The organism is Rhizobium sp. 01N424 (assembly GCF_056399485.1).
In genome coordinates this window covers 56840-114510 of record NZ_JBFTRK010000003.1, presented here as the reverse complement: position 1 = coordinate 114510, position 57671 = coordinate 56840, and the positions used below count along the sequence as shown (strand labels likewise).

At 59.8% G+C, this 57671-nt stretch carries 50 protein-coding genes and 1 pseudogene (2 of these 51 running past the window's edge); 22 read left to right on the top strand and 29 right to left on the bottom strand.

Going from position 1 to position 57671, the window contains the following annotated elements; genetic code table 11:
- Positions 1-1011 carry the 5' portion of a Y-family DNA polymerase gene (locus AC1DNK_RS11045; RefSeq protein ID WP_477941402.1) on the bottom strand. The gene continues 429 nt to the left of window position 1, outside the view, so 1011 of the gene's 1440 nt are visible here — the first part of the coding sequence; it begins with the start codon at positions 1009-1011; the stop codon falls past the left edge of the window.
- 10 nt (positions 1012-1021) lie between these two features.
- Positions 1022-1957 (bottom strand): ImuA family protein, encoded by a 936-nt coding sequence (locus AC1DNK_RS11040; protein ID WP_477941057.1) that lies wholly within the window; start codon positions 1955-1957, stop codon positions 1022-1024.
- A gap of 164 nt (positions 1958-2121) precedes the next feature.
- Between AC1DNK_RS11040 and AC1DNK_RS11035 the strand changes: the two genes are divergently transcribed.
- On the top strand, positions 2122-2559 hold the full coding sequence (locus tag AC1DNK_RS11035; protein ID WP_112385959.1) for a metallopeptidase family protein: 438 nt from the start codon (positions 2122-2124) through the stop codon (positions 2557-2559).
- A 3-nt stretch (positions 2560-2562) separates the two neighbouring features.
- On the opposite strand, the gene AC1DNK_RS11030 is transcribed toward AC1DNK_RS11035, so the two are convergent.
- Both AC1DNK_RS11030 and AC1DNK_RS11025 read right to left on the bottom strand, forming a co-directional pair.
- Entirely contained in the window at positions 2563-2769 is a 207-nt protein-coding gene (locus AC1DNK_RS11030; RefSeq protein WP_112517868.1) for a DUF1737 domain-containing protein, read from the bottom strand.
- A 1-nt stretch (position 2770) separates the two neighbouring features.
- Positions 2771-3673: an HpcH/HpaI aldolase/citrate lyase family protein gene (locus tag AC1DNK_RS11025; RefSeq protein WP_477941056.1), complete on the bottom strand. Its 903-nt coding sequence runs from the start codon at positions 3671-3673 to the stop codon at positions 2771-2773.
- A gap of 111 nt (positions 3674-3784) precedes the next feature.
- On the opposite strand from AC1DNK_RS11025, the gene AC1DNK_RS11020 reads away from it, so the two are divergent.
- From AC1DNK_RS11020 to leuD, 3 genes are all read left to right on the top strand, one after another.
- Positions 3785-4018 carry a hypothetical protein gene (locus AC1DNK_RS11020; RefSeq protein WP_112385962.1) on the top strand — a complete coding sequence of 78 codons (234 nt, stop codon included), beginning with the start codon at positions 3785-3787 and terminating at the stop codon, positions 4016-4018.
- A 125-nt stretch (positions 4019-4143) separates the two neighbouring features.
- Positions 4144-4563: a VOC family protein gene (locus AC1DNK_RS11015; protein ID WP_112517969.1), complete on the top strand. Its 420-nt coding sequence runs from the start codon at positions 4144-4146 to the stop codon at positions 4561-4563.
- Between the two features lie 135 nt (positions 4564-4698).
- Complete coding sequence (leuD, locus tag AC1DNK_RS11010) at positions 4699-5307, top strand: 3-isopropylmalate dehydratase small subunit (RefSeq protein ID WP_477941054.1); 609 nt, start codon at positions 4699-4701, stop codon at positions 5305-5307.
- Positions 5308-5364: 57 nt separating this feature from the next.
- Here leuD and AC1DNK_RS11005 read toward each other — a convergent pair whose 3' ends face one another.
- Complete coding sequence (locus AC1DNK_RS11005) at positions 5365-6297, bottom strand: pyridoxal-phosphate dependent enzyme (protein WP_477941053.1); 933 nt, start codon at positions 6295-6297, stop codon at positions 5365-5367.
- Positions 6298-6473: 176 nt separating this feature from the next.
- On the opposite strand from AC1DNK_RS11005, the gene leuB reads away from it, so the two are divergent.
- The 3 genes from leuB (at position 6474) to lpxE (ending at position 9268) form a co-directional block, all read left to right on the top strand.
- A complete protein-coding gene (gene leuB / locus AC1DNK_RS11000) occupies positions 6474-7586 on the top strand; it encodes a 3-isopropylmalate dehydrogenase (RefSeq protein WP_477941052.1) in 1113 nt (370 codons plus the stop codon).
- 113 nt (positions 7587-7699) lie between these two features.
- Complete coding sequence (locus AC1DNK_RS10995) at positions 7700-8458, top strand: phosphatase PAP2 family protein (RefSeq protein ID WP_477941051.1); 759 nt, start codon at positions 7700-7702, stop codon at positions 8456-8458.
- An 81-nt stretch (positions 8459-8539) separates the two neighbouring features.
- Positions 8540-9268, top strand: coding sequence for a lipid A 1-phosphatase LpxE (gene lpxE, locus AC1DNK_RS10990; RefSeq protein ID WP_477941050.1), 729 nt, complete (start codon positions 8540-8542; stop codon positions 9266-9268).
- Between the two features lie 52 nt (positions 9269-9320).
- Here the strand turns inward: lpxE and AC1DNK_RS10985 are convergent, their stop codons facing one another.
- The 5 genes from AC1DNK_RS10985 to AC1DNK_RS10965 form a co-directional block, all read right to left on the bottom strand.
- Positions 9321-11204: an MFS transporter gene (locus AC1DNK_RS10985; RefSeq protein WP_477941049.1), complete on the bottom strand. Its 1884-nt coding sequence runs from the start codon at positions 11202-11204 to the stop codon at positions 9321-9323.
- Between the two features lie 181 nt (positions 11205-11385).
- Positions 11386-12597, bottom strand: a complete 1212-nt coding sequence (locus tag AC1DNK_RS10980) for an ABC transporter permease (RefSeq protein ID WP_477941048.1) — start codon at positions 12595-12597, stop codon at positions 11386-11388.
- Positions 12594-13283, bottom strand: a complete 690-nt coding sequence (locus tag AC1DNK_RS10975) for an ABC transporter ATP-binding protein (protein WP_477941047.1) — start codon at positions 13281-13283, stop codon at positions 12594-12596. Before AC1DNK_RS10975 ends, AC1DNK_RS10980 begins: the two co-directional genes overlap by 4 nt.
- Entirely contained in the window at positions 13283-13735 is a 453-nt protein-coding gene (locus AC1DNK_RS10970) for a hypothetical protein (protein WP_477941045.1), read from the bottom strand. Before AC1DNK_RS10970 ends, AC1DNK_RS10975 begins: the two co-directional genes overlap by 1 nt.
- Positions 13736-13813: 78 nt before the next feature.
- The gene (locus tag AC1DNK_RS10965; protein WP_477941044.1) at positions 13814-15568 is read right to left on the bottom strand and encodes an alkaline phosphatase; all 1755 of its coding nucleotides are present in this window, start codon (positions 15566-15568) and stop codon (positions 13814-13816) included.
- 108 nt (positions 15569-15676) lie between these two features.
- On the opposite strand from AC1DNK_RS10965, the pseudogene AC1DNK_RS10960 reads away from it, so the two are divergent.
- The 3 genes and pseudogenes from AC1DNK_RS10960 to AC1DNK_RS10950 form a co-directional block, all read left to right on the top strand.
- Positions 15677-15869, top strand: a pseudogene (locus tag AC1DNK_RS10960) (hypothetical protein); the annotation flags it as partial.
- A 112-nt stretch (positions 15870-15981) separates the two neighbouring features.
- Positions 15982-17016 (top strand): aspartate-semialdehyde dehydrogenase, encoded by a 1035-nt coding sequence (locus AC1DNK_RS10955; RefSeq protein WP_112385973.1) that lies wholly within the window; start codon positions 15982-15984, stop codon positions 17014-17016.
- 190 nt (positions 17017-17206) lie between these two features.
- The gene (locus AC1DNK_RS10950; protein WP_112385974.1) at positions 17207-18031 is read left to right on the top strand and encodes a lytic murein transglycosylase; all 825 of its coding nucleotides are present in this window, start codon (positions 17207-17209) and stop codon (positions 18029-18031) included.
- Positions 18032-18078: 47 nt separating this feature from the next.
- Here AC1DNK_RS10950 and AC1DNK_RS10945 read toward each other — a convergent pair whose 3' ends face one another.
- The 3 genes from AC1DNK_RS10945 to pdxY all read right to left on the bottom strand — a co-directional run bounded on the left by AC1DNK_RS10945 (position 18079) and on the right by pdxY (position 21345).
- Entirely contained in the window at positions 18079-19671 is a 1593-nt protein-coding gene (locus AC1DNK_RS10945; RefSeq protein ID WP_477941043.1) for a GGDEF domain-containing protein, read from the bottom strand.
- Between the two features lie 91 nt (positions 19672-19762).
- Complete coding sequence (locus AC1DNK_RS10940; RefSeq protein ID WP_112517881.1) at positions 19763-20404, bottom strand: carbonic anhydrase; 642 nt, start codon at positions 20402-20404, stop codon at positions 19763-19765.
- Between the two features lie 62 nt (positions 20405-20466).
- Positions 20467-21345 (bottom strand): pyridoxal kinase PdxY, encoded by an 879-nt coding sequence (gene pdxY / locus AC1DNK_RS10935; RefSeq protein WP_310296586.1) that lies wholly within the window; start codon positions 21343-21345, stop codon positions 20467-20469.
- 275 nt (positions 21346-21620) lie between these two features.
- Here pdxY and AC1DNK_RS10930 point away from each other — a divergent pair, with 275 nt between their 5' ends.
- Positions 21621-26399, top strand: coding sequence for an NAD-glutamate dehydrogenase (locus AC1DNK_RS10930; RefSeq protein ID WP_477941042.1), 4779 nt, complete (start codon positions 21621-21623; stop codon positions 26397-26399).
- Positions 26400-26430: 31 nt separating this feature from the next.
- Positions 26431-27831 carry an MFS transporter gene (locus AC1DNK_RS10925; RefSeq protein ID WP_477941041.1) on the top strand — a complete coding sequence of 467 codons (1401 nt, stop codon included), beginning with the start codon at positions 26431-26433 and terminating at the stop codon, positions 27829-27831.
- 49 nt (positions 27832-27880) lie between these two features.
- Here the strand turns inward: AC1DNK_RS10925 and purH are convergent, their stop codons facing one another.
- The 4 genes from purH to htpX form a co-directional block, all read right to left on the bottom strand.
- Entirely contained in the window at positions 27881-29497 is a 1617-nt protein-coding gene (gene purH, locus AC1DNK_RS10920; RefSeq protein WP_477941039.1) for a bifunctional phosphoribosylaminoimidazolecarboxamide formyltransferase/IMP cyclohydrolase, read from the bottom strand.
- 97 nt (positions 29498-29594) lie between these two features.
- Entirely contained in the window at positions 29595-31268 is a 1674-nt protein-coding gene (locus AC1DNK_RS10915; RefSeq protein ID WP_477941038.1) for a heparinase II/III family protein, read from the bottom strand.
- Between the two features lie 111 nt (positions 31269-31379).
- The gene (locus tag AC1DNK_RS10910) at positions 31380-32762 is read right to left on the bottom strand and encodes an RsmB/NOP family class I SAM-dependent RNA methyltransferase (RefSeq protein ID WP_477941037.1); all 1383 of its coding nucleotides are present in this window, start codon (positions 32760-32762) and stop codon (positions 31380-31382) included.
- Positions 32753-33715, bottom strand: a complete 963-nt coding sequence (gene htpX / locus AC1DNK_RS10905) for a zinc metalloprotease HtpX (RefSeq protein WP_477941036.1) — start codon at positions 33713-33715, stop codon at positions 32753-32755. Before htpX ends, AC1DNK_RS10910 begins: the two co-directional genes overlap by 10 nt.
- 110 nt (positions 33716-33825) lie before the next feature.
- Here htpX and AC1DNK_RS10900 point away from each other — a divergent pair, with 110 nt between their 5' ends.
- Together AC1DNK_RS10900 and AC1DNK_RS10895 are read left to right on the top strand one after the other, a co-directional pair.
- The gene (locus AC1DNK_RS10900) at positions 33826-34047 is read left to right on the top strand and encodes a DUF1674 domain-containing protein (RefSeq protein WP_112385984.1); all 222 of its coding nucleotides are present in this window, start codon (positions 33826-33828) and stop codon (positions 34045-34047) included.
- Positions 34048-34095: 48 nt separating this feature from the next.
- Positions 34096-34542, top strand: a complete 447-nt coding sequence (locus tag AC1DNK_RS10895; protein ID WP_477941035.1) for a thermonuclease family protein — start codon at positions 34096-34098, stop codon at positions 34540-34542.
- Between the two features lie 37 nt (positions 34543-34579).
- On the opposite strand, the gene acs is transcribed toward AC1DNK_RS10895, so the two are convergent.
- Positions 34580-36535, bottom strand: coding sequence for an acetate--CoA ligase (gene acs, locus AC1DNK_RS10890; protein ID WP_477941033.1), 1956 nt, complete (start codon positions 36533-36535; stop codon positions 34580-34582).
- Between the two features lie 233 nt (positions 36536-36768).
- Between acs and AC1DNK_RS10885 the strand changes: the two genes are divergently transcribed.
- Positions 36769-37470 (top strand): DUF1013 domain-containing protein, encoded by a 702-nt coding sequence (locus tag AC1DNK_RS10885; RefSeq protein ID WP_112385987.1) that lies wholly within the window; start codon positions 36769-36771, stop codon positions 37468-37470.
- 72 nt (positions 37471-37542) lie between these two features.
- Here the strand turns inward: AC1DNK_RS10885 and AC1DNK_RS10880 are convergent, their stop codons facing one another.
- From AC1DNK_RS10880 to AC1DNK_RS10870, 3 genes are all read right to left on the bottom strand, one after another.
- Positions 37543-38451, bottom strand: a complete 909-nt coding sequence (locus tag AC1DNK_RS10880) for a flagellin N-terminal helical domain-containing protein (protein ID WP_112385988.1) — start codon at positions 38449-38451, stop codon at positions 37543-37545.
- Between the two features lie 177 nt (positions 38452-38628).
- Positions 38629-40539, bottom strand: a complete 1911-nt coding sequence (locus tag AC1DNK_RS10875; protein ID WP_477941032.1) for a propionyl-CoA synthetase — start codon at positions 40537-40539, stop codon at positions 38629-38631.
- A gap of 81 nt (positions 40540-40620) precedes the next feature.
- Positions 40621-41280: a YggS family pyridoxal phosphate-dependent enzyme gene (locus AC1DNK_RS10870; protein WP_477941030.1), complete on the bottom strand. Its 660-nt coding sequence runs from the start codon at positions 41278-41280 to the stop codon at positions 40621-40623.
- Between the two features lie 201 nt (positions 41281-41481).
- Between AC1DNK_RS10870 and leuS the strand changes: the two genes are divergently transcribed.
- Genes leuS through holA form a run of 3 tightly spaced genes read left to right on the top strand, consistent with a single transcriptional unit; the run spans position 41482 to position 45671 of the window.
- Positions 41482-44112 carry a leucine--tRNA ligase gene (gene leuS / locus AC1DNK_RS10865; protein WP_477941028.1) on the top strand — a complete coding sequence of 877 codons (2631 nt, stop codon included), beginning with the start codon at positions 41482-41484 and terminating at the stop codon, positions 44110-44112.
- Positions 44102-44623: an LPS assembly lipoprotein LptE gene (gene lptE / locus AC1DNK_RS10860; protein ID WP_477941026.1), complete on the top strand. Its 522-nt coding sequence runs from the start codon at positions 44102-44104 to the stop codon at positions 44621-44623. The genes leuS and lptE overlap by 11 nt, the downstream gene beginning before the upstream one ends.
- A gap of 10 nt (positions 44624-44633) precedes the next feature.
- Positions 44634-45671 (top strand): DNA polymerase III subunit delta, encoded by a 1038-nt coding sequence (gene holA, locus AC1DNK_RS10855; RefSeq protein ID WP_477941025.1) that lies wholly within the window; start codon positions 44634-44636, stop codon positions 45669-45671.
- Here the strand turns inward: holA and AC1DNK_RS10850 are convergent, their stop codons facing one another.
- From AC1DNK_RS10850 to hemE, 8 genes are all read right to left on the bottom strand, one after another.
- Positions 45672-46556: a ParB/RepB/Spo0J family partition protein gene (locus AC1DNK_RS10850; RefSeq protein ID WP_477941022.1), complete on the bottom strand. Its 885-nt coding sequence runs from the start codon at positions 46554-46556 to the stop codon at positions 45672-45674.
- Between the two features lie 22 nt (positions 46557-46578).
- On the bottom strand, positions 46579-47373 hold the full coding sequence (locus AC1DNK_RS10845; protein ID WP_477941020.1) for a ParA family protein: 795 nt from the start codon (positions 47371-47373) through the stop codon (positions 46579-46581).
- 20 nt (positions 47374-47393) lie between these two features.
- Entirely contained in the window at positions 47394-48011 is a 618-nt protein-coding gene (gene rsmG / locus AC1DNK_RS10840; RefSeq protein WP_477941018.1) for a 16S rRNA (guanine(527)-N(7))-methyltransferase RsmG, read from the bottom strand.
- 22 nt (positions 48012-48033) lie between these two features.
- Positions 48034-49893 carry a tRNA uridine-5-carboxymethylaminomethyl(34) synthesis enzyme MnmG gene (mnmG, locus tag AC1DNK_RS10835; protein WP_477941016.1) on the bottom strand — a complete coding sequence of 620 codons (1860 nt, stop codon included), beginning with the start codon at positions 49891-49893 and terminating at the stop codon, positions 48034-48036.
- Positions 49894-49968: 75 nt separating this feature from the next.
- A complete protein-coding gene (gene mnmE, locus AC1DNK_RS10830) occupies positions 49969-51279 on the bottom strand; it encodes a tRNA uridine-5-carboxymethylaminomethyl(34) synthesis GTPase MnmE (protein WP_477941014.1) in 1311 nt (436 codons plus the stop codon).
- 81 nt (positions 51280-51360) lie between these two features.
- The gene (gene rho, locus AC1DNK_RS10825; RefSeq protein WP_112385999.1) at positions 51361-52626 is read right to left on the bottom strand and encodes a transcription termination factor Rho; all 1266 of its coding nucleotides are present in this window, start codon (positions 52624-52626) and stop codon (positions 51361-51363) included.
- 195 nt (positions 52627-52821) lie between these two features.
- Entirely contained in the window at positions 52822-53358 is a 537-nt protein-coding gene (gene hemJ / locus AC1DNK_RS10820; RefSeq protein WP_477941012.1) for a protoporphyrinogen oxidase HemJ, read from the bottom strand.
- Between the two features lie 2 nt (positions 53359-53360).
- Positions 53361-54395, bottom strand: a complete 1035-nt coding sequence (hemE, locus tag AC1DNK_RS10815) for a uroporphyrinogen decarboxylase (protein ID WP_477941011.1) — start codon at positions 54393-54395, stop codon at positions 53361-53363.
- 402 nt (positions 54396-54797) lie between these two features.
- On the opposite strand from hemE, the gene AC1DNK_RS10810 reads away from it, so the two are divergent.
- The 4 genes in view from AC1DNK_RS10810 to coaE are tightly spaced (at most 33 nt apart) and all read left to right on the top strand, a layout consistent with a single transcriptional unit that may run on beyond the window.
- Positions 54798-55619, top strand: coding sequence for a pyruvate, water dikinase regulatory protein (locus AC1DNK_RS10810; RefSeq protein ID WP_112386002.1), 822 nt, complete (start codon positions 54798-54800; stop codon positions 55617-55619).
- 33 nt (positions 55620-55652) lie between these two features.
- The gene (locus tag AC1DNK_RS10805) at positions 55653-56252 is read left to right on the top strand and encodes a Maf-like protein (protein ID WP_477941008.1); all 600 of its coding nucleotides are present in this window, start codon (positions 55653-55655) and stop codon (positions 56250-56252) included.
- A complete protein-coding gene (locus AC1DNK_RS10800) occupies positions 56245-57102 on the top strand; it encodes a shikimate dehydrogenase (RefSeq protein ID WP_477941007.1) in 858 nt (285 codons plus the stop codon). The genes AC1DNK_RS10805 and AC1DNK_RS10800 overlap by 8 nt, the downstream gene beginning before the upstream one ends.
- Positions 57102-57671: the 5' portion of a dephospho-CoA kinase gene (coaE, locus tag AC1DNK_RS10795; RefSeq protein WP_477941400.1), read on the top strand. It continues 42 nt past the right edge of the window; the window shows 570 of its 612 coding nt (coding positions 1-570); it begins with the start codon at positions 57102-57104; its stop codon lies off the right edge, out of view. The genes AC1DNK_RS10800 and coaE overlap by 1 nt, the downstream gene beginning before the upstream one ends.

Sequence of the window (57671 nt, the reverse complement as noted above, 5' to 3'; positions counted from 1 at the left end):
AACCTTGTCCACGAACCCGGCAAGCGAGATCGCCGTCTGCCGTTCTCCCTCGAAATCATCCTGTTCGTTTTGGAAGTTTTCATGCCTGAGAACATTGATCCGCAGGATCTCGAAACCATAGCCGGCATCGAGATCATCATGAATTGCCGTCAGCCGCTCGCAGAACAGGCTGGCAATGCGCTGCGGATCACGCAACGGCCGGGAGGTACCGGCAGAAATTCGAAAGACGCAGCCATCCACCCGGAACAACACCAGTTCGAAGACCCTTCCGCCGATGCCTTGCGTCTCAAGCGAAGGCTGCAACGCATGCGCAACCTGACCTGCAAGAAGAAGAATGTCCTCTTCGGCCGTAATCGCCTCGGCAAGCCGCCGCTCCGCCGAAAGGCTGGCAATAGGCAGGCGGGGAGAAACGGGCTCCTCATCCAGGCCCAGCGCCTGATCAAGCCGCAAAAGAACAAGTGCGCCGAAGCGGCGGGTGAGCGGCGCGCGTGGCGCCTGCATGAGATCGCCGATATAGCGGAGGCCGAGTTTCTGAAGGGCTGCAACGACAGGCGCATCGAGGCGGAGCGCGGTGACCGGCAGAGGTTCGAGAACAGCACCCGCCTCATCCTCGGCAATCACCCCGCCTTCGCCAAAACGGCTGACGGCCCAGGATAGCCCGGGCGACGAGGAAATCGCACCACCCACATCCAGGCCCATCTGATGGAGCCGCAAGAGGATATCCTTCAGCATCGCCCTTTCGCCGCCGAAAAGATGAGAGCATCCTGTAATATCGAGAAACAGCCCGTCCTTGCCGTCGAGGGCGACCAGCGGCGTGTAGCGGTCGCACCAGTCGGCGATCGCATCCAGCAAGCGCCGGTCGGCAGCAGCATCCTCCTCGATGACGTCGATGACCGGGTGAATGGCGCGGGCTTCGGCAACGCCAAGCCCTTTCCTGAGGCCGAGTTTTTCCGCCTTTTCGTCCAGCGCCGTCAGCCGCATCGTATTGTCGGACCGGCCCGAGCAGACGATCGGCGCCGCGTCAGGATGCCCTTTCGAACGCCACGAGAGACCCCATCTCTTGCGGGCGATCCTGTCCGTGGAGAGATGCGGAAAATGCAGCGCCAGAATGCGCTGCGAGCTCGCCTGGAAAGCGAGTGACGGCTGATTGTTCGACGGGGAGAAACTGGCGGTCATGGGGGTTCCACTCCAGGAAGAGGGAGAGGGGGGCCGGATTGCGGCTCTTCTCCAGGGTGAGATGAAAAACCGGACTGCCGATGCTGCCGCCCAGCATCGAACCATCCGGGAGAGGCCGTTCCCGCGCAGGCGCAGGTTTGGCAAGAAAGCGGACATGGGCGCTGCTTGCCTCTTCCTCTCCTGATTGCCGCAGCAGCAGGAGAGAGCGGCCAGCCGATTTCGCCCTGAGATGAAACCGCCGGCTCTCGGCAAGGCCGAAGGATTTCGGATTGCCGCGAATTTCCAGGATCGTCGTGATGAAAGCGCCACTTTCCAGAGCCGCCTCCGCAAGCCAGAGCGCATCCTCCAGCTTGCGCGGACTTGCATGCAGAAAGAGCTCCGGCCGCAATCCGAAATCCTTGAGCCCCACCGCATAGGGCATACCGGCCTCGATCGATCCGACCTTGTCGGCGATCCAGAGAACGGGATTTTTTTCCTCGGCCTTGTGCTGCAGCGCTGCCGCAAGCGCCAGAGCAAAGCCGCTGCTAACGCCCGCATCACGAAACATCCGGGTGCGGATTTCAATCAAGGCATCGAGCGGCAAGCCGCCTTCGAGGGCCACGTCCAGCTGCGGAACGCCGAAGGAAAATTGTGGTGCCTTCCCCTTCTTTCGTGGCGCATCTCCAGCAGCCACAGCTTCCTGCTCCGCTGCCGCAAGCGCCGGAACCGGTTTGCCCTCAAGCTTCGCAATGGTTTCGCGGAGCGCAAAAAGCCGCTCGCGCGTCACGGCCGTCTGTGCCATGACGTTCACTCCAAGTCAGAATTGTTCCTGTTATGTTCTTATAGATTCCAGAGCTGTCAAAAAGAGTCAACAGCCATTTGATGTGAATTTATTCCTGCCGTTGATTCCACACTCGAAAATCCTTCGCAAAGGTTCTATATGGGCGGCAAAGAAAGGGGTTTTTGATGGCCCGCATAGACCAGAGCGAGGATTGGCGTGATCGCCATGCACCGACGCTCAGCTCATTTGAATCGCTGGCGATGGAGGCCTACAGCCACCTGCCGGACGAGTTTCGTTCTCTGACCGCCAATCTGACGATCGAGATCGAAGATTTTCCCGATGATGACGTTTTCGAGGATATGGCGCTGGAAACGCCTTTCGATCTGCTCGGCCTTTTCGAGGGCCGGGGCATTTCGGAACGGTTCACGATGGAAACCGGCGAACTGCCGAACCGCATCCGCCTCTACCGCCGTCCGATCCTCGATTACTGGGCCGAGAACGACGAAACGCTCGGCGACATCATCACCCATGTCCTCATCCACGAAATCGGCCACCACTTCGGTCTCAGCGATGACGACATGGAGCGGATTGAAGAAAGCGCCGAAGAAGCAGCCGACCGATAGATATTACTGCTCGGAGAGCTTCATATCCGGGTGGTAGTCCTTGCCTTCGACGTCCTTGACGATCGCCTGGGCGGCGATGACCTGCTTGGTCTCGGCGTTGAAGGTGACCGAGGGAGAGCCCTGCAGCGACCAGCCCTTGTTGAGGGCATCGGTGACGCGATGGCAGAAGGCGGCATCGTCCTGGCCGGTCAGAAGGCGGTAAAGCTTCATGTCATGATTTCCGTTCAGCAATGAGGCGGGATTTATGAACCAGACTTTCGGCCTGGACAAGATGCAGGCGCTCGATCATCCTGCCGTTTGAATTGATGACGTTGAGGCCATCGGTCGCAGGATCGGCAAAGGCAGCAATGATCTCCCGGGCTTCGCGGATCGCCGCCTCGCCGGGTGCAAAATGCCGGTTGGCGGCATCAATCTGCGCCGGATGGATCAGCATCTTGCCGTCGAAGCCCATGGCGCGTGCCTGCGCGCATTCGGCCTCGAAGGCATCCGCATCCTTGAAATCGTTGAAAACGCTGTCGATCGCATCGAGGCCATAAGCCCTAACGGCGAGGATCACCTGCATCAGCCAAGGCACCAGATAGGTCCGACCCGGCTGCGGCAACACGCCGGTTTCCTTGCGCAGGTCGTTGAGGCCGACGACGAAGCAATCGAGCCTCGAGCCAGCGGTGCGCCCGAATTCGGCGATCGCCGCGCTGTTCAGAATACCCCGCGGCGTCTCGATCATCGCCCAGATCCGGAGCGTATCAGGCGCGTCGGCATCGCCAAGCATGTCGCTGATCGCCATTACATCCTGCGGCTCGCTGACCTTCGGCAGAAGCACCGCATCCGGCTCCAGGGCGCGCACCAGCTCCATATCGGCAGGGCCGAAGCCGGAAGAGAGAGCATTGATGCGGATGATCCTCTCTTTTCCCTCGAGCGCCGGGCCAGCAAAGAAAGCTTTCAGGTTTTGCCGCGCCTCATCCTTCTTTTCCGGTGCAACCGAATCCTCCAGATCGAAGATCACGGCATCGCAATCCAGCACATGGGTCTTCTCCAGCGCGCGGGCATTGATCGCGGGAACGCTCAGCAACGAACGACGGAGAGTGAAGGAACGGGCAGGGGAATTTCGGCTCATCACGAATGTGTGCCAAGCTTTGTGAAGGCTGACAAGACAACAAAAAGCCATGCTTGCCTTGCAAGGAGGGAAATCAAGGACCACATTCCTTTCGAAGAGAGGTCTAGAATTATGCAGAATATCCGTTCCATCTTCCTCATGCTGGCAGGCGTCACTGTATTCGTGGCGCTGGCGCTGTTCACCTTCTCGGTCACGCTCGCCGTCGGCGGCATCCTGACCGTGCTGATGGTTGGCCGCGCAATGTCGCTGAAGATGAAACCGGCTCCGGTGCGCGCCAAGGCCCAAACCCAGCAGCGCGAAATGCGTATCTGGAACGATGGCCGCGGCACGATCATCGATCTCTGATCTCAGAGCCAGCATAAGCCCTTCACGAAAAATTCTTCGCGGCGCTGTCGGCGCGCATTTGATTTCTACGTCCTTGAGACGGACGGCACGATGCCGACCTTCAAAATCAAGAGACGGAGGAAAGAATGAGCACTACGGAAAACGCACCCGCCAAGATGCCGCCGGTCAAGAATGGCCTGCTACCCTATCTGACTGTTGATGGCGCCCTCAAGGCTGCGGAATTTTACAAGAAGGCATTCGGCGCCGAAGAGGCCTATGTCGTTCCGGCCGACGAAAAGGGCCGGACGATGCATGTGCATCTCTACATCAATGGCAGCTCGCTGATGCTGTCGGATGCCTATCCCGAATATGGCCATCCCTTCAAAGGTCATGAAGGCTTCGCCATCCAGCTTGTCATTGACGATATCGATGCCTGGTGGAACCGCGCCGTGGCCGCAGGCGCCGAAGTCGTCATGCCGATCGAACTGATGTTCTGGGGCGACCGCTACGGCCAGTTGCGCGATCCCTTCGGCGTCATCTGGGGTCTGAACGAGGCATCGAAATAGCCGCCCATGCGATGCGGCAGGCTGCGCGAAACGCCGCGCAGCCGCCACTTTGGAAAGATTCTCCTTCATTTCGGCAAAAAACTGGACTAGATGCTGATCAACGAAAGTACATCCGCTGAATTTGGAGCCTAGGTCATGGATAAATTCGTGAAGCTCACCGGCGTTGCCGCGCCCTTGCCCGTCGTCAACATCGACACGGACATGATCATCCCGAAGGATTATCTGAAGACCATCAAGCGCACCGGCCTCGGTACCGGCCTCTTCGCCGAAGCCCGCTACAACGAAGACGGCTCGGAAAATGCCGATTTTGTGCTGAACAAGGCCGCTTACCGCGATGCTAAGATCCTGGTTGCCGGCGATAATTTCGGCTGCGGCTCTTCGCGCGAACACGCCCCGTGGGCGCTGCTCGACTTCGGCATCCGCTGCGTCATTTCCACCAGCTTCGCCGACATTTTCTACAACAACTGCTTCAAGAACGGCATCCTGCCGATCAAGGTCAGCCAGGAAGATCTCGACAAGCTGATGGACGACGCGTCGCGCGGCTCGAACGCCATTCTGACCGTCGATCTGGAAAATCTCGAGATCACCGGCCCGGATGGCGGCTCGATCAAGTTCGATCTCGACGCGTTCAAGCGCCACTGCCTGCTGAACGGCCTCGACGATATCGGCCTGACGATGGAAAAGAGCAAGGCGATCGACAGCTTCGAAAAGCAGAACAGCGCTTCGCGCCCCTGGGCTGCCTGAGGCATCGGAAACGACGGACAAAAAAGCCGGGCTCTCGCCCGGCTTTTTTCATTTTGATTAGAGAAACCGCTCTTTCCAGACCTTGAGCTTGTCGAGCGAAACGCCGACACCACCGCAGACTTCAATCAGCGGATTTTCGAAGCGCGACAGCAGACCGGCATGCACATCGGCGACCGCAAGTGCAGCCCCGCAGGCGGGCTCGACGAGAATGCGGTGCGCATCCGCAAATTTCAGGCAGGCAGCCACCGCTTGCGCGTCAGTCACCGTCACGCTTTCGATCGGATGATGGCTGGGCAGATCGAAGACATGCTGCGCCACCTGCCGCGCACCGAGCGAATTGGCAATTGAGGTGATGGCAGGCAGGGTGATGCGCTCCTTCGCCTTCAACGCCTCATGGAAGGAGGCAGCCCCTTCGGTCTCGACGGCAATCACAGGCACATTATCAAGACCATTGCGCTTCAACCCGGCAACGATACCGGCAAGCAGGCCGCCGCCGCCGACGCTGACGACGACGCAGTCGAATTTTGTGCCTGAAGCCACAGCTTCATCGATCAGCGTTCCATGCCCTTCCCAGAGCAGCGGATGGTCGAAGGGATGAACATAGGCGGCATTCCGGGCTTCGGAGAGTTTGATCGCATAGGCGTTCGCCTCATCGAAGACGGAGCCGTGAACCAGAACGGAAGCCCCGGCCGCCTCGATCAACTGCCGAACGTCGGCGGATGTCGTCTCCGGCACGACAATGGTCACGGGCACGCCGAGCGCCCGCCCGGCAAAGGCCGCCGCGATCCCGGCATTGCCGCCCGATGCGCAGAAGATTTCCTTTGCCCCATTCTCCACCTCATGTTGGCAGAGCCTGCTGACGCCGCGCATCTTGAAGCTTCCGGATGGTTGCAAGGCATCGAGCTTCAGCCATAGCGGCTTGCCGCTGGCGCTGTAATCGGCAGCGCTGCGCAGGAGAGGGGTGTTGAGATGCAATGGGGACGGGGACATTGTGAATTCCATTTCTTGAAACCTGACGGTCTTCTTGGCGCGGAGACGGGCAGGGGTCAACACTTCGCTACCGGCCGATAGCGCGGCAAAGCGTACCGATTCGGCCTCTCCCTTGCTTGAAATGCCGATTTCCGGGGTCTAAGAAGCCGCAGCTTGTTTTTCCTTCGGAGGGTTTCATGACAACGCGCAATCTCTTCCTGCTGCCGGGCGACGGCATTGGTCCTGAAGCCATGGGCGAAGTCCGCAAGATCATCGCCTACATGAACGAGGAGATGAAATCAGGTTTCGTGACCGACGAAGGCCTCGTCGGCGGCTCGGCCTATGACGCACATGGCCAGGCGATCTCGGAAGCCGACATGCAGAAGGCGCTCGCCGCCGATGCCGTTCTCTTCGGCGCCGTCGGCGGCCCGAAATGGGATGCCGTACCTTACGAAGTTCGTCCGGAAGCCGGCCTGCTGCGCCTACGCAAGGATCTGGAGCTCTTCGCAAACCTTCGCCCGGCGATCTGCTATCCGGCACTCGCTTCCGCCTCCTCGCTGAAGCCGGAACTGGTCGAAGGTCTCGATATCCTCATCATCCGCGAGCTGACAGGCGGCGTCTATTTCGGCGAACCGAAGGAGATCATCGATCTCGGCAACGGCCAGAAGCGCGGCATCGACACGCAGGTCTACGACACCTACGAGATCGAACGCATCGCCGGCGTCGCCTTCGAAATGGCCCGCACGCGACAGAACCGCGTCTGCTCGATGGAAAAGCGCAACGTAATGAAGTCTGGCGTGCTCTGGAACCAGGTGGTGACGGCAACGCACAAGGAAAAATACTCCGACGTTCAGCTCGACCATATGCTGGCAGACGCCGGCGGCATGCAGCTCGTCCGCGCACCGAAGCAGTTCGACGTCATCGTCACCGATAACCTGTTCGGCGACATGCTCTCTGACGTGGCCGCCATGCTGACAGGCTCGCTCGGCATGCTGCCATCGGCTTCGCTCGGCGCGCCCGATGGCAAGACCGGCAAGCGCAAGGCGCTCTATGAGCCGGTCCATGGCTCGGCACCTGACATTGCCGGCAAGGGCATTGCCAACCCGATCGCCATGATCGCCTCCTTCGCCATGTGCCTGCGTTATTCCTTCAACATGGTCACCGAAGCCGACAATCTCGAAAAGGCGATCGCCAACGTTCTCGACAAGGGCATCCGCACCGGCGACATCATGGCCGAAGGCTGCAAGCAGGTCGGCACCATCGAGATGGGAGCGGCAATCCTTGCGGAATTCAAGGCGCTCTCGGCCTGATATTTCACGTGAAACGCTTTTCAAGGCCCTTCGCGCAGCCGCGCGGAGGGCTTTTTCATTGAAGCCGGCGCCTCGTCTCCCTATCTCCCCCGTGCCAACGACGAAGGGACAGAATGAGCGACACCGCCGGACCGAAGCCAGGCTGCAGGGCCTATCTGAAGAAGCGCTACGAGGCGCGGCGCACGATCCATCGGCGGGTTCCCTGGAAGGCCTTCGCGCTCTTCGCCATCAATGCCGTCGCCATCGCCTTCTTCGTCTTCGACCGGCCGCTGGGCCAAGCGGTAAAGAGCCTTTCGCCGCCACTCGTCTCGTTTGCCGGCGACGTCACCGATATCGGCAGGCTCGCCTGGATCCTTGCCGGTCTGCTGACGATCCTGGTCACCGGCTACGTGGTCCGGCGCCGCCTCTGGAAGGTGCGCAGGCGATTCCGCATGGCCTATTTCGGCCAGATGGCCGCCTATGTCGGCCTTTCCGTCATCCTGGCCAGCGCAATCGCCAACCCGCTGAAATTCCTGATCGGCCGCGCCCGGCCGCTGCTTTACGAGCAGGAAGGCATCTTCAGCTTCACGCCCTTCAGCTGGGATTTTCTGCACCAGAGCTTTCCGTCCGGGCATTCGGCCAATATCGGTGCGCTGTTCATGTCTCTGGCGCTGCTCTTTCCGCGCTTCCGGCTGGTGTTCATCGGTATCGGCCTCTGGCTCGGCGCGACACGCGTCATCATCGGTGTCCATTATCCAAGCGACGTCGCGGCCGGATTGGCGCTCGGCGCATGGCTTGCCTTCGCGCTGTCGATTGCTTTCGCGCGTTTCGGCTTCGTCTTCTCAGTCGGCCGTGAAGGCTGGCCAATACCGCGGCTCAGCCGTCTGATCTGACCGTCTTCGTAAAAAAACTGTCGCCACCCGATGCTACCGTCGCACTGTTCTCGATATTGATTTTTGAACGGATCGAATTGGATGCAGGCGATACTTTCTTCGCTCGACAGGCGCTGGCGGCGCAGCACCTGCCGGATGCCACAACTGCGCTGGCAGACCTGCCTGTTCATCACTTTCAATGCCGTTCTGCTCTCCATGCTGGTGCTGGATGGTCCTGTCGGCGCCGGGCACGTGCCGCCCGCCATGCGCCGCCTCGGCCGTATCCTCACAGATTTCGGCACCTCCGGCTGGATCATCATCACCAGCACCTTCCTGCTCTTCGAAGGCCTCGCAGCACTGCGGGTCGTCAGATCGCTGCGCACCCGCATTCAAGCGCTACAGATGTGCTGGATCGGCGCCTATCTGCTGATCTCCATCGCGCTCTCCGGCATCCTCGCCAACATCCTCAAGCGGGTGATCGGCCGCGCCCGTCCGCAGCATTTCGACGACTACGGGATCTTTTCCTTCTCGCCCTTCTCCGGACACGCAGCCTTCGAAAGCTTCCCTTCGGGACATGCGACGACGATCGGTGCCTTCTTCGCCGCGCTATCGCTTCTCTTTCCCCGATACCGCGTCGTTTTCCTCGCCTGTGCGCTCTGGCTCGGCATGACTCGCGTCATGGTCAGCGCTCACTATCCGAGCGACGTAATTGCCGGACTGGCGCTGGGCGGCTGGTTCTCGTTGATGATCGCCATCGTCTTTTCGCGCTACGGCGTCCTCTTCAAGCTCGCTGACGGCTGGCCCGCTCCGAAACGGCTGCTGCGCGCATAAAAAACCCGGCGCCTTGTGAGCGCCGGGTTCTATCATCTCAATCCATGCGATCTTAGTCGGCGTGGATATCGCGGTTCTTGGTTTCCGGCAGGAACAGCAGGCCGATGACCAGCGTGATGCCTGCGAAGACGATCGGATACCAGAGACCGTAGTAGATATCGCCGGCAGCCGCGCTCATCGCGAAGGCCGTTGCCGGAAGCAGACCGCCGAACCAGCCGTTGCCGATATGGTAGGGCAGCGACATGCCGGTGTAGCGGATACGGGTCGGGAAGAGCTCGACCAGGAGCGCTGCGATCGGGCCATAGACCATCGTCACGTAGAGCACGAGAACGAAGAGTACGGCGATCGTGCCGATCCAGTTGACGCGTGCCGGATCAGCCACCATGGCGAAGGTGCCACCACCAGCGACCGTATAGACCGCCATGTCGGTGACGCCGTTCGCTTCCTCAGCCGTCAGCAGCTTGCCAGCGACCAGCTTGTCGGCAGGCATGGTTTCCTTCTCGCCGGCGCGGATCGTCTCGGCGTTCAGGTTGAGCTCCGGGTTAGCCGCGATAAAGGCATCGAGCTTGGAATCCGGAACCTTGGCGGCGCCGCGGTTCAGCGGGTAACCGGCATCGTGAAGCGCAATGTTGGTGCTCTTCTCGAAGGCTGCGGTCATGCCCTTGGCCTTGTCGCCAGCGGCGATGACGTCGAAGCTGGTGATGGTGGCATCGCTGATCTTGACCGTTGCCGGCTGTCCGGCAGGGCCAGGCACCACGTCGTAAGGCACGGAGTTCTTGGTCAGGAACGCCGTTGCCACATCGCAGGAGCTGGTGAACTTCGACGTACCGGTCGGGTTGAACTGGAATTTGCAGTCTGCCGGATCGGCAGTCACCGTTGCGCGGATCGAAGCCTGTGCCTCATAGAGGGCCGGGTTGGCCATATAGGTCATCGCCTTGAACAGCGGCTGGTAGGTGATGGCGGCGATAAGCAGACCCGCCATGATGATCGGCTTGCGGCCGATCTTGTCCGACAGCGAGCCGAAGACGACGAAGAACGGTGTCGCCAGGATCAGCGCGATCGCCACCATGATATTGGCCGACTGCAGATCCACCTTCAGAACGTTCTGCAGGAAGAACAGCGAATAGAACTGGCCGCCGTACCAGACGACCGCCTGACCCATCGTTGCGCCGAGCAGCGCGATGATAGCGATCTTGGCATTCTTCCAGGTGCCGAAGGCTTCCGTCAGCGGCGCCTTCGAACCCTTGCCCTCCGCCTTCATCTTCTGGAAGGCCGGGGATTCGTTCATTTTCAGACGAATCCAGACCGAGACGCCGAGCAGCAGAATGGAAACCAGGAACGGAATGCGCCAGCCCCAGGCCGCAAATGCCGTCGTGCCGAGTATCTGCTGCACACCGATAATGACGATCAGCGACAGGAAAAGGCCGAGCGTTGCCGTCGTCTGGATCCAGGATGTGAAGTAGCCGCGTCGGCCATTCGGCGCGTGTTCCGCGACATAGGTCGCAGCACCGCCATATTCACCGCCGAGTGCCAGACCCTGCAGCAGGCGAAGCACGATCAGGATGATCGGAGCCGCGATGCCGATGGTCGCCGCACCCGGAAGGATACCGACGAGGAAGGTCGAGAAACCCATGATCAGGATCGTGACCAGGAAGGTGTATTTGCGGCCGACGAGATCGCCGAGGCGGCCGAAGACCAGGGCGCCGAACGGACGGACCAGGAAGCCTGCGGCGAAGGCAAGAAGCGTGAAGATGTTGCGCGTGGCTTCGGGATACTGAGTGAAATAGGTGGCGCCGATATAGGTTGCGAGCGCACCATAGAGATAGAAATCATACCATTCGAAGACCGTACCGAGCGACGAGGCGAAGATGACCTTCCTTTCCTCGCCAGTCATCGGACGGGCTTTTGCGCTCTCGGCGCTTGCGATATTTGCCATTGTCTGTCCTCCACAGAATGATGAGCAGCAAGGCGCGTCCCAAACTCTCCTCAAAGTATGCCCCTGGACGCGGCTCACCTGCGAAGAGTGTGGCAGAAAAGAATTCGGATAAAGAGAGCGGCTTTGGGATTATGACTTTAGTCTAACGTGTTTGCACAGCTTCGCGCAGCAGCCTGCATTATCACGCCCTGAGGGCTTCCGCCGGAGATTGCCGGTAGGCCAGAATCGCAGGCAGCGCAGCAAGAACGGCGCCAAATGCAATCAGCACCCCGGCCAGCATCAGGTCGGCCCGGACAAAGCCCACCGGCATGACAATACCGCTGCTGGCGCTGAAGAAACCGGAAAGCAGAGACGCTGCGCAATAGCCCAGCGCAAAACCGCCCGCGATGCCGAGCGCGATCAGCGCAAAGAACTCACCCCAGACAATACCGAAGATGGCCAGGCGCGGCGCGCCGAACGCCCTGAGCGCTCCGATCTGGCGGCGGCGCTGACCGATATGGATGACGGTCGCCAGGATCAGCGATGCGGCGACCAGCCCCTGTGCGCCGGATGCCACCGCGACCAGAATACGCTTCGCATCGCCAAGCGTTGCGTAGAGGTTGGTCAGTACTTCGCCCGGAAAGACCGCGACCGTGTTGCCGCTGCGATAGTCCTGCCGCAGCTTGTAGGCATCTGAGATCGACTTCGGCTTGACGAGAACGGCGGGCAGGCCGGGCAAGTCGCCGGACCAGCGATCATCAAGCGCGTGGTCATCCGCGTGATCGTGATCTTCATCGGCGGAATCACCGGATTCAAGGCCATGGATATGCCAGACAGCCTGGATCGGCACCAGGATCGCCCGATCCCAGGCGGTCCCCGTCGGCTTCATGCGGCCGGTCACGCGATAGGCGATTTCGGTATGGGTATGACCGCCGGTTTCGACTGAGCCATGCATCGGCTTGATCTCGAATCCGAGCGGCAAGCTGACCGCTGCGCCGACAACGGCTTCGTTCTCCGCGGCAAAGCCACGACCCTCGCTGAACCCGCCGGAGAGATTGTCGGGCAGGGCCAGGCTGGTGCCGGCGATCGGATATCCGGAAAAGGAATCGCCGAAGCCGATCGGCGAAACCCATGCGACCCGCGGATCGGCAGTCAGCTTGGAAAGTATTTGGCCCGGCATCAGCGGCAAGGGCGAGGGCTGCAGGAAGACGGATGATAGCACAAGCTGCGTCTCGCTGCCGCCAGCGCCGATCACGAGATCGAACCTGTCGGCCGCCCGCGCACTGCCGAGCCGCAACGCCCGCTCCTGCAGGACGACCGCAACGCCGAGCGCTGTTGCCAGGGCAACGAGCAGAACCACGACGACGGAACCCGCCCAGAGGCGACGAACATCGGCGGCGATGAACCGGATCATGCCGCTACCTCGTTGCTGAAGGCGTCTTCAACGATGCGTCCCGAGGACAGCAACAGGCGGCGGTCCATGCGGCCTGACAGATGCGGATCATGCGACACGACGATCAGCGTGCTGCCTTCCGCAATCGCCAGATCAAGCAGCAGGTCGCCGATGATGCGGCCGGTTTCGGCATCAAGGCTGGCGGTCGGCTCGTCTGCGACGATGACGCCCGGCTTGCGCAAAAGCGCACGCGCGATCGCCACCCGCTGCATCTCGCCGCGCGACATCGTCTCGATGTTCTGATTGGGCCGTGAAAGGCCGGTCCGCATCAGCAGTTCATGCGCACGCAGCACCATTTGAGCATCGGCGGCGCGCGACAGACGGGCGGGCAACAAAATGTTCTCGACGGCCGAAAGCCCCGGAAACAGATGAAAGTCCTGCATTACGAGTCCGATGTTACCCGCTCTGAAGCGGTCGCGGTGGCTCTCGGACAAAGCGCAGATATCGTCACCGTTCCAGCAGACGGATCCGCGCACCGCACGTTCCAACCCGGTAATGATGTTGACGAAGGTGCTCTTGCCTGAGCCGGAAGCCCCGGTCACCGCAACCCGGCTGCCGGCAGACAGCGCCAGCGCGCCGATCTCAAGCGCCGGTGCGTTGAGTCCGCTGAACGTGACCGACAGATTGCTGATCTCGAGCGCCAGCATCAGACCGCCCAATATTCGGCCTGGCGCAGGCGGAGCAGGCTGACGAAGCCGGTTTCGGGATCGGTCCACGAGCCGTATTCGAGAATGCCGCGCACTTCGATCGTCTGGCTGGGCTGCACGAAGGTCTGCTTCTCGTCGAGATAGACGACGGCGATATTGTCGGGCCAGTCGGCATCAGACGAGCAGAATGGGCAGAGCGACATCGGAATTTCCGTCAGCACGAAAAACTGCGCTTCCGCTTTCAACGGCGGCGCCATGAAGCCGCGCATGCTGATTTGCCTGCCGGCGAGCGCCTTCACCTTCTCGGAAAATTCGAGGCCGAGAACGCCGAATTTCCCATAGAGCTCATCGAAGCCGAGCGTTGCGTCGGCGGCTTCGACACATCTTGCAGACGTCAGCACCGGCAATGCCATCATCATACCGAAAAGGCTCCGGCGTGTGATCCTATGCATATCAAACTCCTTGCAAGTTCCCGGCCGCAGATCGGCGGCCGGGAAGATTACGCGGAAGAGGCGGTTCACCGCGCTCCGTCAGTTGGTTTGTTTGACACCGAGCGCAAAAGCGTCGGCGAGTACCTTGTAGACATCGCTCTGCTCCATGTAACCGCGGAAGCCTTCGGAGCCCGGACCATCCGACTGCAGGACGACGTCATCGACGGCATGAACGCCGCTGTCGCCGCTCTTCGGAATGTTGCCCTGAACGAACACAGCACCGGGAACATCCTTGTACTGTTCGTTGGCGACATATTCCTTCTTTTCGTTCTGCACGGCAGGAACGAACGGACCGTCGAGCTTCGGACGGAACGTCTCGTAATGGTCGGGGCCGTTATTGGCACTGAGGAAGAGGCGGCGCGTGACGTCGATCTTGTCCGGATAGCCGTCGCCGTTGTCGTCGGTATAGTTCGGGAAACCCGCTTCGGCATAGGTGCCTACCTTTTCGCGCATCTCCGTGCCCGGCTTTTCGTCATCGACAGTACCGATGATCGAAACGCCATGGGTGTGGTCGCCGGTGACGACGATCAGCGTATCGGGATGGGCCTTCTGGAATTCGCGGGCAAGGCCAACGACCTTGTCGAATTCGATCGTGTCGACGACGGCGCGGTCCCAATCGAGCGGATGGGACATCTTGTCGATCGACGAACCCTCGACCATCAGGAAGAAACCGTCGGGGTTCTTGGACAGGCGATCGAGCGCGACCGTTGCCATCTCGACGAGACCCGGCTGGTTCGGGAATTTCTCGACGGTGCCCTTTTTCAGAAATTCGCGATCGAGCGTGACGTCCATGTTGCCGGTATGGAAGAGACCGAGAAGGTTGCCTTCAGCCGATGCGTTGGCTGCAAGCTCGTTCTTGTCGATGGCAAGCTTGTAGCCGGCGTCCTGGAAGAGCTTGATGTAGTCCTTGTCATCCTTGCGCTTGGAGCCCGGAACGTCCTTTCCGAGGAAGTAGGCAGAACCGCCGCCGAGGACGACTTCCGGCTTCACGTCGAGAAGCATCCCGACGATATCGGCCTTGTCGCTGCGATTGCGCGTGTGGGAGACAACCGCAGCCGGTGTGGCGTCCTCGATTTCGGCGGTTGCGACAATGCCGATCGATTTCTTGGTCTGTCGGCGGACCGCTTCTGCGATCGTTTCGACGCGCGGATCGTCAAGCGAGTCAGGCGTGCGGTCTGCGTAGACGCCGATCGCGTTGACGGCTGTCTTGTGGCCGGTCATGTAGGCCGACATGGTATTGGCGGAGTCGGTGGCAACAGCGTTGGTTGCCGATGTGCCGATGAAAGCTGCCGGCGGCACATCGTCCATGTTGAGGCGGCCGTTCGCCTTACCCTCGGTCATGCCCTTCGACATGATGCGGGCTGCCGTGCGATGCGCAACGGAAAGACCGTCGCCTATCAGGAAGATGACGTTCTTGGCCTTCGGCGCGTCGCCGGTGCCGTAGACATTCCAGGTAACCGACTTCTTCTCGTCGCCGGCCGACACTTCGACCTTGTAGTCGCCGGGTGCGGCGATCGTCAGGCCACGCAGGATGACGGCGGAACCGAGTGCCTTGTCGTCCTTACCCTTTTCAAGCTCTACAAACTTGGCCTCGCCCCCGAGAGCCGTCTTGTAGTCCTGACCGTTGACCGTGATCTTCACGTCCTCGGGCTTTACCTGCTTGCTGAGCTCAACCTTGAAGTCAAATGGCGAACCGGCAAGAATCGTTGCGCGATCAAGCGGATAAACCGTAGTCGCCTGCGCGGCACCGGCAAGAATCGTCGTGGCCGCCAGAGCGGCAAAAATCATACGCATGGAAAACCCCCGTTTTCGTTGCAGTAAATGAACAACGGGCCGGAGATAGCCCTGGGGGATGACATGTGGATGACACAGGTATGACAATCTGCCGCACCGGCACCAGGCTCTGGCCGCAGGCGCAAAAACCTTGACTCCTGTGGAAAACGTTTTATGAGCAACGGCGGAAAAGGAATTATCCATGGTTCGCTTCGAACACGCCATTGCTGCATGCAATGACCGGGCACTGAGTGCCGGGGTGGATATTGCCGTTCCGGTTTCTTCCAAAACCAAGGCCAAAACGACGACGAAAACCGTCTGACGTCTCTGGCCTGCCGCTCTCTCCCCGGCTCGGCTGGGGACAGGAAGCCGCGATGATTTCGCGCTTTCCCCCCCTCACCGGACAAGAGGAGAGAAGAGAAAGAGAGCTGAAAATGGGTTTCAAAGTAGCAGTCGCGGGAGCAACCGGAAATGTCGGCCGGGAAATGCTCAACATCCTCTCCGAGCGTGGCTTTCCGGCTGACGAAGTCGTAGCACTTGCCTCCTCGCGTTCGCAGGGCACGGAAGTGTCCTATGGCGACAAGACGCTGAAGGTCTTCAATCTCGAGAACTACGATTTCTCCGACACCGACATCTGCCTGATGTCTGCCGGCGGCGAAGTCTCCAAGAAGTGGTCGCCGAAGATCGGCCAGCAGGGCTGCGTCGTCATCGATAATTCCTCGGCCTGGCGCTATGATCAGGACGTGCCGCTGATCGTGCCGGAAGTAAACCCGGACGCCATCACCCAGTTCACCAAGCGCAACATCATTGCCAATCCGAATTGCTCGACCGCCCAGCTCGTCGTCGCGCTGAAGCCGCTGCATGATTTCGCCAAGATCAAGCGCGTCGTCGTCTCCACCTACCAGTCGGTCTCAGGCGCCGGCAAGGATGGCATGGACGAGCTCTTCAACCAGACGCGCGCCGTCTTCGTTGCCGATCCGATCGAGAACAAGAAGTTCACCAAGCGCATCGCCTTCAACGTCATTCCACATATCGATAGCTTCATGGAAGACGGCTATACGAAGGAAGAGTGGAAGGTTCTGGCCGAAACCAAGAAGATGCTCGACCCGAAGATCAAGGTCACCTGCACCGCAGTTCGCGTGCCTGTCTTCATCGGCCATTCGGAATCGGTCAACATCGAATTCGAAAACGAAATCACCGCCGATCAGGCCCGCGACATCCTGCGCGATGCACCGGGCTGCCTCGTCATCGACAAGCATGAGAACGGCGGCTACATCACGCCTTACGAATCTGCCGGTGAAGACGCCACCTTCATCTCGCGTATCCGCGAAGATGCGACGGTCGAAAACGGTCTCAACATGTGGGTCGTTTCTGACAACCTGCGCAAGGGCGCCGCTCTGAACGCCATTCAGATTGCCGAGCTTCTCGTCAATCGTGGCCTCATCAAGCCGCGCAAGCAGGCCGCCTGATACCGAATATTAACCATAGCTTGCTATCAGCCTCGCATGTCGTCAGACTTGCGGGGCTTTCTTTGAACCAGCCAGGCGGCAATCGTGCGGCAGGCGGCCAATCTCGCCAAAAGGTGATCGTGACAAAATCACCCTTGGCTGGCATTCTGCCCGGCATTCCAGCGACTGCAGATCGAGATCGGGGTTTCTCATGCGCATGACAAAATTCTTGGTGGCGGCCATCGCGGCGGTGGGCGCTTTCCATGCAGTTCCGGTAGCGGCCAACGCCGCGCAATGCGGCAATAATGGCGCCGGCTTCGATGCCTGGGTGCAGCAATTCAAGCAGGAAGCTGCAGCACAGGGCGTCAGCCAGTCGGTTCTGAGCCGTGCATTCGCCAACGTCGCCTACAATCGTCCGACGATTGCTGCCGACCGTGGCCAGAAGAGCTTCAAGCTGTCCTTCGACGCCTTCATGCAGAAGCGCGGCGGTGCGGCGATCATTTCCCGCGGCAAGGGCATGAAGCGCTCCAACCAGGCTCTCTTCACGTCGATCGAACGCCGCTACGGCGTGCCGGCCGGCCCGCTGATCGCGATCTGGGGCATGGAAACCGGCTTCGGCAGCTATATGGGCACGCAGCACACGCTGTCAGCCGTTTCGACGCTGGCCTATGACTGCCGCCGCTCGGACTATTTCACCGACCAGCTCTATGCTGCCCTGCAGCTCGTCTCTGAAGGCTATCTGAGCCCGCAGGCGCGCGGCGCCGCACATGGCGAGATCGGCCAGACGCAGTTCCTGCCGCGCAATGTCGTCCGCTTCGGTGCCGATGGCGATGGCGATGGCCGTGTCGACATGGTCGGCTCGCGTGCTGACGCGCTGGCGTCGACAGCAAACTTCCTGAAGGGTCACGGCTGGCGCGCAGGTGCCGGCTATCAGCCGGGCGAACCGAATTTCGTTGCTATCCAGGGCTGGAACGCGGCAACCGTCTATCAGCAGGCGATCGCCTATATCGGCCAGCAGATCGACGGCGGCCAGTAATCCACCCATTTGCAATTGAATTGAAGGCGCCGCTTGCGGCGCCTTTTTCATTTGGCCTCGGCTTTGACCATTGTGGCCTGCGGCACCAGCGGACCCGAGACGACACGGTTACGTCCGGACGCCTTGGCGGCATAGAGCGCCATATCGGCGCGCTTGACGAGATCTTCGAAATTGTGCGTGCCGCCGCCAAGCGTCCGGCCGGCGCAGCCGAAGCTCGCCGTCACCGAAAGACATTCGCCGCCGGGAAGATCGATCATCGCAGCCTCGATGGCAGTGCGAACGCCCTCGGCAATCTCTGCTGCCTCATCCGGCGACGCATCGGGCAGCAAGGCCAGAAATTCCTCGCCGCCATGCCGGACCAGCAGGTCGAAGCTGCGAAAATGCTGCTTGGCCGTTGCCGCGACATGGCGAAGCACGATGTCACCCGCATCATGACCATGAATATCGTTGATCTTCTTGAAGTGATCGAGATCAAAAAGCACGACGGAGATCCAGCGCGAACCGCTTTCCGCCTGGGCAAAGAGCGCTGCGGCAGCCGCCTCGAATCCACGGCGATTGTAGAGACCGGTCAGGAGATCCGTCTGCGCAGCGCTTCTGAGTTCGCCAACCAGCGCCTCGCGCTCGCGTGACAGGCGCGAGATCATCCTCAACCCCTTGGTCGCCAGCGTGGCAACGACACCAGCAAGAACGAGCAGACCGCCACAGAGAACGAGAACCAGCGTCATGTGAAGATGCGAACGCTTGGCGAGCGCCTCTCCAGTGCGGTGGATATCCGCAGCGGCTTCGCCGATCTTTCCCTTGAGAAAATCGATGCGTTCCGCCTGCGCGCGCGACCACTCGTCGCGAACGGCAGCATGCGGACGAGCTTCCCGCGTCAATATCGCGTCGGTCACGGCATCGGCACGAACCTGCGCTGGGCTCTTCAGATATTCCATGATCGCCGCAACCAGCGGCGACGAACTGTGAAACACCATATGGTCCATGCCCGCCGCCTGCATGGTTCTGCCCTGCATGAAGAGGTCACTGGAGCGAAGACTGTAATTGTGTTCGTTGAGGTAGCGCGTGCCGAGTGAGGTGATCAACCGCTCGGCATAATAGGTGAGCAGCACGCCCATCAGCTCGTTCGACTTTCCGAGCAGCACTGGATCCTGGATCAGCGGCGAGAGCGCATCGACGACGTCGAGCTGTTTCATCGCCGCCTGCCAATAGACATAGACGGGATCGCTCCCGGCATAGAGCCCGCGATCGACCGCCGCGCGGATAGAGACGATGCGGCTATAAGCCAGCGCGAGATTGGAAAGCTCGCCACCCAGGTTTCCGTCAAGCTGGTCGACCGGCGGCAGGCTACCTTTGAACTTCTGACGTTCGCTGTCGAGCTGCTGGCGGCTCTGCTGCATCGCTGCAGCGGTTTCGCTGCCTGGATGAGCGAGATACTGTCGCGTCGCGACGATCTCACCCAAAATTTCTGTCGCCGCAATCGTGCCGCCGCGCGCCAGCACGTCGGCGAAGCGGTAGTCCTTCTCAAGCGACAGATATTGATGAAATGACGAACGGACAACCAGAACGCCTTCGGCGACCATGAACATGAACGGCAGCAGGATTGCCGCCAGAATGATCTTGCTGGTTGTCTCAAATTTCATCGAAGGCCGCCGTAAGCCGGTGGTTGAGGGTGCCTGTCGATGAAATCTTAACGGGATTCCTTAAAGAACCCATAAACCTATAGGCTAAGGCCTATACTTCCGGACGGATAAAATCCCGGCTTTCCGCATCCATGACCCACAGTTCGCCGGTCGAGATATCGAACCAGGCGCCGTGCAAGGCAATCTTGCCTTCCTTCTCGAGGGCTTTGACCTCGGGGAAAGTCCGCAGATTGTTGATCGAGTTGCGGATTGATACACGCTCCAGCGCCGTCTGCCGCTCGGTCTGGGTCATGATATCATTGCTGCCGATCTGTTCGGCAGCGTCCTTCACCAGCGACATCCAGCGGCCAATGAAGTCACCCTGAGACAGCGGCTCAGCGCTTGGATCGAGGGCAGCTCGAATGCCCCCGCAACGGCCATGCCCCATCACCACGATGTCGGTCACCTTCAGCGCCTGCACGGCGAATTCCAGCGCCGCGGATGTGGCGTGAAAATGCCCGTCGGGTTCATAAGGCGGAACGAGATTGGCGACGTTGCGGATGACGAAGAGCTCGCCCGGACCGGCATCGAAGATCAACTCCGGTGCTGCGCGGGAGTCGCAACAGGCAATGACGAGTGTCGTCGGGTTCTGGCCGTTTTCCGCAAGTGTCTTGTATCGGTCGCGCGCGTCTGCGTAGCGCCCGCTCATGAAGTTGCGATAACCGTCCAGAAGTGTTCCAGGAAAACGCTGCATAGGATTTCGATTAACGCTTGGTGCGCAGAAGATCAACTGCTGCAGTGCAAAATGAGTCGTTGCTATTTCTTGCGCCGCTGTGCCGGATGCAGCAAATGGCGCATCTGCACCATCGCCATCGGCGTTGCGAGGCTCGATGCGTCACTCGCCAGCGTCAACTCGTCGCTGCCGCGCTTGACCGCCCGCGCCAAAACTTCATAGACACTGGCCGTTGCCAGTTGCAGCGCCTTTTCATCATCCATGCCGGAAAGCAGCCGCGACAGGAAAAGAGCCGCAAGAAGATCGCCGAGCCCGTTCGGTGGATTATCGATGAGCCTGTGCTCGGCCAGCAGCGCATGCCGGCCCGAGAGATAGAGATTGCCGGTCCCACCCGTCATCATCGGCACTGCCGACGTGACCAGCATTCGCGACGGACCGAGTGATAGCGCCGCCTCCATCACCGCCGTGTTGTCATCGAGCGGCGCGCCTGCCATCCAGGCAAGCTCGTAGCGGTTCGGTGTTGCCAGAGATGCAAGCGGGATCAGGTGATCGCGGATTGCTTCGGCTGTCGCCTGCGGAACATAGAGACCGCCGAGATCGCCCATCACCGGATCGCAGACATAGAGCAGATCGGGATTGTCCTGGCGCAGTGCGCCGATCAGCCGGGCGACGGATTTGGCCTGTGCGGCATTGCCGAAATAGCCTGTCAGCACTGCCTTCACTTCGCCGATCCAGGGCGCCCTGATCAGGTCGTCGATCGCCGCATCGAAATCGGCCTCGGCAAATGTCAGCCGCGTCGAGCGCCCGTGACCGGGATGCCATGGAAGCACGACCGTCGGCAGGGCCCAGACCTGGTGTCCCAGCGTCTCCAGCGCAAAGACGGCGGCACGGTTGCCGACCGAACCACGCACGACATGGCTTGAAATGACGATGACCGTTCCGGCGGTGGTATTTTCTGGCATGGTGATAGCCCTGAACCTGATGCGCAGTTGATCCACTTTTTACGCCACGCCTGTCAACCATTGTTCATCTCTGCGTGGAAAGGTCGCGAAGCAGCAGTCCAAAGTCGGCCGCAAACAATATTAGTCGAATCGAATAAGCGGAGATTCTTCCGAATTCTGACAAAAACAGGGGCCAGAACGAACGAAAGCTGCCATCAAGCGGCCTCTTTTAGAGATTTTTTCGGCAAATCTTCTGATATTTTGCACCAAATCGAACAGATCGGGGAACATCTGAAATGGCTGCCAGACACAATCCGAAACGCGAGAAACAGATCGAGAGCGCAAAAAAGATTGCTGCCGCCACCGGCGACAAGCATCTGCAGCCCGAAGTTCTGTTCGGCCGCGCCAGCGGGGATGACCTCGATCTCTATACGCCCGAAATGCTCGCCCTCTCCGCCATCCATTCGGCGCGCGAGTTGAAGGCCTGGAACGGCAGGACGCCCCGCGTCAGCATCGAGACAGTAGCCGACGTCGAGCCGTCAGGCGTTCCGGTCTCCATTCTGACGGTCACCGACCACAACATGCCATTTCTCTATGAATCGGTCATGGGCGAGGTCACCAGCACCTATCGCGACCTCTACATGGCGGTGCATCCGATTCTGGTGCTTGAAGACGGCAAGGAGCCGGGGCTTTATTCCGCCGACGAGCCAAGTGATCCGGCCTCGCGCGTCAGCCACATCCAGATCCACCTTTCGCCGCTGACACCGGCGCAGTCCTCCGATCTGCAGAAGCGCATCAAGACCGTTCTCGAACAGGTGCAGCAGGCGGTTTCCGACTGGAAACCGATGCTCTCGAAACTCGACACCGCCATCGACGAGCTCCGGGAATATAGCGCCAGCCGCAAGAAAGCCGATCGCGACGAAGCGCTCGCCTTTCTGACATCGCTGCGCGACGAGAACTTCACCTTCCTCGGCATGCGCGAATACGTCTATTCGGGCAAGGGTGCCGGCGCCAAGGTGGAGCGCGACAAGGGTACCGGCCTCGGCATTCTCTCCAATCCAGACGTTCTGGTTCTGCGCACCGGCAAGGACGCGGTGACGACCACGCCCGAGATCCTAGCCTTCCTTGATGGCCCGGAATTTCTGATCGTCACCAAGGCCAACGTCAAATCGGTGGTCCATCGCCGCGCCTATATGGATTACGTCGGCGTCAAGCGCTTCGACAAGAATGGCAACGTCACCGGCGAACTTCGTATCGTCGGCCTGTTCACGTCGACAGCCTACACATCCTGGGCGTCGGAAATCCCACTGCTGCGATCGAAGATCGCCAAGGTGAAAGAGCATTTCGGCTTCGATCCGATGAGCCATTCCGGCCGCATGCTCGACAACACGCTGGAATCTTACCCGCGCGACGATCTCTTCCAGATCGATACGACGCTGCTGTCGAGCTTTGCCGAGCAGATCAACGACCTCGCAGACCGGCCGCGTGTCCGCGTTCTGCCGCGCATCGACCATTTTGACCGTTTCGTCTCCGTCATCGTCTACGTCCCGCGCGAGGAATATGACTCGATCGTCCGCGAGAAGATCGGTACCTATCTGAAGACCATTTATGACGGCCGCGTCTCCGCCTATTACCCGGCCTTCCCCGAAGGCGGCGTCGCCCGCGTCCACTTCATCATCGGCCGCTCCGGCGGCAAGACGCCGCGCATTCCGCAGGCGAAGCTGGAAGAGGCGATCCGGGCGATCACCGCCCGCTGGGATAACCGCTTCGAAATGCTGGCAGGGCCGAAGGCGCCGAAAATCGGCGTCAGCAATGCCTTCCAGGAGGCTTTCACGCCTGACGAAGCGGCTGGTGACCTCGCCGATATCACCGCTTGCGCCGGCGGCGAGCCGATCCGCATCGAATTCTACTACCGCAACGACGACGAGCGCGGCAGCATCCTGTCGCTGAAGATCTTCCACTGCGGCGAGCAGCTGCCGTTGTCCCGCCGTGTGCCGCTTCTTGAAAATCTCGGCTTCAACGTCCTCAGCGAGCGCACCTTCGACATCGAAGTACCGGCTGCGAACGGCGCGATCAACATCGTCGTCCTGCACGACATGGAGCTCGAAGCCCGCAGCGGCAACGCGATCGACCTCCCGCGCTTTGGCGCGGCGCTGGAAGAAGCTTTCGTCGCCGCCTTCAACGGCACCATCGACAATGACAGCTTCAACCGTCTGATCCTTTCCGCAGGGCTTTCGGCACGCGAGACCAATGTGCTGCGCGCTTACTCGCGCTATCTGCGCCAGGCGGGTATCGCCTATTCGCAGGATTACATTGCCGCGACGCTCGACAAATATCCGGACATCGCCGCCGCCACCTTCCGTCTCTTCCATGAAGCGATGGACCCGGCGCTGGCCGAAAAGCCGCGTCTCAAGAGGCTGGGCGATCTGCATCAGTCGATCGAAGCATCGCTGGCCGATGTCCCGAGCCTCGACGACGACCGCATCCTGCGCCGCTATATCAACGTCGTCGATGCGACGCTGCGCACCAACTATTTCCAGCGCAACGAGGATGGCTCGCCGAAGGCGATGCTCGCGTTCAAGCTCGATCCGCATCTCGTCGACGGCTTGCCGCAGCCGTTGCCCTTCCGCGAAGTGTTCGTCTATGGCGTCGAGGTCGAAGGCGTCCATCTGCGCTTCGGCAAGGTCGCCCGTGGCGGTCTCCGATGGTCGGACCGTGCCGAAGACTACCGCACCGAAGTGCTCGGCCTGGTGAAAGCCCAGCAGGTCAAGAACGCGGTCATCGTCCCCGTCGGAGCCAAGGGCGGCTTCTATCCGAAGAAACTGCCTGCAGGCGGCACGCGCGACGAGATCTTCAACGCGGGGCGCGAAGCCTACAAGACCTATATCCGCACGCTGCTGTCGATCACCGACAACATCTCGGGCACCGAAATCGTGCCGCCGGCCAAGACCGTGCGCATCGACGGCGACGATCCCTATTTTGTCGTCGCCGCCGACAAGGGCACAGCGACCTTCTCCGACACCGCCAACGCGCTGGCGCAGGAAGCCGGCTTCTGGCTCGACGATGCCTTTGCGTCGGGCGGTTCGGCCGGTTACGACCACAAGAAGATGGGCATTACCGCCCGCGGCGCCTGGGAGACCGTCAAGCGCCACTTCCGCGAGATGGATATCGACATCCAGACAACGCCCTTCACCGTCGCCGGCGTCGGCGACATGTCCGGCGACGTCTTCGGCAACGGCATGCTGCTCTCGCCGAAAATTCGCCTGCTCGCCGCCTTCGACCATCGCGATATCTTCATCGATCCCGATCCGGATATGGACAAGACGCTGGCCGAACGCCAGCGGCTCTTCAATCTCGCGCGCTCCAGCTGGCAGGACTTCGACAAGTCGGTGCTCTCCAAGGGTGCGATGATCATTTCGCGCGCCGCGAAGTCCGTGACGCTGACCGCAGAGGCCGCCGCCGCAATCGGCATCGACAAAACGGTCGCGACACCGTTCGAAATCATGACGGCCATCCTGAAGAGCCCGGTCGACCTGCTGTGGTTCGGCGGCATTGGTACCTACGTGAAGGCCGCGGCTGAAACCGATACGGAAGTCGGCGACCGCGCCAACGACCCGATCCGCATCATTGCCGACGATGTCCGCGCCAAGGTCATCGGCGAGGGCGCCAATCTCGGCGTCACCCAGAAGGGCCGCATCGCCTACGGCATGAAGGGTGGCCGCAGCAATTCCGACGCCATCGACAACTCCGCCGGCGTCAATACCTCGGACGTCGAGGTCAATATCAAGATCGCGCTCGCAAATGCTATGCATGACGGCCGCCTGACGCGCCCGAAGCGCGACCAGCTGCTGTCATCGATGACCGATGAAGTCGCAAGCCTCGTTCTGCGCAACAACTATCTCCAGTCGCTGGCGATCTCGTTGACGGAACGCAAGGGAACCGGCAACGGCCTCGAGCTCGCCCGCTTCATGACCGTGCTCGAATCCGCCAAGCAGCTGAACCGCAAGGTGGAGACGCTGCCTGACGACGCGACGCTTGCCGAGCGTTATGCGGCCAACAAGCCGCTGACCCGCCCGGAAATCGGCGTTCTGCTATCCTACGCCAAGATCGTTCTCTTCGACGCCCTGATTATCAGCGATCTGCCCGATGATCCGTATTTTGCCTCGACGCTGTCGAACTACTTCCCGGCGAAGATGCAGAAGACCAACGGCTCCGACATCACCAGCCACCGGCTGAAGCGTGAAATCGTCGCCACCGTGCTCGCCAACGAGGCGATCAATCGCGGCGGCCCGGCCTTTGCCGTCAGCATGGTCGATGCGACAGCCGCTTCTGCGGCCGAAGTCGTCCGCGCTGCGATCATCGCCCGCGACGGTTTCGACCTCAACCGCCTCTGGAGCGAAACGGACGCGCTCGACGGCAAGATTTCCGGCCAGACGCAGAACCGCGTCTACGACGAAATCAGCCAGAGCTTCACCGTTCTGACCCGGCTGATGCTGAAAACGGGCATGGCCAAGGGTGACATCGCCGAAACGGTTAGCCGGCTGCAGGCTGCCCTCAAGAAACTGAAGCCATCGTTCCCGGCGCAGGCCCCTGTCGAGTTCGAAGCACGCCAGACGGAGTATCAGGAAGCAGGTCTTCCGGAGAAACTGGCAGCCGACATTACCGGGCTGCCAGGCTTTGCGCTCGTGCCTGAGATCATGCAGATTGCCGAGCGCACCGGCGAGCCGCTGGCGCGCGCCGCGGAGAGCTACTTCGCCGTCTCGCAGACCTTCCGGATCGGCAGGCTGCTTGCTGCGGGCGGGCGCATCGTCACCTCGGACCACTATGAAAATCTGGCGCTTGCACGCAGCATCGACCAGATCGCCGGCGCCCGCCGCGACATCGTCATCTCCGCACTCTCGGATCACGGCAAGGAAAAGCTGCCGGTTCAGGCATGGCATGCGGTCGATCGCATCAGGATCAATCGCATCACCGAGGAACTCTCCAGTCTCAGCGATAGCGGCGAGCCGAATCTCGCCCGCATCACCGTCGCCGCGGGCCTTCTGACCGATCTTGCGCGCGACCGGACGAGGTGACACAGTCCGCCGCGACAATGGGAGCGGATGCGTGAGCAGAATTGACTGGACGGGAGACGGAACTCCGGCGCCGCATAAGGCGCCGGGGAGGGGCATCTGGGGCTGGATGTTTTTCGATTGGGCGGCCCAGCCGTTCTTCACGGTCGTCACCACCTTCATCTTCGGTCCTTACTTTGTCTCCCGGCTGACCTCTGATCCGGTCCATGCGCAAGCCATGTGGAGCAACACGGCAACGATCTCCTCGGTGATCATCGCGGTCCTGTCGCCAATCCTGGGCTCGATCGCCGACCAATCCGGCGCCCGCAAACCCTGGATCGCCTTCTTCGCGGTCATCAAGATCACTGCGCTCTTCGGCCTTTGGTTCGCGGCTCCCGGCTCGCCCGTCATCTATCCGATCATCTTCATGATTCTGGCATCGATCGCCGCTGAGTTCTCGATCGTCTTCAACGATTCGATGATGCCGCGGCTGGTGAGCAAGGATGAGGTCGGCCGCTTGTCCAACACTGCCTGGGGCCTTGGCTATCTTGGCGGGATGATCGTGCTGATCGCAGTCGTCGCTCTACTGGCTGGTAGCCTGGAAACCGGCAAGACCTTGCTGGGGATGGATCCGCTTTTCGGCCTCGATGCCCATAGTGGCGAAGACGCCCGCATCACCGGACCGATTTCGGCCGTCTGGTATCTGATCTTCATCATTCCGATGTTTCTTTTCACGCCCGATGCGCCAAAGGGCGTTCCGCTCGGACGTGCGGTGACGACCGGGTTTGCCGAGCTCCGCAACACAATCGGCGAGCTCAAGCACCGCAAGGGCATCCTGAAGTTCCTGATCGCGCGGATGATCTACCAGGACGGCGTCAACGGTCTGCTGATCCTCGGCGGCACCTTCGCCGCCGGTATGTTCGGTTGGGCCACCATCGAGATCGGCCTTTACGGCATCATCCTTAACGTCGTCGCGATCTTCGGCTGCATCATAGCCGGGCGCGTCGATCAGCGGATCGGCTCGAAAGTGACGATCGTCATCAGCCTGACAATGCTGCTGCTTGCCACGATCGGCATCATTTCCACCGGGCCGGGCTATACGCTCTTCGGCGTGATCGAGCTGCCGGTCGCCGACTCAGGCGGATTTTTCGGCACCGCCGCAGAGAAGGCCTATATTCTCTACGGCCTTCTGATCGGCCTTGCCTTCGGCCCGGTTCAAGCCTCTTCGCGATCCTATCTCGCCCGCAGCGTCAGCCTGGAAGAGGCCGGCCGCTATTTCGGGATCTACGCGCTCTCAGGGCGCGCGACGAGCTTCATGGCAACACTGCTGTTCTCGATCGTTACCTATTCCAGCGGTTCTGCCCGGCTCGGCATGGCTACGCTGATAATTTTCCTGCTGGGCGGCCTGATCCTTCTGTTCACCACGCCATATCCGGCCGACAAACAGAAAGCCTGAACGAAAAAACCCCGGCGCAAGGCCGGGGTTTTCAATTCAGTTATCCGTCTCAGTGGCGGAAGTGCCGCATCCCGGTAAACACCATCGCAACATTGTGCTCGTTTGCCGCGTCGATGACCTCCTGGTCACGCATAGAACCGCCGGGCTGAATCACCGCGGTGGCACCTGCCGCAATCATCGACAGCAGGCCATCGGCAAAGGGAAGGAAAGCCTCCGAGGCAACTGCAGAGCCGTGCGTCATCGGAACAGGAAGACCGAGCGCCTTGGCAGCCTCTTCAGCCTTCAGCGCCGCGATTCGGGCGGAATCGACGCGGCTCATCTGGCCGGCACCGATACCCGCGGTCTGGCCGTTCTTGGCGTAGACGACGGCATTCGATTTCACATGCTTGCCGACCTTGAAGGCAAACTTCATGTCCTCGAGCTCCTGAGCCGTCGGCGCACGCTTGGTGACCACCTTGAGCTCGAGGTCCTCGACCATGCCATTGTCGCGGCTCTGGACGAGAAGACCGCCGGAAACGGTCTTCGCCGTGAGGCCGGCAACGCGCGGATCGGGCAATCCGCCGGCCGAAAGCAGGCGCAGGTTCGGCTTGCGGGCGACGATCGCCTTGGCTTCCTCGGTCACATCAGGCGCGATGATGACTTCGGTGAAGAGCTTGATGATCTCTTCCGCCGTCGCGGCATCCAGCGTCTGGTTCAGCGCGATGATGCCGCCGAAGGCCGAGACAGAATCGCAGGCAAGCGCCCGGCTGTAGGCCTCGACGAGGCTTGACCCCGTGGCGACGCCGCAGGGATTGGCATGCTTGATGATGGCGCAGGCGGGAGACTTCTCCGGCAGGAACTCGGAAACGAGCTCATAGGCGGCATCGGTATCGTTGATGTTGTTGTAGGAGAGCTGCTTGCCCTGGATCAGCGCTGCCGTCGAAACGCCCGGGCGCTGTTCGCCGGTAACGTAGAAGGCGGCCTTCTGATGCGGGTTTTCACCGTAGCGCATCTCTTCCTTCAGCACGCCGCCGATCACGCGATGGCGCGGGGTATCGATCGAGAGAGYCTCCGCGAACCAGTTCGAGATCATCGCGTCATAGGCGGCCGTGCGGGCATAGGCCTTTGCGGCCATGCGCTGGCGGAAAGCATAGCTCGTCTGTCCGGCATCCTCGGCAAGCTGCTGCAGCAGCTCGGCATAATCGGATGGATCGGTGAGGATGGTCACATAGGCATGGTTCTTTGCCGAAGCGCGGATCATCGCCGGGCCACCAATGTCGATATTCTCGACCGTCGTCGGATAGTCACCGCCGGCAGCGCGGACTTCCTCGAACGGATAAAGGTTGATGACGGCGATATCGATGCCTTCGATGCCGTGCTTTTTCATCGCGTCCTGATGCTCGGCATCGTCGCGAATGGCGAGCAGGCCGCCATGAACCGTCGGATGGAGCGTCTTGACGCGGCCGTCCATGATCTCAGGGAAACCGGTCGCCTCGGAAACGTCGGTGACGGCAAGGCCGGCCGCAGCAATTGCCTTGTGCGTGCCGCCGGTCGAGAGCAGGCGGACGCCCTTGTCCGACAGCGCCTTGGCAAGCTCCACGATACCCGTCTTGTCGGAGACGGATAGCAGCGCGGTCTTAACCTTGACCTTGTCGGGGGCGGGGATCTTCTTGGAAATGACGGCCATGAACCTTCTCCGTTCGGGGTTCGGGAGACATCCGGCGAGGGACGTATAGGATTATGGCGCCGCGTTAGCACGAGCGCTGCCGCCGCGTAAATGCCGACTAGCTCTTACGGGACAGAAACCAGCGAATTTCGGGCTTTTCGGCAAAATCGAAATCGATTTCGATCTGGTCGGAGCCGCAGATGCCCGAGGCGTCGGCAAAGAAGATATCTTCCGAAATCAGCACTTCATTGCCCGGCGACGAGAAGAGCCAGCTTTCGCCATCCGGCGCGGTCATCAGAACGGACTCGCGATCATTCTGTTTCAGATTGATTGCCGGATGGACATGAAACCTGACTGCGGCCTTCAACGGATCGTCGCTGACGCGCCCGTCAGGCAGCACAAGGCGGTCGCGGCCGGCAACGATCGCGCCTGTGGCGTTCATCGAGATTTCGCGCTCATGCAGAACCCCGAAGCCACGAAGATAGCCATCGTGGCTCATCTTCAGCCCGTCACGTCCGTCCTCGGTTTCCGCCCGCTCGACAGTAACGTTCTCTACGGTTTCCGTCATCCGGTGGCCGAGAAACTCCGACGTCGAGAAGCGGCTGGAGGAGGTATCGTTGAGCGTCACCGTCGAATGCGTGGCGGTGGTACGCGCCATCTGCACGTAACGGCGGCCTGCGAATTTCGGAGACCCGGAATTGACAATGAAACGATATCGTCCCGACGACATTTCGAACGAAAGGCATCCGGCATGCGCCGTGCGCGACAGCTCGCCGGTTGGCGGCGATCCGGTATCGGCGATCACGACCGTCTTTCCCGCAGCAAGCCGCTGGTACCGGGAATGCGGCATTGCCTTGAACGGCTGGCCCGCCGTCTCATCGTAGCGCAGCACGGACATCAGCTCGTTGGCGAGCGTTGACGTTGCACCATTGAAGAGCGCCAGATCGCCATCCTGATGCCGGAAGAAGCGAAGCGCCGGATACATCCGATCGATGCCTGAAATCAGCTTCTGCGGCAGATCGTGACCAAGATTGACATAGGTCTGACGCAGCGGCAGCAGGTCTAGCAGCAGCTCAAGACCGGCGCGCGGATTGCGCGATATGTGGCCACCGTCAGGAAGGATCTGCAGATCGAACTCGTTATCGAGCGCCAGTGCGGCCTTCCGCAGCGGGCCTGCCCGCGTCGGCATGGCGATAGACGCCATCGCGAGGGCGATCCGCAGCCGGAACAGAACCTCACCCGCCGGCGCATAAGGCGCCATCCTACGTAGGAAACGCACCTGAAAAGCCAGCGAACGCATGAACCGGCGATAAAAACCGCGGTCGGCATTCTGCAGGACGACGGGTGAATGCGAGAGCCAGGCGATGACGCGCTGCGCCGTCACGTCGATTTCCCAGGCAACGCCTTCGATCCGGCCGGAATGCAGCGACAGCCAGCTATCAACGATCGAACGGGCGATCAGCGACGCGCGCTCGCTCTTGTAGGCCCGCATGTGGCGCAGCCATCCGAAACCATGCAGCCGGTTGGCGAAGGCGCGTGAAGGCAGCGTGAAGGTGAAGGGCGACTTGCCGTTGGTCTCGAGAAGGCGGCTCGCGAGCGGAAAGCGCCCGTTCATGATCTCGTCGGCAACGTGGGAATCGATTGCCCGCAAATCCGTCGGCGCGACAATCAGGCGTTCGGGCGCCTGGATGGTATGGCGGAAGAGGCGCAGGCGCACCAAGGCGGCACGGCGCGACAAGCGCCGCCAAGCCTCCCGAACATACAAAGTCGAAAAACGCCCGCCGGATTGCATATTTATTTTCTATTGACCCTCGTTATTAAGAATAGGTGAACGAGAGCAGCTTTCACCGGTAAGGCTGCATTAATTTGTGACAAGGATGAAATATAAGAGACCGTCTTGCAATCAGGCAACACGTCGCAACATCGCGGCGTAGAAGCCGTCGAGGCCGGACGCGACGCCACCGGCCATCGGCAGCATCACCGGCGTGGTTCTGAAATCGCCAACCGGGCTGATCGCCTGTTCGAGACCCGGCCACGCCGCCGGATCGATCGGCACCCTCGCCACACCGGGCATATCGGCAAGCACGCGCGCAACAACGTCTTCGCCTTCGGCAGGATCGAGCGAGCAATTCGAAAACACGATAACGCCATTGGGCTTCAACAGCGTCAGCGCGTGCCTCAGCAACCGCTCCTGAACACCGGCAAGCTTGCTGATCTCTTCGGCCCCCTTCGTCCAAAGCACATCGGGGTGACGACGCGTCGTACCAGTCGAGGAGCAGGGCGCATCAAGCAGGATCGCGTCGAAACCCTCATCCGGCTGAAATTTGGTCAAGTCGGTCGCAAGGGTCTCAGCCTGCAGCCCTAGACGCGCGAGATTGGAGCGCAGACGCTTCAGCCGGCTCTCCGATTGGTCGATCGCGGTGACATCGCCACCCGCAAGAATAAGCTGGGCCGTCTTGCCACCGGGAGCAGCGCAGAGATCGGCAACGCGCTTGCCTGTCAGATCACCGAACAGCTTTGCCGGGATGCTGGCGGCGGCGTCCTGCACCCACCATTCACCATCCTCGAAGCCTTCCAGAGACGGAATGCTGCCATCGAAGGCCGCGAGACGAACGCCGCCCGTCGGCAGCACCGCGCCGTTCAGCCGCGCCGCCCAACCCGCAGCATCCGATTTGACGGTCAGATCGATTGCGGCAGGTTCCAGCTGCGATTCCGAGATCGCCAGCGCCGCATCCTTGCCATAGGCCTTCCTGAGCCGCGCCAAGAACCAGTCGGGCATTGCCGGGACATCGGCGACGGAAGCGAGAATTTCCTCCTTCTCGCGGCCGATACGGCGGAGAATGGCATTGACCAGCTTGGCAAAGCGGCGGTTGCGGGGATCACCGTTCGCCTGCTCGACGGCGAGATCGACCGCCGAATGGTCGGGCACGTCAAGATAGAGGATCTGCGCCGCGCCAACGGCAAGAACGTGATGCAGCGCCCGCGCGCCCTCCGGAAGCGGCGTATCGAGAAGCGAAGCGATGGCCGCATCGATCCGCGGCATATGCCTCAGCGCGCTGTTCAGAATGGCACGAACCAGCGCGCGATCGTTTTCACCGAGCGCCTTGTAGGCAGGATTGCCGTTCTCATGGTCGAGCGCGCCATCGAGCGGCAGCTTCTTGTCGACGACGGCCGCCAGAATCTTGACCGCGGCCGACCGCGCCTGCAGGCCGGGCTTGGCGGGGGCACGTTCCGAATGGCTGCTGCTGTTTTTGAAGGGCTTCTTGCCGTTTGAATTCAAGACCACGGACCTTTTGGCGGTTGCGAACCACCGCGGCCAACACCGGTATCCGGAACCGAACGCGATTTCCGCGACGGATTAGCAGTCCGCACGGGTGGCGTCGAGATATTGATGCCGCCAGCCGCCATTTCCCGCAGTGCCGCAATGCGGTTCTCCGTGTTCGGATGGGTCGAGAATAGATTGTCCATACGCTCGCCGGAGAGTGGATTGATGATGAACATATGCGCGGTCGCCGGATTGCGCTCGGCATCGTAGTTCGGAACCTGCGCCGCACCGCGGGCAATCTTGCCGAGAGCGGAAGCAAGCCAAAGCGGATTGCCGCAGATCTCCGCGCCGCGCCGGTCAGCCGAATATTCGCGCGTCCGGCTGATCGCCATCTGCACCAGCATCGCCGCCAGCGGTGCAACGATCATGGCGGCCAAGACACCGATGAAGCCGAGCGGATTGTTGTTGTTCTCGCGATTTCCGCCGAAGAAGAAGGCAAAGTTGCCAAGCATCGAGATCGCACCGGCGAGCGTCGCAGTGATCGTCATCGTCAGCGTGTCGCGGTTCTGGACGTGGGCGAGCTCATGCGCCATGACACCGGCGACCTCTTCCGGCGACAGGGCCTGCAGCAGCCCGGTGGAGGCGGCAACCGCCGCATTCTCGGGATTGCGACCGGTCGCAAAGGCGTTCGGCTGCGGATTGTCGTAGAGATAAACCTTCGGCATCGGCAGACCGGCATTCTGCGCCAGACCCCGGACGATCCGGTAGAACTCCGGCGCGTTACGCTCATCGACCTGCTGCGCCCGGTAAGCCGACAGAACCATGTTGCCGGAATTCCAATAGGAGAAAAAGTTCATGCCCGCCGCAATCAGGAAGGCGATCATCATGCCGCCACGGCCGCCGATCAGAAATCCGACAAACATGAACAGGGCCGTCATGAAGGCAAGCAACATGGCAGTGCGAACGAGGTTCATCGAGGTCTCCGTCTCCTATGATCGGTATTGAGGGTTCCAATCGGCGCCCCAGCGCACTATGATTTGGTTATTCGCCCGCCATTTTCAATGTTTTCCGGCAGGAGAGCGCCATGCAGTCAGCCGACAACGACAATACCGAAAGCCAAGCCGCGGACAGCACCGCGCCACGCAAGGTATTGTCGCCTGCCGCCAAGCGGGCGCTGGCCGAAGCAGAGGAACGCCGGCGCAACGCCGCCCCGCTGGAATTGCCGCCAGAGATCGGCGGCCGCGGCGGCGCCGAGCCTGCACGCTTCGGCGATTACGAGATCAACGGCCGCGCCATCGATTTCTAAGTAAATATTCCTATTGACTGCGTCAGAAAATCGGAATTTATTCCTTGAATGAGGAAGCTGATCCCGATTATTTTTGGCCTATGCCTGATCCCGGCTTCAGGCGCGGGCGGCGAAAAGGTTGCCGGTCCTGTCGCGGCCGAGATCATCAGGGTCATCGACGGCGATACGATACTGATGGAAGCGACGCCATGGCCGCAACAGCGGATCGAGGTTTATGTCCGCATCCGCGGCATCGACACCCCTGAAATCAAGTCGAAATGTCCGGCCGTCAGGCGCGCGGCGGAAGAAGCGCGTCTTGCGCTGGATGCGATGGCAGCCGCTTCACCGCATGTGCTGCTGACCAATATCAGCGGCGATAAATATTTCGGCCGGATCGTCGCCGATATTTTGTTCGAAGATGGGCGGAATCCGACTCACGAAATGATGGAAGGCGGTTTGGCCACTGGCTACGATGGCGAGCATAAGCCGCGTATCGCCTGTACCAGCAACGATTGAAAAAGCCGCCCCGCGTGAGCGGAGCGGCTTTGAAGCGTCAGGCGCTCGCCTTGTTCTGCCGGTTGGCGATCAGATCATCGACGACGGCAGGATCGGCAAGCGTCGAGGTATCGCCCAATGCGCCGAAATCATCCTCAGCGATCTTGCGCAGGATGCGGCGCATGATCTTTCCGGAACGGGTTTTTGGCAGGCCGGGTGCAAACTGGATTTTGTCCGGCGAGGCGATCGGGCCGATTTCGGTGCGGACATGCTTGACCAGCTGCTGGCGCAGCTCGTCGGTACCCTCATTGCCGGCCATCAGCGTGACGTAGCAATAGATGCCCTGGCCCTTGATCGCATGCGGATAGCCGACAACCGCTGCTTCCGAAACGAGATTATGGGAAACCAGAGCCGATTCCACCTCCGCCGTTCCGAGGCGGTGGCCGGAGACGTTCAGCACGTCATCGACGCGTCCGGTGATCCAGTAGTAGCCGTCCTCATCACGGCGGCAGCCGTCACCGGTGAAATACTTGCCCTTGTAGGTCGAGAAGTAGGTCTGGATGAAGCGCTCGTGGTCGCCATAGACGGTGCGCATCTGGCCCGGCCAGCTATCGGTGATGCAGAGATTACCATCAGCCGCACCTTCGAGAACCTTGCCTTCATTGTCCACCAGCTGCGGCTTGACGCCGAAGAACGGCACCGTTGCCGAACCCGGCTTGAGGTCGATCGCGCCCGGCAGCGGCGTGATCATGTGACCGCCGGTTTCCGTCTGCCACCAGGTATCGATGACGGGGCAACGCTTGTCGCCGACCACATTGTAATACCATTCCCAGGCTTCGGGATTGATCGGCTCGCCTACGGTTCCAAGCAGGCGCAGCGAGGAGCGCGAAGAGCGCGTCACGAACTCGTCGCCGGCGCCCATCAGCGAGCGGATCGCCGTCGGCGCCGTGTAGAAGATGTTGACCTTGTGCTTGTCGATGACTTCCCAGAAACGTCCCTGATCCGGGAAATTCGGCACGCCCTCGAACATCAGCGTCGTCGCACAGTTCGCAAGCGGACCGTAGACGATATAGGAGTGGCCGGTAACCCAGCCGACATCGGCCGTGCACCAGTAGATATCGCCGGGGTGATAATCGAAGACATACTCATGCGTCATCGACGCATAGACGAGATAGCCGCCCGTCGTGTGCAGCACGCCCTTCGGCTTGCCCGTCGAGCCCGACGTATAGAGGATGAACAGCGGGTCTTCCGCCTTCATCTTCACCGGCGGGCATTCCGCCTTCACGGTGGCAACTTCCTGGTGGTACCAGAGGTCGCGGCCCGGCGCCCAGCCGGTCTTGCCGCCGGTGCGGCGAACGACGAGAACCTTGTCGACGATGACGTGCTGCTTGGCTGCGATATGGATCGCCGTATCGGTGTTTTCCTTGAGCGGCACCGGCTTTCCACCACGCACGCCCTCGTCACAGGTGATGACGAAAGTCGATTCACAGTCGACGATGCGGCCGGCCAGCGCTTCCGGCGAGAAGCCGCCGAAGACGACCGAATGCACGGCACCGATGCGCGAACAGGCGAGCATCGCGTAAGCCGCTTCCGGGATCATCGGCATGTAGATGGTAACGCGATCGCCCTTCTTGACGCCGTGCTTCTTCAGCACATTCGCCAAACGGCAGACACGCTCGTAGAGCTCGTTATAGGTGATCTTCTTGTCGACATAGGGATTGTCGCCTTCGAAGATGATGGCAGTCTGGTTGCCATGTGTCTTCAGGTGGCGGTCGATACAGTTATAGGAGACATTGGTCTGTCCGTCTTCGAACCACTTGATCGAAACCTTGCCGGTGAATGAGGTGTTCTTGACCTTGGTGTAGGGCTTGAACCAGTCGATCCGTTTGCCATGCTTGCCCCAGAATTTGTCGGGGTTTTCGACACTCTCTTCATACCACTTTTCGTATTTTGCCTTGTCGATCAGGGCATGGCTCTTCACCGGTTTGCTAACCGGATAGATCTTTTCCGACATGGAAACTCCTCCTCACACGGGCACCGGTTTCGCCGCTTCAAGCGGCGCCCGGGACTCAATTCAGGGCATTCATAGCAGGTCAAAACGGCCCGGCAATTAGACAAAGGTCATTTCAATCCACATCAATTGCAATTCTGTGTCACTCCGGTTATATACCGCGCATATTTTCCCGGAAATTGTGGTGACAATCCACGGACCGCGACACCGGCGCGGACGACAGAAGGACTATATCCATGGCTCAACAACTGCTTATGCCGAAAGCGACCGCCATCTGGCTGGTTGACAACACGGCGCTGTCTTTCGACCAGATCGCACAGTTCTGCAAGCTTCACCCGCTGGAAGTGAAGGCAATTGCCGACGGTGAAGCCGCACAAGGCATCAAGGGCCTGGATCCGATCTCGACCGGCCAGCTTTCCCGCGACGAAATAGCGCGCGCCGAAGCTAACCCGAACCACAAGCTGAAGCTTTCGGAGCCGAAGGTTCGCGTGCCGGAATCCAAGCGCCGCGGTCCGCGCTATACGCCGGTTTCCAAGCGCCAGGATCGCCCGAACGCCATTCTCTGGCTGGTTCGCAATCATCCGGAACTGAAGGACGCCCAGATTTCGCGCCTCGTCGGCACCACCAAATCGACGATCGAGCAGATCCGCGAACGCACCCACTGGAATGCAGCGAACTTGACGCCGATGGATCCGGTCACGCTCGGCCTCTGCAGCCAGATCGACCTCGACATGGAAGTCGAAAAGGCATCGAAGGGCCGTCCGCTGCCGACCGCCGCTGAACTTGGCGCGACCCTGCAGTCTGCCCAGGAAACTGAGCGTCTGACGCCGAGCTTCGAGCGCGAAGAAGAGCCTGAAATCGACGCCGATGCCGTATTTGCCAAGCTGAAGTCGCTGAAGTCCACGACAAACGATGAGGACGAAGACGATCGTTTCTGATCGCCGCTTCTCGTAAATGCAAAAACCCGCCGGATCGCTCCGGCGGGTTTTTTGTTGGCCGCTTTTCCGGGCTTAGCTGCGGAAGAGCGAGAGGATGTTCTGCGAAGCGGAGTTGGCGATCGACAGCGACTGGATGGCGAGCTGCTGCTGCGTTTGCAGCGCCGTCAATTTCGACGATTCCTCTTCCATGTTCGCATCGACAAGTCGCCCGACACCCGATTCGATCGAGTCGCTGAGCGTTGAGACGAAATTCTCCTGCAGCTGAATACGCGTCGAAATCGAACCCAACTGCGAGCCGGCGCTGGTCATCGCCTTGAGTGCGTTCTCGACATTATTCAGTGCGAGCGCAATATCGTCGGAAGACAGTTTGCTGATGTCCATCGCGTATACCGAACCGACCGAGCCGTTGGACGTGCCGAGGATGCCCGTCGAAGTATCGATGATGCCGCCGGTGGAGGTGCCGAACAGCACGTTGCCCATCGAACCGCTATCGAGAACGTAATCGGTCATCTTGACCGAAATGCCATTCGAGCCGTCGCGAACGAAGGTGGAGACGACGCTCTTTGTGCCGTCGCCGGCAACCCAGTTCTCGCCCGAGAAGGAAGCGGATTCGGAGATGCTCTTCAGCTGCGCCTGCAACTGGGTGATTTCTTCCTGGATCTTCGATTTGTCGACGCCCTTTTCAGTCGCGGCGACGATCTTCGCCTTGATTTCGCTGACGACGTCGATCGCGCTGTCCATGGCGGAATAGGCCGTATCGACCTTTGCCGCGCCAAGACCCAGCGCGTCGGAAACGGCCGAGAGAGCCTTGTTATCGGATTTCATGGTCGTGGCAATCGACCAGTATGCCGCGTTGTCAGCGGCCTTGGCGACACGCAGACCGGAGGAGACATGCGCCTGAGTGGTCTGGAGACTCTGGTTTACGTTACGCAGCGTCTGAAGGGCTGACATTGCAGCCGTGTTTGTCAGGATGCTTGACATCGCTTTTTCCACTTCTCTTGAAAATGAAGGAGCATTCCGGCAATGGCCGGCTGGGGCGGTGCTTCATGCTTCACCTGCAATCAGGTGTCCGTTGAGTGGAAGCTAATGAGAACATGGTTAACAACTCGTCAACGACGGTCATAACTCGTCAATGATTGTTACCGAATAGGAAATTTTCTATATAATCGGGGAACCTAACCCCTTGCGCCGCAGGGCTTCTGCGACCTCGTCCAGAATGGCCGGATCGTCAATTGTTGCAGGCATTTTCCACGGTATGCCGTCTGCGATCTTCTGCATCGTCCCGCGTAAGATCTTTCCGGAGCGCGTTTTCGGTAACCTTTCGACAGTAATCGCTGTCTTGAAGGCAGCAACCGGACCTATCTCGTCGCGAATCATCTTAACGATTTCCGATTCGATCTCCGGTGATTCGCGCAGCACACCTTTCTTCAGCACAAGAAACCCGCAGGGCACCTGACCCTTCAGCGAATCAGAAATGCCGACGACGGCGCATTCCGCGACATCCGGATGCTTGGCACAGATCTCTTCCATCGCCCCGGTCGACAGACGATGCCCGGCGCAATTGATGATGTCATCGGTCCGGGCCATGATGAACAGATAGCCGTCCTCATCGATATAGCCGGCGTCGGCCGTCTTGTAGTGACCCGGAAACTCATCGAGATAGGCAACTCGAAATCTCGAGTCCGCCTGCCATAGCGTTGGAAGGCAACCCGGCGGCAGTGGCAGCTTGATGGCAATGTTGCCGAGTGTGCCCGCCGCAACCGGATGCCCCGCGTCATCAAGCACGCGGACATCATATCCAGGCATCGGCACAGATGGTGACCCGTGCTTCACCGGCAGTTTGCCGAGCCCCAGGGGATTGGCCGCAATCGGCCATCCGGTCTCGGTTTGCCACCAGTGATCGATGACCGGCACACCGAGTGTTAGCTCTGCCCATTTCAGAGTTTCCGGATCGGCCCGCTCCCCGGCAAGGAAAAGCGCCCGGAACTTCGATCTCGGATAGCGGCCGGCAAGCTCGCCATCTGGGTCTTCCCGGCGAATCGCCCGAAAAGCGGTCGGGGCAGTGAAGAGGACGCGGACATCGTAATCCGAGACGACCCGCCAGAAAGCGCCTGCATCCGGCGTGCCGACGGGTTTACCCTCGTAGATCACAGTCGTGACACCTGAGAGCAGCGGTGCATAAACGATATAGGAGTGCCCGACGACCCAGCCGATATCCGATGCCGTCCAGAACACGTCACCGGGATTCAGCCCGTAGATGTTCACCATCGACCAGTGCAAGGCAACCATGTGCCCGCCATTATCGCGAACGACGCCCTTCGGCTGTCCTGTCGTTCCCGATGTATAGAGAATGTACAGCGGATCAGTTGCCAGCACCGGCGTGCATTCAACTGCAGTCCCGCGTCGTTGACCGACCGCCACCTCGAAATCAAGGTCGCGCCCATGCAGCAATTCCGCAGTAAGCTCAGGCCGTTGCAACACCAGGCAATGCTCCGGCTTCGCCTTGCATACTGCGAGAGCCTGATCGACGAGCGGTTTATAGGCGACGACTCGGCCCGGCTCGAGGCCGCAGCTCGCGGTAATCACCAGCTTGGCACCGCAATCATCGATTCGGGATGCGAGTTCGTTTGCAGCAAAACCGCCAAAGACCACCGAATGCACGGCGCCGAGACGGGCGCAGGCAAGCATCGAAAAGATCGCCTCCGGCACCATCGGCATATAGAGGATCACCCGATCACCCTTGGCGATGCCGAGATCGCGCAGCGTCGCGGCAATCGCCTGTACCTCTTCCAGCACCTGAGCATATGTGTAGCGCGCCCTGGCGCCGTTCATCGCGCTGTCGAAAATGACGGCCGTCTCGTTGCCCCGGCCTGCCTCTACGTGCCTGTCGAGGCAATTGAAGCAGGTATTGGTCTCACCGCCCACAAACCAGCGGCCATAGACCTCGTCTTCTGGAGCGAAAATCTGCTTCGGCTCAACGAACCAGTCGATCGCCTGGGCAGCATCCCGCCAGAAGCGTTCAGGATCGTCTTTCCAGCCGGTATAGACGTCGTGATACAGGCTCTGCATCTGCTCCTCCCCAGGATATGCAAGCGATGACGCCAATCTAGGGGAGGGAGAGAGGAACAGGAAGCCCGACGAAAGGCGGTTCTATCGCGTACCGAAGATCGCCGAACCGACCCGAACGCTGGTTGCCCCGAAAGCGACGGCCGTCTCGTAATCGCCGGACATACCCATCGACAACTTCTCGAGGCCGCAGGTCTTTGCAAGTTTGGCGAGGAGGGCAAAATGCGGACCCGGATTTTCTTCTGCCGGCGGAATGCACATCAACCCCTCAATGGCGAGCCCAAGTTCGCCACGGCAGAGATCGACAAAAGCCGCAGTGTCATCAGGCGCAATCCCGGCTTTTTGCGGCTCAAGCCCGGTATTGACCTGGACATAGAGGCGAACCGTCTTGCCCTGCCGCTTCATCGCATCGGCGAGTGCGCGGGCGATCTTTTCCCGATCGACAGTCTCGATGACATCGAACAGTGCAACGGCATCATGAGCCTTGTTGGATTGCAACGGACCGATCAGGTGGAGCTCGATCCCCGCCGTTTCGCTCTTCAGCTCCGGCCATTTGCCTTGGCTTTCCTGCACGCGGTTTTCACCGAAGACCAGTTGGCCGGCCGCAATCGCCGGCCGGATCGCCTCCGCGTCGAAGGTTTTCGAGACGGCTACGAGCTGCACCGCACCCTCAGGGCGCTTCGACTGCTTCGCTGCTTCCGCAATGCGCAAGCGCACCTCGTTCAGGCGCTCTTGAAGTTCCATCGCCGATCTCCGACATGATGCTGCGAGAATACTGGCAATGCACTAACTGCGGCATGCGTGATTGCCAAGACCCACCCGGCCGAAAACACCTTTTCCGGCGCTTTGCCGGACACTTGCTGTACCCTCAAAACTTGACGCTACGGTGGTTTCGTGGTGAAGGTCACCACCAACTTCCCCTGATTTTCCGGAAATTTGAATACTATGGCTACCGAACGTTATAATCCGCGCGACGCCGAGCCTCGCTGGCAGCAAAAATGGAACGAGGCAAAGGTCTTCGAGACCGATAATGCCGATCCGCGCGAGAAATACTACGTCCTCGAAATGTTTCCCTATCCATCGGGCCGCATCCACATGGGCCACGTTCGCAATTATGCCATGGGCGACGTGGTTGCCCGCTACAAGCGCGCCCGTGGATACAACGTTCTGCACCCGATGGGCTGGGACGCCTTCGGCATGCCTGCCGAAAATGCCGCCATGGAACGTGGCGTTCATCCCGCGTCCTGGACCTATCAGAACATCGGTTCGATGAAGGCGCAGCTGAAGGCCATGGGCCTGTCGCTGGATTGGAGCCGCGAATTCGCGACCTGCGACGTCGAATACTATCAGCATCAGCAGCATCTCTTCGTGGACTTCCTCGAAAAGGGTCTGGTTTACCGCAAGCAGTCCAAGGTCAATTGGGATCCGGTCGATAATACCGTTCTGGCAAACGAACAGGTCATCGACGGCCGCGGCTGGCGCTCTGGTGCGCTCGTCGAGCAGCGCGAACTGACACAATGGTTCTTCAAGATCACAGACTTCAGCCAGGACCTGCTGGACGCGCTCGATACGCTGGATCAGTGGCCGGAGAAGGTTCGTCTGATGCAGAAAAACTGGATCGGCCGGTCGGAAGGCCTGACGATCCGTTGGGAAATCGTACCCGAGACCGCACCGGCCGGTGAATCCGAGGTCACTGTTTATACCACGCGCCCGGATACCCTCTTCGGCGCATCCTTCCTAGCGATTGCCGCCGACCATCCGCTGGCGAAGGAAGCGGCAGCAAAGAATGCTGATATCGACGCTTTCTGCGAGGAATGCCGCCGCGCCGGCACGTCTCTCGCAGCACTGGAGACTGCAGAAAAGAAGGGCATCGACACCGGAATCCGCGTCCGGCATCCGCTGGATGCGTCCTGGGAATTGCCTGTGTACGTCGCAAACTTCGTGCTGATGGACTACGGCACCGGTGCCATCTTCGGCTGCCCTTCCGGCGACCAGCGCGACCTCGATTTTGCGCGCAAGTACAGCCTCTCGGTCGTGCCCGTCGTCATGCCCAGGGACGGTGACGCTTCCAGCTTCACGGTTGGCGATGTCGCATATGACGGCGACGGCGTGATGATTAACTCCCGCTTCCTCGACGGCAAGTCTACGACCGAAGCCTTCGATATCGTGGCGGAAAAGCTGTCTTCGACGCAGATCGGTGGCGCAGCGCAAGGAGAGCGAAAGGTCAATTTCCGCCTTCGCGACTGGGGGATCTCCCGCCAGCGCTACTGGGGCTGCCCGATCCCGGTCATCCATTGTGAAGACTGCGGCGTCGTGCCGGTGCCGAAGAAGGATCTGCCGGTTCAGCTGCCGTCCGATGTCACCTTCGACCAGCCCGGCAACCCGCTGGACCGTCATCCGACCTGGCGTCACGTCGCCTGCCCGCATTGCGGCAAGGATGCCCGGCGAGAGACGGACACGATGGACACCTTCGTCGATTCCAGCTGGTATTTCACACGCTTCACCGCGCCGTGGGAAAAGCAGCCGACCGATCCCGCAGCAGCCAATCGCTGGCTGCCGGTCGATCAGTATATCGGCGGCATCGAACACGCGATCCTGCATCTGCTCTATTCGCGCTTCTTCACCCGCGCCATGCGCGAGACGGGCCACGTTGATGTGAAGGAGCCCTTCAAGGGCCTCTTCACGCAGGGCATGGTCGTGCATGAAACCTATCGCCGCGGGACCGGCTCTCATGGCGAATGGGTGGCGCCCGCGGATATCCGGATCGAAGAGGTTGATGGCACCCGCCGCGCCTTCCTTCTTGAGGGCGGCGACGAGGTATCGATCGGCTCTATCGAGAAGATGTCCAAGTCGAAGAAGAACGTCGTCGATCCTGATGACATCATCGCCTCCTACGGCGCTGACACTGCACGCTTCTTCGTGTTGTCGGATTCGCCGCCGGAGCGCGACGTGATCTGGTCGGAGGCCGGTGTCGAAGGTGCGCACCGCTTCACCCAGCGCCTGTGGCGGCTGATTTCGGAGGCAGCTGAAATTCTTGCTGCCGTACCAGCGACTCCGGCTAAGGAAGGCGAAGCGCTGGCGATCTCGCAGGCTGCTCACAAGACGCTGAAAGCCGTCCAGAACGACTATGACAAGCTGTGGTTCAACAAGGCAGTCGCCCGCATTTACGAGCTGGTGAACGCCATTGCCTCGCCACTGACCAAGGTTGCCGCCGGTGAAGGCGACGCCGCCTATCGATCGGCCGTGCGCGAAGCCGCACAGATCGTCGTGCAGCTGGTTGCGCCGATGACCCCGCATCTTGCAGAAGAATGCTGGGCGGCACTTGGCAATACCGGCCTGTTGGCGCAGGCGGTGTGGCCGGCCTATGACGAAGCGCTGACGACCGAGAACGACGTGATTTTGCCGGTGCAGATCAACGGCAAGAAGCGCGCCGAATTGACAATTTCTCGCGACGCGGATCAGAATGCCGTAACCGAAGCCGTTCTGGCTCTCGATGCGGTTATCAGTGCCTTGAATGGCCAGGCGCCGAAGAAAATTATCGTGGTTCCACAAAGGATTGTGAACATTGTCGTCTGATTTCGCTTCGAAACTCGGCCGCCGTGCCGCACTCGGCCTCATCATTGCATCGGCAGCTTTGCTTGGCTCCTGCCAGGTCCGTCCGCTCTACTCGGAATCATCGGGCGTGGCAGGAAAACTCTCGTCGGTCGGCTTTTCCGAGGCGACATCGCGGGTCGAACAGGAAGTGCGCAACCGGCTGATTTTCATCGCCGGCCGCGGCGCCGGCGAGGCGGAGAATCCGGAGTATGAAGTCGAGATCCACGTTCGTTCGAACGTGACCGATACCCTGCTGGTGAAGTCTTCGGATACGTCCCAGGCAGGACGCGTCACAGTCAGCGTCGATTACACGCTCCGTTCAAACAAGGACACGCAGGTGATCAAGGCCGGCAACCGTTACGCCACGGCCCTGCTCGACTATCCGGGACAGGAATTCGCCAAACAGCGTGCTGTCCGCGACGCAGAAAACCGTGCGGCGCGTGAGGCCGCAGAATTCGTAAGTCTCGATATCGCCGCCGCACTCGGCCGCTGAGGAGAGAGCAGTGGCGGAGATCAAGTCCCACGAGTTTGAAGGTTTCCTTCAACGCTCCGCCACGATCTATCGGCTTTTCGTCATCTACGGCCCGGATCGCGGCCTGGTGTCTGAACGCGCGTCGCAGATTGCCGCCAAAACGGGTGTCGCTCTCGACGATCCCTTTTCGCTGATCAAACTGGATATTGGCGACCTGCAGAAGGACCCCGGCCGCCTGATCGACGAGGCCGGATCTATCGGTCTTTTCGGCGGTCAGAAACTGATCTGGATCCGCGGCGCAGCGAACGAGAAGTATCTTGTCGATTCGCTCCAGCAACTTTCCGAAAAACCGCTGGAGGGAACCTCTGTCATCATCGAAGCCGGCGACCTGAAGAAAGGTGCCTTGCTTCGCAAAATCGCCGAAACAGCGCGCAGTGTTGCGACGATACCCTGCTACGCAGACGACGCGCGCGCCCTTAACGCCCTGATCGACAACGAGCTCGCAGCAGAAGGCCTGCGCGTCACCACGGCGGCCCGGCAGGCACTCGTTGAGCTCATTGGCGGAGATCGTATCGCTTCGCGCAACGAAGTCCGCAAGCTGGCGCTCTATTGCCGCGGCATGGAGACGGTGGAAGAACATCACGTCAACGAGATCATCGGGGACGCCAGTGCCGTCTCCGTCGATGACGCGGTCGATGCGATCCTGAGCGGAAACACATCGACTTTCCTGCATGCGATGCAGAAGATCACAGCTTCAAAGACCGCGATCTTTCTCGTCATTCAGGCATGTCTGAAGCAGTTTCAGCTGCTCGACACCATGCGTGCGGAAATGGATGAGAAACGGCTTCCACCCGGTCAGGTGATGCAAACGCTAGGACGTCACCTGCATTTCCGCCGCAAACCGATTATCGAGCAAGCATTGCGGACCTGGTCGGCGGACGCCATTGCGCGCGAGACGGGCCGCTTGCAGGCCGCCATTCTGCAGACACGCAGACGGCAAAGCCTGGAAGACAGTATTGCCCTTCAAACCCTGCTGTCTACAACACTGCAATCAGGCCGAAGGGCCTGATCAACGGCGCTCCAGCAGCCTGCATATTTCTTCCAGTTGTTCGAGCGACTTGTAGGCAATCTTGATTTGGCCGCCGGATGCCTTGTGATTGATCGTCACGTCAAGCCCCAGCGTGTCGGAGAGCGTTCGCTCCAGAGCAATCGTGTCCGAATCCTTCTGATCAAGCCGCGGACCACTGTTCTTCGGCTCCGACTGCGCCTTGATGTCGTTTTGCGCCAGGCGTTCTGCATCGCGCACCGACATGCCCTTGGCAACGATCGTCTTCGCCAGCAGAGCCGGATCTGATGTCGAGACAAGTGCACGGGCGTGACCGGCGGACAGGCTGCCTGCGGCAAGAAGGTCACGAACGGGATCCGGCAGCTTCAACAGCCGCAACGAATTTGCCACATGGCTGCGGCTCTTGCCGATGATCTCGCCAAGATCATTCTGTGTATATCCGTATTCGGCAATCAGCTGCTCATAGCCGAGCGCTTCTTCAAGTGCATTGAGATCGGAACGTTGAACGTTCTCAACGATCGCAATCTCCAGCGCGGTCTTATCGTCAACATCGCGCACCAGCACCGGGATTTCCACCAGCCCGGCAAGCTGCGCGGCGCGCCAGCGTCTTTCGCCGGCTATAATCTCAAACCGGCCTTCGGTGGATGTGCGAACAACGATCGGCTGAACGATGCCATGCTGCCGGATGGAGCTCGCGAGATCGTGAAGCTCGCTATCATCGAAGAAACGCCGTGGGTTGCGCGGGTTGCGGCTGACAAATTCGATTGGAATCAACCGGTCAGCGCTCACATTCGGCTTTTCACCCTCGACAGGCAACGGCTGATCCATTTCGCCGATAAGGGCTGCAAGACCGCGCCCCAGACGGCGCTTTGAGACATCGTCGTTCATCGTCTGATACTCGCTTTACAATTCACGCCGCGAGGCGTTGGCGTTCGCGCTGGATAACCTCCGACGCGAGCTGCAGATAAGCCTGACTGCCGGCACATTTCAGATCATAGAGGATCGCCGGCTTTCCGTAAGATGGCGCCTCAGAAACGCGAACATTCCTCGGAATCAACGTGTGGTATACCTTATCACCCAGATGCGTCCGGACGTCGTTGACAACCTGCTGCGCCAGATTGTTTCGGGCATCAAACATTGTCAGGACGATACCCTGAATGTCGAGCCGCGGATTGACCGTGCGGCGAACCTGATCGACAGTTTCCAATAGCTGGCTGAGACCTTCAAGCGCAAAGAATTCGCATTGAAGCGGCACAAGCACCGAATGTGCCGCAGCCATCGCATTCATCGTCAACAGGTTGAACGACGGCGGGCAATCAAGAATTATATATGAGAAATCAAAAGCTTCCTCGGATGCGAGAGCCTTCTTCAGCTTAAAGACCCGATCCGATTGCTGTGCAATCTCCATCTCGATACCAAGAAGATCCATGGTCGATGGCACAATGAACAAGTTCGGAACTGCCGTCTGCTGCGCAGTTTCGCGAACTCCGGCTTCGCCGATAAGGAGATCATAGGACGAGACCAGCCGGCTCTTCCGATCAATACCAAGTCCGGTGCTGGCATTTCCCTGGGGATCCAGATCGACGATCAGGACGCGCTCACCGATCGYGGCGAGGGCGGTAGCGAGATTGATCGCCGTTGTCGTCTTGCCGACGCCACCCTTTTGGTTTGCAATGGTGATAATCCGGTTGCGTTCGCCAGCCATCGTTTGATGATCCAAAATCGTTAAACCAAGCGCCGGAGTTCGGAAATCTCAAGAATAATGGAATCCCGCTCGACGACACTGGTATGTTCTACCAGATCGAATTGCCATCGGCCATGCGCTTTCGCAATCTCGCTCTGGTAATCCCGGCCTTTATGGAAGAAAGCCCGACATTTCTCATTCTTCTGCATCCAGGGCAGCGAAAACTCCAGTAACTTGTCGAGATCGGCAAGCGCGCGGCCGGAAATCGCATCGCAATCGCCGACCTCGCGGTAGACATCTTCGATCCGCACGGCATGGACGGAACCCCGCGCACCTGTTTCCCGTAACGCAAGCCGCAAGAATGACGCCTTCTTGTTATTACTCTCCACGAGATGCACCCAGCCGTCCTTCTGTTCCGCGAGGAGGATGGCCGAGATGATACCAGGAAAGCCGCCGCCACTTCCGAGATCCACCCAGACTTTCGCATCGGAGCTCAATTGAAAGATCTGAGCGCTATCGACGATATGCCGATCCCAAGCATCGGCCAAGGTCGACGGTGCAACGAGATTGATGGTCTTTGCCCACTTCTGGAAGAGCTGAAGAAAATGCTCAAGGCGAAACTGTGTTTCACGTGAAACACTTTGACCGTTCAGGTTCATTCGAGGACTCTTTCCGCGTGTATCAGATAGCGCGCGCCATGTCGGCTCGCCGGAGGTGGACAAGCAAGAGTGATATCGCCGCCGGCGTCATACCATCGACTTTCGCCGCCTGAGCGATATTGAAAGGCTGCGCGCGCTTCAGTTTCTGCTTCAGCTCATTGGATAGGCCTGAGAGCACCGAATAGTCGAAGTCTGCCGGTATCGTGCGGTCTTCGTCACGCTTTATGTCCGCAATATCAACGGCTTGCCGCTTCATATACACCGCGTATGACGCCTCGATATCCATCGCCTCGGCCACGTTGGCGGGCAATGACCGAAGCTCCGGCCAGATCGAAGCGAGCTTCTCAGTGTCATGATCCGGATAGGACAGCAGCTCATAGGCCGTGCGGCGCTGGCCATCCTGATTCAGCATCAGCCCGGCTTTGCGAGCCTCGTTCGGTGTTGTCTCCAACGACTGAAGCAGCCTGCGGGCTTCGTCGAGCTCGCCCTTATACGCGTCAAAGCGAACTGATCGCGCCGTCGCTACGCAGCCAATTTTTTGTCCAAGAGGCGTCAAGCGGACGTCGGCATTGTCCGCTCTCAGCGACAGCCGGTACTCCGCTCGCGATGTAAACATGCGATAAGGCTCTGCAACACCGCGCGATGTCAGATCATCAATCATCACGCCAATGTAGGAATTGGTCCGGCTAAGGTAGATCGGATCGCTGCCGCCAGCCAGGCGCGCAGCATTCAGCCCCGCCACCAACCCTTGGGCAGCGGCCTCCTCGTAACCCGTCGTACCGTTGATCTGTCCCGCCAAGAAAAGCCCCGATAGTTTCTTGACTTCCAGTGACGGTGTCAGCTCCCGAGGATCGACGTGGTCATACTCGATGGCATAACCCGGCTGCAGGATCGTCACGGCCTTTAGACCTGGGATCGTACGGATAAACTGATCCTGTATATCGGCGGGCAGGGAAGTCGAAATCCCATTCGGATAAACCGTATGATCGTCGAGGCCTTCAGGCTCGAGAAAAATCTGATGCCCGTCGCGTTCACCAAACTTGACGATCTTATCTTCAATTGACGGGCAGTAGCGCGGGCCGACACCCTCGATCTGCCCGGAATACATCGCAGACTTGCTAATGTTCTCACTGATGATCCGATGCGTTGCCTCGGTCGTACGGGTTACGCCGCAATCGACTTGTGTATTGGTAATTTTGTCGGTCATAAACGAGAACGGCGTCAACTCGTCATCGGCGCCCTGGCGGCCGACACTCGCCCAATCGATGGTGCGGCTATCCAGACGAGCTGGCGTTCCGGTCTTCAAACGCCCGAGCGAAATGCCAAGACGCTGAAGCGTGCCTGATAGGCCCATCGAAGGATCCTCGCCGACGCGGCCGGCGGGAATCTTTGTATCGCCAATGTGGATCAGGCCACGAAGAAAAGTTCCGGTCGTCAGAACAACCGCACGGCATAAAAGAATCCGGCTATCTTTCATGATGACACCGGTAACGGCCCCGTCCGCGGTCGCCAGGTCGAACGCGTCGCCTTCGATGATATCAAGATTGTCGATCGCTTCGATTTCCCGCAGCATCGCTTCGCGATAAAGCTTGCGATCGGCCTGTGTACGGGGGCCCCGGACGGCCGGGCCTTTCTTGCGATTGAGCATGCGGAACTGGATACCAGCTGCATCGGCGACCCGGCCCATGAGCCCGTCAAGCGCATCAACCTCTCGAACAAGGTGTCCCTTGCCAAGGCCACCGATCGCGGGGTTACAGGACATCACCCCGATCGTATCACGCCGGTGGGTAACGAGCGCCGTCTTAGCACCCAGACGCGCAGCGGCGCTTGCAGCCTCTGTTCCGGCATGACCGCCGCCTATGATAATGACATCGTATTTCATGAGCCAAACCAAGTTTGTTTCAGACGTTTCACGTGAAACTCACGCAAGTGACGTTCGTCCGGTGTTTCACGTGAATCATTTTCCAATGCAGAATTCGGAGAAGATCACGTCAAGCAGGTTTTCCACATCCACACGGCCGGTGATGCGGCCAAGGGCATTTGCCGCGATCCGCAACTCTTCAGCCCTCAAATCGAGATCAACAGGGCCATCCGTACGAAGAGATCGCTCAATCGCCGACAAACATTCCGCCAGCGAATCCTTATGGCGGAGCCTGCTCGGCAATGAGAAACTATCTGGCCGGACCATCTGTTCAATCCGGCGGCCAATCATCGACCGAAGCTCTTGAAGCCCGGCACCGGTCTGAACGGAGATTGAAAAATCAAGCTCGTTCCTAGCCGGCACCAGGTCTGCCTTCGTCCCCACGGTCAAGACGCGCGGATCAGCAGGTGTTGAAACCGCGGCACCAACAGATAGGTCATGCAGATACAGCACCAGATCGGCCTCGGCAACCATGTTCTCGGCGCGGCGAATGCCCTCACGCTCGACGAGCTCGTCTGTCTCTCTCAAACCCGCCGTATCATAGAGCTTCACAAGATATCCGCCGATATCGAGATCGACTTGCAGCACGTCCCGGGTCGTGCCCGCGACATCCGTGACGATCGCCAGATCGCGCTGCGCCAGCGCATTCATCAAAGACGATTTCCCAGCGTTCGGCGCGCCGGCAATGACGACCTTAAAACCATCCCGGATGATTTCACCGGCTGCTGCATCCGAGAGATGCGTTTCAACAGCAACTCTGAGAACAGCAACCTCTGCCCAGACCTGGTCGGAGACCGAGCCTGGCACATCATCCTCATCAGCGAAATCCAGCTCCGCTTCGATCAATGCACGGCACCGCGTCAATCGTTTCGCCCACGAATCGTATAGAGTGGACAGGTGACCGGAGCTGTGCTCAACGGCCAGACGGCGCTGCATCTCGGTCTCCGCCGCGATAAGATCGGCAAGTCCCTCGACCTCGACGAGATCCAGCTTTCCATTCTCAAAAGCCCGACGGGAAAACTCTCCCTCAAACGCCATGCGCGTCGCCGGGAATTCGCCAAGTCTTGATACGAGACGCTGCACAACGGCCCGGCCGCCGTGAACCTGAAGCTCGGCGCAGTCTTCGCCGGTGAAAGAGGCCGGAGAGGGGAAGAATAGTATGAGACCCGAATCGATCGATAGACCGTTCCGGTCACGAATCGTTCGAAGGCTTGCTAATCTCGGAGCGGGGACACTGCCGATCAGGTCCTGAAGGATGACGGATGTGGCAGGGCCGCTGATGCGGATGACCGCAACACCGGACGGCAATCCGCCACTCGACAGCGCGTAGATCGTCTCTCCTGGCATTTCCCAGATCGCCTCTTTCTGTACAAATGACAAAGCCGGCCGCTATTCGCGACCGGCTTGCCAGATGAATCCGGCTAAAGACTACGTGTTCATCGAGTCGAAGAAATCCGGATTGTTCTTCGTCTGCTTCAGCTTGTCGATCAGGAACTCGATCGCATCGGTGGTTCCCATCGGTGCAAGGATACGGCGCAGAACAAAGATCTTCTGCAGATCCTGGCGCGGCACCAGCAGGTCTTCCTTACGCGTGCCGGACTTGAGGATATCCATCGCCGGGAAGATGCGCTTATCGGCGACCTTGCGGTCAAGCACGATTTCCGAGTTGCCGGTACCCTTGAATTCTTCGAAGATGACTTCGTCCATACGGCTGCCGGTGTCGATCAGCGCAGTCGCAATGATCGTCAGCGATCCGCCTTCTTCGATGTTACGCGCAGCACCGAAGAAACGCTTCGGACGCTGCAGGGCGTTTGCATCGACACCACCGGTCAAGACCTTGCCCGAGGACGGTACGACGGTGTTGTAGGCGCGGCCGAGGCGGGTGATCGAATCGAGCAGGATGACGACGTCACGGCCATGCTCGACAAGGCGCTTGGCCTTCTCGATGACCATTTCGGCAACCTGGACGTGGCGGACCGCCGGCTCGTCGAAAGTCGAGGAAACGACTTCGCCCTTCACCGAGCGCTGCATATCCGTCACTTCTTCCGGACGTTCATCGATGAGGAGAACAATCAGATAGCATTCAGGATGGTTTGCGGTGATCGAATGCGCGATGTTCTGCAGCAGAACCGTCTTACCGGTGCGCGGCGGAGCGACGATCAGACCACGCTGGCCCTTGCCGAGCGGAGCCACAAGATCGATGACGCGCGAAGAGAGATCCTTCGACGTCGGGATGTCGAGCTCCATACGGAAGCGCTCGTTCGGATAAAGCGGCGTCAGGTTGTCGAAGTGAACCTTGTGACGGATCTTTTCCGGGTCGTCGAAATTGATCGTGTTGACCTTGAGCAGCGCGAAGTAACGCTCGCCTTCCTTCGGTCCACGGATCGGGCCCTCGACGGTATCGCCGGTCTTCAGCGAGAAGCGGCGGATCTGCGAGGGGGAAATGTAGATATCGTCAGGACCAGGCAAATAGTTGGCGTTTGCAGAACGCAAGAAACCAAAACCGTCCTGCAGAACTTCGACGACGCCTTCGCCGATGATTTCAACGTCCTGGCTGGCAAGAACCTTCAGGATCGCAAACATCAATTCCTGTTTGCGCATTGTACTTGCATTTTCGACCTCGAGCGATTCGGCAAAGGCCAGAAGATCGGTCGGGGATTTACTCTTAAGTTCCTGAAGCTTCATTTCAGCCATGAAGTGACCATTACTCTATATTTCAAAGGGGGAAGGCTATGTCGGGACGTATTCGGTCTCGCGAAAGGCTCGCAGACGACTGAACTCAAAACACATGCCACGAAGATGAGATGCGCGGAAAATAGCGACTAAGATAAGGCGCCGCAAGGGGGCTGCTTAAAATGAAGCAAATTTAACCTGAGACCGCCACAGCCCCTAAAAAGGCTTCACCACGACGAGGATAACGATCAGCATCATCAGCGCCGTCGGCGCCTCGTTCATGAACCGCCAATAGCGCGCCGAACGCCTGTTCCGGTCGGCTGCGAAGTCCCGGACAGCCCGGCTGAAGAACACGTGCACGCCCGTCAAGAGAACGACGAGGCCGATCTTCGCATGGAGCCAGCCGCCCTGGAAACCATAGACCGACCACGCGAGATAGAGCCCGAAAATCCAGGTCAGCATCATTGCCGGGTTCATGATGATCTTCAGCAGCCGGCGCTCCATCACCTTGAAGGTCTCGGACTGCGCGGAGCCCGGCTCCGCATCCGTGTGATAGATGAAAAGCCGGGGCATGTAGAACAGCCCGGCCATCCAGGAAATCACTGCGATGATGTGCAGCGCCTTGATCCAGAGATAGAGGTTCTCCGGGTTCCAGGCGAAAAGCCCAACTGCCAGAAGCGCAAAGAAGATCAGCGCGAAATGAGCGCGTCGGCGGGCATAGGCGCCTGGCCGGGCATCGGTCTGCTTCTCCATCCTCAGCCTCGCGATCCGCGCACGCGTTCGACAAGCAGCCGCACGTTCTCAGGGTCAGCCTGCGGCGTGATGCCATGACCGAGATTGAAGATCAGCGGTCCGTTCCCGAGCCTATCGAGAATTTCATCGATCCCTTCCTCCAGAGCTTTACCGCCGGCAACGACGCGCATCGGATCGAGATTACCCTGGACGGGACCATCCTTCTGCAGCTCCTGGGCAAAGGCAAGCGGCACCGACCAGTCGAGCCCGATCGCATCAGCGCCGGTCTTCTGCCGGTAATCCTTCAGCTGATAACCGGCGCCCTTGGCAAAGGCGATGATCTTGGCCTTTGGCCGCTGGGATCGGATCGAGGCAATCATCCGCGCCACCGGGCGGATCGCGTATGCCGCGAATTCCTTCTCTCCGAGAACACCAGCCCAGGAGTCGAAGATCTGAACGGCATCGGCACCAGCATCGATCTGCGCCACCAGATAATCCGCGGAGACGTCGGCCAACAGCATCAGCAGACGCTCGAAGGCTTTCGGATGCTTGTAGGCGAACAGCCGGGCAGGGGCCTGATCTGGTGTGCCCTTGCCGGCAATCATATAGGTCGCAACCGTCCAGGGAGCTCCACAGAAGCCGAGCAGTGTCGTTTCGGTGGGAAGCTCAGCGCGCAGGCGTCTGACGGTCTCCATGACCGGCTGCAAATAGGAAACGATGTCCTCATCGCTAAGATTTGCGATACCGCCTTCGTCGATCGGATCCATCTCCGGTCCATGCCCCTCGGTAAAGCGAACGTTGCGCTTCATAGCATCGGGAATGACGAGAATATCCGAGAACAGGATTGCGGCATCGAAGGCGTAGCGCCGGATCGGCTGCAATGTCACTTCGACGGCATGCTCGGGAGAATAACAGAGGTCGAGGAAACTTCCGGCGGTCTGGCGCGTTTGTCTGTATTCCGGCAGGTACCGTCCTGCCTGTCTCATAAGCCAGACTGGCGGAGGCGTGAGAGTTTCACCGTCGAGAACTCTCAGAATTTTCCGGCGCGTTTCGCTCAAGCGCTTCTTCCCTATAAAAAAACAAAGATATTTTAAAAGGTTTCTATTTCTTAGAGTCGGTGACTATCAAGGATTAAAATCCATCCACTGAAGATACGATTTGTCGCGCGTCGCTCGCCGGCGCAGGACAAATTTTCCCGGCCTCGCCAGTTTCTGTTGAAGGTTTTGAATCACGAAATGATTCCAATCGCTTCTAAGGAGCCGCTGATTGGCCCAATCTGTGGATAAGCTGTGAGCATCAGATGGGCAGAGAACAGCTGTCCACAAAGTCCACAAGCCGGCCCGAGCCATCTCCTAAAAATCCGTATTGTGGACAACTGGGCATGTTTTCCCTTGCCTCGGACCCTCCGGCTCCCGTAGCTCTTGGTCATCCAGTCTTTTCAACAGGTGGCGGAAAATAACGTGGAGAACCGGACGAACTTCTTCCATCTGCATCTGATATCTGACTCAACGGGAGAGACTCTGATCTCGGCGGGCAGGGCGGCATCGGCGCAGTTCAAGTCGTCGCAGGCGATCGAGCACGTTTATCCGCTGATCAGAAACCGCCGGCAGCTGCTGCCCGTCCTTGACGCAATCGACGGCGAGCCCGGGATCGTCCTTTATACAATCGTCGACCGCGAACTTGCGACCCTGATCGACGAACGATGCGCGGAGATGGGTGTTGCCTCGGTGAATGTGCTGGAGCCGGTCATGGCGGCATTCCAGATCTATCTCGGCGCTCCCTCGCGCCGCCGGGTTGGCGCACAGCATGTGATGAACGCCGGCTATTTCGCGCGTATCGAAGCTTTGAACTTCACCATGGACCATGACGATGGTCAGATGCCGGATGATTATAATGACGCCGACGTCGTCATCGTCGGCATCAGCCGGACATCGAAAACGCCAACCAGCATCTATCTCGCCAATCGCGGGATCAAGACTGCCAACATCCCCATCGTTTACGGCGTGCCGCTGCCCGAGGCGATCTTCTCGGCGACCAAGCCGCTCATCGTCTGTCTGATCGCGACGACCGATCGCATTTCCCAGGTACGGGAAAACCGCGTGCTCGGAGCGACTGCTGGTTTCGACCGCGGCGAATATATCGACCGAGCGGCGATTTCGGAGGAGCTGAAATATGCCCGCTCGCTCTGCGCCAAACATAATTGGCCGATCATCGACGTGACGCGCCGCTCGATCGAGGAGACGGCAGCGGCGATCGTTGCCCTGCGGCCAAAGCTGCGCTAAGCGCATCATCACCAGTGAACCGATCGGGACCCAATGACATCGACGCTGATCCTTGCTTCTTCCAGCCCCTTTCGCCGAACGTTGATGCGGAACGCCGGTCTGACGTTCGACGCCCACGCCGCCAGCATTGACGAGCGGGCGATCGAAGCACCGCTTGAGAAGAATGGCGCCTCTCCGGATGAGGTGGCCCTCGTGCTTGCGCGGGCCAAGGCGGAGGAGGTCAGCCGGCGATTTCCGGATGCCCTGGTGATCGGCTCCGATCAGACGATGTCGCTTGGCGACCGGGTGTTTCACAAGCCAGCGGATATGAAACAAGCCGCGGCCCATCTTGCGGCGCTCAGCGGCAAGACCCATCGCCTCAACAGCGCGATTGCTCTCTACAGCGGCGGCACTGCACTTTGGGATTATGTCGCGCACGCGTCTTTGACCGTCCGCCAGCTGTCGCCGCAATTTATCGAACGGCATCTTCAGCGCGTCGGAACCAAGGCTCTGTCGAGCGTTGGCGCCTATCAGCTGGAAGGCGAGGGCATCCAGCTGTTCGAGAAAATCGACGGCGATTATTTCACGATCATCGGCCTCCCCATGGTGCCGCTGCTCGCCAAACTGAGGGAACTGGGTGCGATCGATGGATGATTCACGTGAAACATTTGGCCCCAAGGCTTTCGTGACCGGCTTCCCCGTCAAGCATTCGCGCTCGCCCCTCATCCATGGCTACTGGCTGAAGACGCTCGGCCTGCCGGGCAGCTACCGCGCCCATGAAGTAGCACCGGCGGATTTCGCCGGCTTCATTGCCAGCCTGAAAGATGGAAGCTCCGGTTTTGTCGGCGGCAATGTCACGATCCCGCATAAGGAACTGGCCTATCAACTTGCCGACTGTCCGGATGCGCTTTCCGAAGAGTTGGGAGCATCGAACACGCTCTGGATCGAAGGTGGCAAGTTGCACGCCACCAACACAGACGGTCGCGGCTTCACCGCCAATCTCGATGAACGCCATCCGGGCTGGGACCAAACCGGCACGGCCGTCATCTTCGGTGCCGGGGGCGCAAGCCGCGCTGTCATCCAGGCGGTGCGCGATCGCGGGTTGAAGAACATTCACGTCGTCAATCGCACGCTCAGCCGGGCGCAGGAGTTGGCCGATCGCTTCGGTGCCCAGGTTCGAGCCCATGCGCCGGAGGCGCTAAACGAAGTGATGTCCGGCGCCGGACTTTTCATCAACACCACGTCGCTCGGCATGGATGGTGAGGCAGCACCTCAAATGGACTTCTCGCCGCTCGCTTCAGGCGCAGTCGTGACCGATATCGTCTATGTGCCGCTGCGGACACCGATGCTCATCCAGGCAGAACAGCAGGGCTTCGCAACGGTCGATGGGCTCGGCATGCTCTTGCATCAGGCCGTACCGGGTTTCGCAAAGTGGTTCGGCAGAACGCCCGATGTCAACGCCGAACTTCGTGCGCTCATCGTCGCCGACATGGAAAAGCATTGATGTTGCGGATCGGCCTGACGGGCTCCATCGGAATGGGAAAATCGACGACGGCAAAGCTCTTTGCCGCCGCCGGTATTCCCGTCAACGATGCTGATGCCGTCGTGCACGACCTGTATGCCGGAGAGGCAGTAGCCGCGGTCGAAGCCGAATTTCCCGGAACATCGAAGGAAGGCGCGGTCGATCGCGCCGAACTGGCCCGGCAACTCGCTCTGCGCCCTGATGGCTTCAAGGCGCTGGAAGCGATCGTTCATCCGCTCGTGCGCCAGCGCGAAGCCGCATTTCTGGCCAATCAGCAAGCTGCGGGTCAGAGCATCGTATTGCTGGATATTCCCCTGCTGTTCGAAACCGGTGCGGAAAATCGCGCCGATGTGATTGCTGTCGTCAGCTGCGGTCCACAGATTCAGAGGGCGAGGGTGCTTGCGCGTCCGGGCATGACGGAAGACAAATTCAAGATGATTCTCTCGCGGCAGATGCCCGATGCCGAAAAGCGCCGGCGCGCCGATTATGTGATCGACACCGGCCACGGCATCGAAATGGCGCAGCAGCGGGTCAGCGAGATCATTGCCGAT

Bases quoted from the DNA above. Each gene is read 5' to 3' on its own strand.
- AC1DNK_RS10995 (WP_477941051.1), top strand. From the start codon at position 7,700: ATGAGCGACACCGCCGGACCGAAGCCAGGCTGCAGGGCCTATCTGAAG.
- AC1DNK_RS10930 (WP_477941042.1), top strand. From the start codon at position 21,621: ATGGCTGCCAGACACAATCCGAAACGCGAGAAACAGATCGAGAGCGCA.
- acs (WP_477941033.1), bottom strand. From the start codon at position 36,535: ATGTCGGAAAAGATCTATCCGGTTAGCAAACCGGTGAAGAGCCATGCC.
- AC1DNK_RS11035 (WP_112385959.1), top strand. From the start codon at position 2,122: ATGGCCCGCATAGACCAGAGCGAGGATTGGCGTGATCGCCATGCACCG.
- AC1DNK_RS11020 (WP_112385962.1), top strand. From the start codon at position 3,785: ATGCAGAATATCCGTTCCATCTTCCTCATGCTGGCAGGCGTCACTGTA.
- lpxE (WP_477941050.1), top strand. From the start codon at position 8,540: ATGCAGGCGATACTTTCTTCGCTCGACAGGCGCTGGCGGCGCAGCACC.
- AC1DNK_RS10900 (WP_112385984.1), top strand. From the start codon at position 33,826: ATGCAGTCAGCCGACAACGACAATACCGAAAGCCAAGCCGCGGACAGC.
- leuB (WP_477941052.1), top strand. From the start codon at position 6,474: ATGACAACGCGCAATCTCTTCCTGCTGCCGGGCGACGGCATTGGTCCT.
- AC1DNK_RS10915 (WP_477941038.1), bottom strand. From the start codon at position 31,268: ATGCAATCCGGCGGGCGTTTTTCGACTTTGTATGTTCGGGAGGCTTGG.
- AC1DNK_RS10870 (WP_477941030.1), bottom strand. From the start codon at position 41,280: ATGGAACTTCAAGAGCGCCTGAACGAGGTGCGCTTGCGCATTGCGGAA.
- AC1DNK_RS10880 (WP_112385988.1), bottom strand. From the start codon at position 38,451: ATGTCAAGCATCCTGACAAACACGGCTGCAATGTCAGCCCTTCAGACG.
- AC1DNK_RS10975 (WP_477941047.1), bottom strand. From the start codon at position 13,283: ATGCTGGCGCTCGAGATCAGCAATCTGTCGGTCACGTTCAGCGGACTC.
- leuD (WP_477941054.1), top strand. From the start codon at position 4,699: ATGGATAAATTCGTGAAGCTCACCGGCGTTGCCGCGCCCTTGCCCGTC.
- AC1DNK_RS10955 (WP_112385973.1), top strand. From the start codon at position 15,982: ATGGGTTTCAAAGTAGCAGTCGCGGGAGCAACCGGAAATGTCGGCCGG.
- rho (WP_112385999.1), bottom strand. From the start codon at position 52,626: ATGGCTGAAATGAAGCTTCAGGAACTTAAGAGTAAATCCCCGACCGAT.
- leuS (WP_477941028.1), top strand. From the start codon at position 41,482: ATGGCTACCGAACGTTATAATCCGCGCGACGCCGAGCCTCGCTGGCAG.
- pdxY (WP_310296586.1), bottom strand. From the start codon at position 21,345: ATGCCAGAAAATACCACCGCCGGAACGGTCATCGTCATTTCAAGCCAT.
- AC1DNK_RS10940 (WP_112517881.1), bottom strand. From the start codon at position 20,404: ATGCAGCGTTTTCCTGGAACACTTCTGGACGGTTATCGCAACTTCATG.
- AC1DNK_RS11025 (WP_477941056.1), bottom strand. From the start codon at position 3,673: ATGAGCCGAAATTCCCCTGCCCGTTCCTTCACTCTCCGTCGTTCGTTG.
- AC1DNK_RS10980 (WP_477941048.1), bottom strand. From the start codon at position 12,597: ATGATCCGGTTCATCGCCGCCGATGTTCGTCGCCTCTGGGCGGGTTCC.
- AC1DNK_RS10970 (WP_477941045.1), bottom strand. From the start codon at position 13,735: ATGCATAGGATCACACGCCGGAGCCTTTTCGGTATGATGATGGCATTG.
- AC1DNK_RS10850 (WP_477941022.1), bottom strand. From the start codon at position 46,556: ATGAACGACGATGTCTCAAAGCGCCGTCTGGGGCGCGGTCTTGCAGCC.
- AC1DNK_RS10950 (WP_112385974.1), top strand. From the start codon at position 17,207: ATGCGCATGACAAAATTCTTGGTGGCGGCCATCGCGGCGGTGGGCGCT.
- AC1DNK_RS10885 (WP_112385987.1), top strand. From the start codon at position 36,769: ATGGCTCAACAACTGCTTATGCCGAAAGCGACCGCCATCTGGCTGGTT.
- AC1DNK_RS11005 (WP_477941053.1), bottom strand. From the start codon at position 6,297: ATGTCCCCGTCCCCATTGCATCTCAACACCCCTCTCCTGCGCAGCGCT.
- AC1DNK_RS10875 (WP_477941032.1), bottom strand. From the start codon at position 40,539: ATGCAGAGCCTGTATCACGACGTCTATACCGGCTGGAAAGACGATCCT.
- AC1DNK_RS10805 (WP_477941008.1), top strand. From the start codon at position 55,653: ATGACATCGACGCTGATCCTTGCTTCTTCCAGCCCCTTTCGCCGAACG.
- AC1DNK_RS11015 (WP_112517969.1), top strand. From the start codon at position 4,144: ATGAGCACTACGGAAAACGCACCCGCCAAGATGCCGCCGGTCAAGAAT.
- AC1DNK_RS11030 (WP_112517868.1), bottom strand. From the start codon at position 2,769: ATGAAGCTTTACCGCCTTCTGACCGGCCAGGACGATGCCGCCTTCTGC.
- AC1DNK_RS10800 (WP_477941007.1), top strand. From the start codon at position 56,245: ATGGATGATTCACGTGAAACATTTGGCCCCAAGGCTTTCGTGACCGGC.
- rsmG (WP_477941018.1), bottom strand. From the start codon at position 48,011: ATGAACCTGAACGGTCAAAGTGTTTCACGTGAAACACAGTTTCGCCTT.
- AC1DNK_RS10945 (WP_477941043.1), bottom strand. From the start codon at position 19,671: ATGAAATTTGAGACAACCAGCAAGATCATTCTGGCGGCAATCCTGCTG.
- AC1DNK_RS10895 (WP_477941035.1), top strand. From the start codon at position 34,096: ATGAGGAAGCTGATCCCGATTATTTTTGGCCTATGCCTGATCCCGGCT.
- hemJ (WP_477941012.1), bottom strand. From the start codon at position 53,358: ATGGAGAAGCAGACCGATGCCCGGCCAGGCGCCTATGCCCGCCGACGC.
- mnmG (WP_477941016.1), bottom strand. From the start codon at position 49,893: ATGAAATACGATGTCATTATCATAGGCGGCGGTCATGCCGGAACAGAG.
- AC1DNK_RS10965 (WP_477941044.1), bottom strand. From the start codon at position 15,568: ATGCGTATGATTTTTGCCGCTCTGGCGGCCACGACGATTCTTGCCGGT.
- AC1DNK_RS10985 (WP_477941049.1), bottom strand. From the start codon at position 11,204: ATGGCAAATATCGCAAGCGCCGAGAGCGCAAAAGCCCGTCCGATGACT.
- mnmE (WP_477941014.1), bottom strand. From the start codon at position 51,279: ATGCCAGGAGAGACGATCTACGCGCTGTCGAGTGGCGGATTGCCGTCC.
- AC1DNK_RS11040 (WP_477941057.1), bottom strand. From the start codon at position 1,957: ATGGCACAGACGGCCGTGACGCGCGAGCGGCTTTTTGCGCTCCGCGAA.
- htpX (WP_477941036.1), bottom strand. From the start codon at position 33,715: ATGAACCTCGTTCGCACTGCCATGTTGCTTGCCTTCATGACGGCCCTG.